Source organism: Cystobacter fuscus, from assembly GCF_002305875.1.
GTDB classification, from domain to species: Bacteria; Myxococcota; Myxococcia; order Myxococcales; family Myxococcaceae; genus Cystobacter; species Cystobacter fuscus_A.
The window spans coordinates 10,082,652-10,140,322 of sequence record NZ_CP022098.1 but is presented as its reverse complement, the minus strand read 5'-3'; the positions used below and the strand labels follow the sequence as shown (position 1 = coordinate 10,140,322).

Sequence of the window (57,671 nt, the reverse complement as noted above, 5' to 3'; positions counted from 1 at the left end):
GGCACGGTGCAGATCAACCAGCGCGACGAGGACACGCCGGTGGCGGAGCTCATCGTGGAGGACATCCAGAGCCTCAAGGCGGTGCGGGAGAAGCGCACCAAGCGCCTGGAGCTGCGGCTGCCGGCGGATCTCGCCACCGACGAGCGGCTCACGAAGCTCGCGCAGCTCGTCAAGAAGTACGAGGGCGCCACGCCCCTGGCGGTGAGCCTGCTGTTCTCCAACGAGGCCGAGGCGCTCATCGCCAACCTGCCACTCAAGGTGCAGGTGAGCGACGAGCTCATCCAGTCCGTGGAACGGCTCTTCGGTATGAAGGTCGTCGAGTTCGGCTGAGCGCTCGGGTCCGGGCGTCAACGCGGTCAAGAGAAGGGGAGTGACATGGCACAGGGTGTGTTCCGGGATGGATTGCTGGCGGGCAAGTCGGCGTTCATCACGGGGGGCAGCAGCGGCATCAACCTCGGCATCGCCGAGGCCCTCGTGAAGGCGGGCGCGAAGGTCGCCATCAACGGCCGCAACGTGGAGAAGTTGGAGGCAGCCGTGAAGGGGCTCCAGGCGCATGGCACCGCCCTGGGCGTGGCCGCCGACGTGCGCCAGTACGACGCCCTGGAGAAGGCCCTCCGGACGGCGCGCGACGCGCATGGGGAACTCGACATCCTCGTGTGCGGCGCGGCGGGCAACTTCCCCGCCCCCGCGGTCGGCATGTCCTCCAATGCGTTCAAGTCGGTGCTGGAGATCGACGTGCTCGGCACCTTCAACACCTGCCGCGCCGCCTTCGAGCACCTGCGCAAGCCGGGCGCGTCCGTGCTCAACATCTCCGCCCCCCAGGCCTACCTGCCCATGGCCATGCAGGCCCACGTGTGCGCCGCCAAGGCCGGCGTGGACATGCTCACCCGCACCCTCGCCATCGAGTGGGGGGGCCTGGGCATCCGCGTCAACTCCATCACTCCCGGGCCCATCGATGACACCGAGGGTATGCGCCGCCTCGCTCCGGGTGATGATTCGCGCGGCAAGCTCCTCGAGGCCCTGCCCCTGGGTCGCCTCGGAACGAAGCAGGACATCGCGCAAGTCGCGCTTTTCCTGGCCTCCGACGCCGCTTCGTACATCACCGGTTCACTGCTGGTGTGCGACGGAGGCCAGTCCCTGCTCGGCTCGGGGTTGATGCTCAAGGCCCTGGGTCTGTGAACGGCATGTGACGTTCTGGGAGGAAGCAGGCGTTCTTCCTGGGCTGTGTTTTTCCAGGCAGGGAGCATCTGATAAGAGGGTTGTGTGCCCGCGAAGCCTCCTGGCTGGCGGGCTGCGTTCCCTCTTCAGCCTGGAGTTGCTTCATGAAGCATGCCCCCCCCTCGCTCGCGCGGCTGGTCGCGTGGAGTGCGTTGTTGCTCGGTCTGTCCCTTGGTGGATCGGCATGTCGTGATCGGCCGAACCCGCCTCCTCCGCCAGTGCGGGAGGTGCCGGACGCGGAGCGCTCGTCGGTGGAGGTGAACCCGGCCCAGGGCGTGCGCGCCAACGGCCAGGACACCGTGGAGATCCGGGTGACGGTGCGCACGGCGGAGGGCACCCCGCTGGAGGGCCGCTCGGTGACGGTGGAGGCCTCGGATGAGGGCAACACGCTTCAGCAGGCGTCGGGCCCCACGGATGCGCAGGGCGTGGCGGTCGCGACGCTCGTGTCCACTGTCGCGGGCACGAAGACGGTGACGGCCACGGTGGAGGCGGAAGAGGGCCCGGTGACGCTGGCCACGCGGCCCACCGTCGAGTTCGTCTCCCTGGCTGCCCCCCATCTCGTCTTCACCGCGGCGCCCTCGTCCGGTACGGCGGGCGAGCCGCTGGGCACCTTCGAGGTCACCATCCAGGACGCGAGCGGCCAGACGGTGACGGACGCCAGCGACACGGTGACGGTGGCGCTCGGCGAGGGCTCTCCCTCGGCCGAGCTGAAGGGGACGGTGTCCGTGGCGGCGGTCAATGGCGTGGCGCGCTTCTCCACGTTGGTGCTCGAGAAGGCCGCTGCGGGCTACACCCTGGTGGCGAGCGCCGCCGGCCTGGCGTCGGCGACGAGCTCCCCCTTCGAGGTGCTGCCCGCGCCGGTCGCCGCCGCGAAGCTCGTCTTCACCCAGCCGCCCTCCAACCGTCGCGCTGGTGAGACCTTCGAGGTGCGGGTGGCCGTGACGGATGCTTCCGGCAACCCGCTCTCCGTCTCCGCCCCGCGGGTGACGCTCGCCCTCAACAAGGGCACGCTGGCGGGGACCACGTCCGCGGACCCCGTGGATGGCGTGGCGTCCTTCCCGGGCCTCTCCATCACCGAGGCGGGTACCGGCTACGTGCTGACGGCCTCCGCCGAGGGGCTGGACTCCGCTTCGAGCGATTCCTTCGACATCGACAGCACGGGGACGCCCGCGATGCTGGTGTTCCGCGCGCAGCCCTCCAGCGTCAAGGTTCGCGAGGTGATGCCCGCGGTGACCGTGGCCATCACCGACACGTTCGGCAACGTGCTCTCCGTGGACTCGCCCGACATCACGTTGGGCCTGGTGGGCGGCAACAACGCGGCCGAGCTCCTGGGCACCGTGACCGTGAAGCCCGTGGCGGGACTCGCCACCTTCTCCACGTTGAGCGTGGACCAGCAGGGCACGGATTTCTGGCTCGTCGCCATGGCGGGCACGCTGGACAGCGCCACCAGCGGCAAGTTCACCATCGTGGATGACGTCGCGCCGAGCGCCGTGTCGCTCACGGTGGCCGAGCTTACGGCCAACGCGGTGACCCTGGCCTGGACGGCCGTGGGCGATGACGGGACGCTGGGTATCGCCTCCAGCTACGAGCTGCGCTACTCCCTGAGCCCCATCACCGAGGCGTCGTTCGAGGGCGCCACGCCGGTGAGCGTGGGCGTGCCCAAGGCCCCGGGCAGCGCGGAGTCGGCGCGCGCCACCGGCCTGACTCGCGGCACCCACTACTACTTCGGGCTGAAGGTGAAGGATGACGTCGGCAACTCCAGTCTGTCCCTCGTGGACACGACCACGCCCGAGGACGTGTGCGCGGGCGTGACCTGCACTCCGGATGCTCCCGTCTGCGCGGCGGATGGGGTCTCGCGGACCACCTACACGGTGGCCTGTGTCGACGAGAATGGCACCGCCACCTGCAAGCAGACGGGGACGACCACCGCGTGCACGGGCACCAACGCCGTCTGCTTCAGCGGCCAGTGCGACACGGCCACGCGTCCCATTGCCAACCAGTTGCTCGTCTCCGAGGTGATGCACTCGCCCTCGAGCGGGACGACCGAGTACTTCGAGCTGACCAACGCCACGGACGGCCTGCTCAACCTCAACGGCCTCACGGTGACGTACAAGAACAGCTCGGACGCCGTGCGCTCGTTCCAGGTGGGCGAGGGGAGCGTTCCGCTGGTGGTGGGCCGCAAGGGCCACTTCGTCCTGGCCCAGAACAAGGATCGGGCCTCCAATGGTGGCGTCTCCGCCAGCTACCAGTACCCCAGCGCGATCGCCCTGGAGGGCTCGGGGTCGTTGAGCGTCGCCAATGGCGCCAGCACGGTGACGGAGTTCCGCTACACGCCGTCCTTCCCCCAGAGCACGGGCAAGTCGATGAATCTCTCCTCGCTCATCCAGGGGACGCGCGCCTCGGCCCTGCCCTGGTACTGGTGTGACTCGACGGATGCGCTCACGGGAGGGGACTTCGGCACGCCCGAGGCCGCCAACACCACGTGTGGCATGACGGCCAGCCCGGTCGTGAGCCTCTGCTACATCCAGAGCCCGAAGACGATTCCGCCCGCCCAGGCGGGTACGTCGGTGGCCGTCTCCAGCCGGTTCAAGGCCGCGAGCGTGACGGACCGGAACACGGCTGGAAACGATGGCTACCCCCACGTGGTCGCGGAGCTGGGCTACGGCCTGGACACGAGCCCCGCGACGGCGTGGACCTGGGCGCCCGTCTCCTTCAACGGGGAGTACGCGCCCACGGTCAGCGACGAGGACGAGACGTCTGGCATGCTGACCATTCCCACGCCCGGCTCGTACAAGTATGGCTTCCGCTATTCCTTCAAGGACCCGGTCACCGGCGCGCTGTCGGCCCCCGTCTACTGCGGCCAGAGCGACATCTCGGATCCGACCAACGGCGTCTTCGGCACGGTGACGATCACCGAGGCGCCGAGCGCCGACCACGTGGTCATCAGCGAGTTCGCCTCGAAGAACTTCGTCGCGGGGAGCACGACCGTCAATCACGACGACGAATTCATCGAACTCTACAATCCGACGAACGTCGCCGTTCCGATCACGGGGTGGAAGATCCAGTACAAGTCGGCGTCCGCGGGTTCCAGCTTCAACGACCTGCAGGGGCTGACGTTCACCACGGGGAGCATCCCGGCGAAGGGGTTCTATCTGGTTGCCCAGAAGACCTCGTTCATCGGTCCGACGCCCGATGCGACCTATACCGCCCTCACCGCGCATGGAGGCGCTTCGCTGCGGATCCTCGACGCGAGTGGCAACGTGGTGGACAAGCTGGCCTGGGGTACGGGAGCGGCCCTTGATCCCGAAGGCACCGCGGCTCCAGCCATTGCCAACACCGTGGCGGGTAGCAGTTACGAGCGCAAGGCGGTGTCCTCTTCGACCGCTGACACGATGTCCGGAGGCAGCGACGCGTTGCGTGGCAATGGGTATGACAGCGGCAACAACGTGGCGGACTTCGTGGTGCGCGCCACGCGTAATCCGCAGAACTCCTCGAGCGCTCCCGAGTCTCCGTAGGCGCTCGTCCCATCCGTGATCCAGGCCGCTCCGGTCACTCCGGAGCGGCCTTTTCCTGGTTTTTCACGAGCCCGGGATGACGCGCCGCCTCTCTTCTGCTAGAGTGCCGCGCCACGGAGCTTCCTGGGGGGGAGCGTCGATACCCGAACGCTGGGAGCCAGGCCTCGCCTGACCCCTTCCCCCCTCCTCGACTCCGAGATGTCCGCATCGGGGGGATGCATGTTCGCTGTCATTACTTTCGACGATTCGTCGTGGCCGTTGCTCTCGGTCCGCATGAGCGGGAACGTGTCGGACGCGCAGTACGCGCACTTCCTCGAGCGGATGGACAGCTATCTGGACCGGGGCGAGCGCTACGTCTGTGTGATGGACGTGAGCCTGTGCTCCATGCTCACGGTGACCCAGCGCTACATGCATGCGGAGTGGATCCACCGCAACGAGGCCCGGCTGGGCCAGCAGCTCCTCGGACTCGCCTCGATCATGACCTCGGCGCATATGCGCCTGTCGAGGAGCCTGCTCACCTACCTCAAGCCGATGCCCGTGCCGTGCGCCACCGTGCCCGACATGGACGCGGCCTTGCGCTACGTGGCGGGTCGGCTGGTGGGTGAGGGGCTCCTCGCCTCGGCCGAGCGCTTCCGCCCTCGCTTCGGCCCGCGCATCCGCCAGGCGAGCTGAGTTCCTCGGGCCCGTTCCGGGAGTCCGCGGTGCGCCTGGCCCCGCGGCCTCCCGTTACCCGTCAGCTCAGGGCTTCACGTCGATGCGCTTCACCTGCCAGATCTCCTCGGCGTACTGCTTGATGGTGCGGTCCGAGGAGAAGATGCCGCCGTGCGCCACGTTGTGGATGGCCATGCGCGTCCAGCGCTCGGTGTCCTTGTAGGCGCGCGCCACTTCCTGCTGCCTGGCCGCGTACGAGGCGAAGTCGGCCAGCACGAGGTAGCGGTCCTCCTCGAGCAGGCTATCCACCAGTGGCCGGAAGAGGTTCTTGTCCTCCGGCGAGAAGAAGCCCGAGCCGATGAGATCCAGCGCCTCGCGCAGCTCCACGTTGCGCTCGTACTCTTCCCGGGGCCGGTAGCCGGCGCGCTTGCGGGCGATCACCTCGTCGGCGGTGAGGCCGAAGAGGAAGAAGTTGTCGTCGCCCACCGCCTGGCGGATCTCCACGTTCGCGCCGTCCAGCGTGCCCAGGGTGAGCGCGCCGTTGAGCATGAACTTCATGTTGCCCGTGCCCGACGCCTCCCAGCCCGCGGTGGAGATCTGCTCGGACACGTCCGCCGCCGGGATGATGCGCTCGGCGAGGCTCACCCGGTAGTTGGGGATGAACAGCACCTGCAGGCCCGTGGTGCCCGCGTCGCTGTTGACCACCTCGGCGATGCCGTTGATGAGGCGGATGATGAGCTTGGCCTGCACGTAGCCCGGGGCCGCCTTGGCGCCGAAGAGGAACACGCGCGGGGCGATGATGGTGCTCGGGTCGCGCCGCGCCTTCATCCACAGCGACACGATGTGCACCGCGTCGAGCAGCTGCCGCTTGTACTCGTGCAGACGCTTGATCTGCACGTCGAAGATGGCGTCCGGGTTGAGGTCCACCCCGCACAGCCCCTGGAGGTGGCGCGACAGGTCCACCTTGTTCTGCCGCTTCACCTCGGCGAAGGCCTGGCGGAACGCCGCGTCGTCGGCGAGCGGCTCGAGCTTGCGCAGCTGATCCAGGTCCGTGACCCAGCCCTCCCCGATGCGGCTGGTGATGAGTCTGGCCAGCCGGGGGTTGCTCCACAGCATCCAGCGGCGCGGCGTCACGCCGTTGGTCTTGTTGTTGAAGCGCTCGGGGAACATCTCCGCGAACTCGGGCAGCACGTCACGCCGCAAGAGGTTGGTGTGCAGCTCCGCCACGCCGTTGATGCTGTGGCTGCCCACCACCGCCAGGTGCGCCATGCGGATCTTCTTCTCCGCGCCTTCCTCCACGAGGCTCATGCGGCGGATGCGCTCGGTGTCGAAGGGGTAGCGGATCTGCACCTGGCGCAGGAATCGCTGGTTGATTTCGTAGATGATTTCCAGGTGGCGTGGCAGCAGGCGCTCGAAGAGCGAGGCCGGCCACTTCTCCATGGCCTCGGCCAGGAGCGTGTGGTTGGTGTAGCCGAAGGTGGCCTGGGTGATGGCGGCGGCCTCTTCCCAGCCCAGGCGCTTCTCGTCCACGAGCACGCGCATCAGCTCGGCCACGCCGATGGCCGGGTGGGTGTCGTTGAGCTGGATGGCGACCTTCTTGGGGAAGTCGCGGAAGTCCGAGTGGTTCTTGAGGTAGCGCCGGACGATGTCCGCGATGGAGCAGGCGACGAAGAAGTACTGCTGCTTGAGGCGCAGCTCCTTGCCGGCCTGGAAGGCATCGTTGGGGTAGAGCACCTTGGAGATGACTTCCGAGTCGTTCTTCTCCACCACCGAGCGCTCGTAGTCACCGGCGTTGAAGAGCTTGAGGTCGAACTCCTCGCTGGCGCGCGCCTGCCACAGCCGCAGGGTGTTGACGGTGTTGTTGCCGTAGCCGGCGATGGGCGTGTCGTAGGGCACGCCGATGACCGTCTTGCCGCCCACCCAGCGCGCCACGGGCTTGCCGTCCGTGCCGTGGAAGTGCTCCACGTGCCCATAGAAGCGCACCGGCACCGCCTTCTCCGGCCGGACGATCTCCCACGGGTTGCCGAACTTCAGCCACTCGTCGGCGCGCTCCACCTGGTAGCCGTCGATGATGTCCTGGGTGAAGATGCCGAACTCGTAGCGGATGCCGTAGCCCATGCCGGGGTAGCCCAGCGTGGCGAGCGAGTCGAGGAAGCACGCGGCGAGCCGCCCGAGGCCGCCGTTGCCGAGCCCCGCGTCCGGCTCCATCTCCACGAGCGCGCCCAGGTCCACGCCCACCTCGCGCATGGCCTGCTCGGCGGCCTCGTACATGCCGATGTTGAGCAGGTTGTTGCCCAGGGCGCGGCCCAGCAGGTACTCCGCGGACAGGTAGTACGCGCGCTTGACGTCCTGCTCGTAGTAGGTGCGCGCCGTGCGCACCCACCGGTTGGCGAGCCGGTCTCGCACCGCCAGTGCCAGGGCCATGAAGTGATCGTGGGCGGTGGCGTTTTCCGGGTTCTTGCCGCGCGAGTAGCGCACGTGCTCGAGGAAGCCACGGTGCACGCTGTGGGGATCCAGCCCGGTGCGGCTGGACTCCTGCGCCGTATCCGGCGAGGCGGGGGTGGTCGGGGTGAGGATGGGTGAGGCGTTCGACATTCGAGGGGTTCCTCGTGAGACGCACGGCCCTCTGGGCCAGCCGTGTGTGGAGCATGATAGGGTAGACCGACCCACGTTGGACCGCACCGAAAGAAACCCGTGGCCGGCCCCCCGCCGAGGTCTCTTCCATGCTCCGGTTTGGTCGGGAGTTTCAAAGACTTTCCTGGATATCCAGGCTCACGGGCGGAAGTATGACCGCGCGTGCATCCTGTCCCGGAGGACGAGGAGCGCTCGCGAAGCGGGGGAGGACTCTGGTAGGAAGCGGGATCATCCAGGTTCTGCCTCCAACCTGGGACCTAGAAGGTTCCTTTCATGCCCACTGACAAGAACGACCTCGCTCAGCGGATCGCCATCTGCAAGCCCGAGGACACCGTGAGGGGCTTCATCTTCAAGTCGGTGTACGGCCTGGTGGAGCAGCGGATGGGGAACACGGGGGTGGATCGGCTGCTGCAGCAGCTGCGGGTGAACAAGCTGCCCGTGGACTTCTTCTCCTACCCGTCGGCGGATTTCCTGCGGTTGCTCTACACGGCCTCGGACATGCTGGAGCCGTACTATCCGTCGGTGGAGGAGGCGATCCGCGCGTGTGGGGCGGCCACCGTCACGGGCTTCTTCAAGTCCTACGTGGGCAACACCCTGGTGAAGCTCATCGGGATGAACGATCCCAAGCGGCTGTTCTCCTCGGTGGACACCGTCTATTCCACGCTGGTGAGCTACGGGAAGCGCTCGTACGAGGACCTGGGCCCGACGCGCTACCGGCTGGACTTCCAGGGGGACATGCAGCCGGTGTACTTCCACGAGGGCGCCCACCGCGAGGCCCTGCGGGTCATGCGTGGCAACGGCACGGTGACGGGGACGGTCCTCACGCTCAACCACGCGCAGTACCTGCACGAGTACACCTGAGCACACGCGCCCCGTCTTCTCTCCCCCCGGGAAGCGGCCTGGCTCAGACCTGCTTCTGGCCGGCCCAGAGGATGTTGGTGTGGGAGGACGCGTCGGTGATGTTCTCCAGCGTCTTCACGCCGCGCGCGGGAGTGCCCTCGCACAGGGCCTGGAACTTGTCCTGGGTGCGGTGGATGACGTACCAGTCACACACGTACTCCATGAAGGACTGCCAGGGGTTCTCCTGGTGCAGGTTCGTCAGCAGGAGCAGGCCGCCGGGCGCGAGCAGTGAGCTCATGGTGTCCAGGAAGCGGTGGATGACGTTGTCCTTGAGGTAGTCGAGGATGCCGGCGGCGATGACCACGTCCATGGGGCCCTCCGGGTGGCGCAGCTTCTCCGGGGCCTCGCGCTGGCGCAGCAGGTTGTAGGTGGACATCTGGATGAAGCGCACGTTGGGCGGGGGCACGCCATTGCGTGGCAGCCGGGCGAGCTTCTCGAACTGGCGGCGGTTGAAGTCGAGCGGGGCGGGATCGAAGTCGGACAGCGTGAAGTCGCCGGTGCTGCCCAGCGCCGTGTACTCACGCAGGGTGTGCTCGGGCCCGCAGGCGAAGGACAGCACGCGCATGGGGCGCCCCAGGGCCTGGGCCTGGCGGTGCAGGTGGCCGAGCAGCCAGGGCACGCGGGCGCGGTGTCCCCGGCCGGGTCCGCAGTTGATGGAGTAGTGCGTGAGGATGCGCGCGAGCGTGGACACGCCCCGGTCCTCGCTGTCGAAGATCATCTCCACCGTGACGTAGTCGCCGGGGTAGCCCAGGGGCTTGTCCACCGCGCGCCGCACGAAGGGGCTCTGCAGGAAGAAGGGCTGGACGGCCGAGCGGTGGTGCTCCAGCGCCCGCTCGCGCTCCTCGCTCGTGAGCTGGTGGTTGAGCTGTGTGAGGCGATGAAAATAGCCATCCAGCCAGACGGTGACTTCCGGCAGGCGCTTGCGCAGCAGTGCCGCCTGCTCCTCCTGCATCTCCTGGCGCTGCTGGGGATCTCTCGGAAAGCGCGCCAGACGCTCGGGAAGACCCTGTTGCAGCTCGGCGCTGAGGCTCACGAGTCCACGGTGGAGTTCCTCGGCGGTATGGATGAAGTCTGCGATCGCGGGCATGGGGGTGGGGGGATTGGGAAGGGGGGGCAAGGAGCTGCGACGACGGGAAAATCCCATCCTATCAGACAGGTTGCCCCTCGGGCATAGCCTCCGACCCCGGGACAGTATCCCCCTCCCCGAGGGGAATGTGCGAACGAACCCTACATGAGAGGTAGGGTGGACCCGCGCGGGAGAGGGCTCAGGGCTGGGCGCTGGCCTGGGCCACGGAGACGGCGTCGAGCCGCTCGGCCAGGGGAGCCACCTTCGCGCGGAAGTCCGCGAGCAGGCTCTTGGGGAGCGGCTCGGTGCGAGGGAAGTTCTGGTTGAGCGGGTTGACGTAGTGGCCGCTGCGCTTGAGGGCGTAGTGCAGGTGGGGGCCGGTGCTGCGGCCCGTGTTGCCCGACAGGGCGATGACCTGCTTCTGGCTCACCCGGGCGCCCGCGCGCACGCCCTGTCCGAAGCGCGACAGGTGCAGGTAGCACGTCTCGAAGCCATTGCTGTGCCGCAGGCACACGGTGTTGCCGCCGGCGCCCGTGTTGGCCGCCACCGTGACGGTGCCATCGGCCACGGCCCACACGGGCGTGCCCACGCTCGCCGCGTAGTCCACGCCGTTGTGGGCCTTCACGTACTGGAGCACCGGGTGGAAGCGGCTGCCGAAGGTGCTCGTCACGTGGGCGTACTTGAGCGGGCTCTTGAGGAAGGCCTTGCGCGCGCTCGCGCCGTCCTCCTGGAAGAAGCTCGGCTTGCCGTCCGGCAGCTCGTAGCGGAAGACGCGCTTCTTGCCCACCGACTCCCCCTGGTAGCTCGCCGCCAGCACCTCGCCGTAGCGCAGGAAGCGGCCCTTGGAGACGAACTTCTCCACCACCGCGCGCGCCCGGTCCCCCCGCCGCACGTCCCGGTAGAAGTCGATGTCCCAGGCGAACACGTCCGCCAGCACCATGCCGATGAGCGGATCCTCCCCCGCCGCCAGTGCCGCCTCGTAGAGCGAGGAGTTGACCTCCAGCGACACCACCGCCACCTGCTTCTCCACCTCGATGGCGCGCTTGCTGCCCACGAAGCGATCGCCATCGCGGCGCACCTGCCACTCGTCCACCGCGCTCTGCCGGTAGCCGAAGAAGTCCAGCTCGCCCTCGCGCAGCACCAGGCGGAACTGGTCGCCCACGCGCGACTTGCGGAAGTCGAACACGCCCTCCAGCGCGGAGATGACCGCGCTCACCTGCTCCGGCGGCAGTCCCGCCTCCTGCAGGGCCACCGCGAGCGGCTGGTTGGGCTCGATGCGGCGGTTGCGCACGCTGTACGAGGTGGTGGCGGCTTCGACGAGGGGCGCGGCGAACAGCACACCCAGGCACAGGACGACGGGGGCGAGTCTCATGGGGCTCGCGCAGTGTAAGGGAGCTACAGGGCTGTTCCCAAATTCCAGCCCCTCCTCTTCTCCTCCCCGGCGGGAACTCGGCCGCCTGGTCGGTTCTCAATCCAACCAGACGGTGTTTTTTCCGCGGGGCGGCAACGCGGCGGGCAGAGCGCCTCTCAGAGATCGATCTTCTTCTCGGTGTGGTTCTGCCCGTCGAAGCGCAGCAGCACGCCCTTGTTGTCGTAGCGGGTGATGATGCACGCGGGGCGGCGCCACAGCGACTGCACGTTGCGCAGCGTCTCGCGCGCGTAGTCGCCCTTGAGATCCTGCCCGTCGTGCTTGTGCGCCATGAGCAGCTCGCCACGGTTGTCGTGGTTGCCGTCCACCACCTCGATGATGGGCTGGCCGAAGTTGGTGAGCTGCTGCAGCAGCTTGTTCTTCACCTTGCGGAACTCCCGGTCGAGGATCTCCCAGGAGTTGCGCTTGTCGTTGAAGCCATAGACGAAGAGCTTCTGGTCGATGGCGAACTCGGCGGTGAGGAAGGTGTCGATGAAGGTGATGTCGTTGTAGTGCTTGCGCACCTCGAAGATCTTCTCGCGGCCCTGGTTGAGCTTCTTGTCCCAGGAGCGGCGCGCGCGCAGGTCATCGCACTCGTCCCACTCCTTGCCGAAGCGGCCCTTGTTCCAGCGCTCCTCGATGTCGCGCCACAGCTCGATGCCGAGCTTGTACGGGTTGAGCGCGCCGGGCCGGGTGCCCATGGTGCCCGAGTGCCGATCCGCGTAGTCGATGACCTCGTCGTCCTTGAGCGCGCGCCGGGTCATGATGGTGGAGTGCCAGTAGCTGGCCCAGCCCTCGTTCATGATCTTCGTCTGGCCCTGGGGCGCGAAGTAGTAGGCCTCGTCGCGGATGATGGAGAGGATGTCCGACTCCCACGGCTCGAGCGGGGCGTGCTCCAGCAGGAAGGCGAGCACGTCGCGCTGGGGGCGCTCGGGGAACTTCTTCGTCCGCGCCTTCTCCTCCTCCACCTTCTTGCGCTGGCTGTCGAGGAACTCGGAGGGGTTGATGAAGCCGCGCATGTACTCGCGGTTCACCTTGAAGCCCTCCACGCGCTCGTTGCTCTTCAGCTCGTCCTCGGCGCGCTGGGGGTCCGGATTGCGGCGGATGTGGGGCGCGTGCTGATCGATGAGGTTCTCCAGCGACAGCGCCCGGTCGATGAAGTCCTCCACCTTCTCCACGCCAATCTTGTCGATCCACCGGCGCACGCGCGTGGCGTGGTTGGCCATGTCGTCGATCATCCGGCGGTTGGTGTGGCGGAAGGAGAAGTTGTTCTTGAAGAAGTCGCAGTGCCCGTACACGTGCGCCATGACCAGCTTCTGGTCCACGTCCGAGTTGCTCTCCAGCAGGTAGGCGTAGCAGGGGTCGTTGTTGATGACGAGCTCGTAGATCTTGCTCAGTCCGTACTCGTACCCCTTGGACAGCTGCTCGTACTCCATGCCCCAGCGCCAGTGCGGGTAGCGCGTGGGGAAGCCGCCATAGGCGGCCACCATGTTGAGCTCGTCGTAGCTGACGACCTCGAAGATGGTCTCGAAGAAGTCGAGGCCGAACTCCCGGGCATGGCCCTCGATCTCCTGCTTCAGTTTGGCCAGCGGCGGGGTGAGGCTCTTGGGCATCGCGAACTCCGGAAGCGGGGGGCGGCGGGCGGGAGGAGGCGAGGGGCCTTAGCGGCCCTTGCCGAGGAAGTCCTTGATGGAGGCGTAGATGGCGTCCTTGTCGGCGATCTCGCTCAGGGCGACGTTGGTGGAGTCACCCACGGCCTCGCGCAAGTCCTTGATGAACTGGCCACTGCCGTAGGGGCTCTCCACCTGGCCGTAGGCGAACTGGTTCACGTTGGGCAGGACGTCCTCGCGGAGCATCTCGATGCACTGGCGCGTGTCATCCGCGCTCCAGTTGTCGCCGTCGGAGAAGTGGAAGGGGTAGATGTTCCACGCGCTCTTGGGGTAGTCGGACTTGATGATGTCCCGGCACAGCTTGTAGGCGCTGGAGATCATCGTGCCGCCGGACTCGCGGGTGTGGAAGAAGGTGTCTCGGTCCACCTCGCGCGCCACGGCGTCGTGGATGATGTAGCGCGCCTCCAGGCCCTTGTACTGGTGGCGCAGCCACGTATCGAGCCAGAAGCTCTCGATGCGGACGATCTCCTTCTGCTCGTCACCCATGGAGCCGGACACGTCCATCATGTAGATGATGACGGCGTTCGTCTCCGGCAGCTCCTGGAGCTTGTAGCTGCGGTAGCGCCGGTCCTCGCGCGTGGGGATGATGACGGGCCGGGCCGGGTCATACGTGCCCATGGCGATCTGCCGCCGCAGGGCCTGCTTGTAGGTGCGCTTGAAGTGGCGCAGCGACTCGGGGCCGGTGGTGTTGACCCCGGTGTACTTGATCTTCTGGGTGACGATCTTCTCGTTCTGTCGCCGCTCGATGTTGGGCAGGCGCAGCTCCTCGCCCAATATCTGCGCCAGCTCGTCGAGCGTGACGTCGACCTCGAGCGAGTGGTCGCCCTCGCCCTGGCCGGCCTGGTGCCCGTCCCCGGGCTGGACGGCGCCCGGGGAGAGCTGCTGGCCCACGTCCCCATCCCCCTGCCCGACACCCCCCTGCTCCTTGTGGCCGTACTTGAAGTGGGGGATGTCGATGAAGGGAATGGGGATGGAGATCGTGTCCTTGCCCTTCTTGCCGATCATCTCCCCCTTCTGCACGTATTTGCGCAGGTTGGATTTGATCTTCCCGCGGACGATCTGTTTGAAGCGTGAGTGGTCCTGGTGGATGCGCAAAGACACGAGTGCTCCCCTTCCCGGTTGCTATTCCTTGGCGTCACCGCGCGCGAAGATGCTCGCCACGAAGTTGAGCACGTCCGTGGAGCAGATCTCGCAGTAGCCGTAGTTCTTCATCAACCGGTCCTTCACCAGGTCGATCTTCTCCTGCGTCTCCTTGTCCACCACCGTGGACACCAGGTTCTTCAGCTTGATGCTGTCCTTCTGGTCCTCGAACAGCTTGAGCTCGAGCGCCTTGTGGAGCCGCTCGTTGGTCCGGTAGTTGAACGTCTTGCCGTCCACGGCGAGCGCGCCGATGTAGTTCATGATCTCCCGGCGGAAGTCGTCCTTGCGGCTGTCGGGGATGTCGATCTTCTCTTCGATCGACCGCATCAGGCGCTCGTCCGGCTCCTCGTAGAGGCCGGTGTACTTGTTCTTGACCTTCTCCTTCTGGGTGTAGGCCTTGATGTTGTCGATGTAGTTGCCGCACAGCTTGCCGATGGCGTCCTCGTCGGCGCTGATGGCGCGCTGGACCTCGTTCTTGACGATGTCCTCGTACTCCTGCTTCACGCTGGTGAGCATCTCGCGGAAGCGCTTGCGGGCGTCGTCGCTGTTGATGAGCGAGTGGCCCTTGAGGCCGGCCTCCAGCTCGTTGAGCACCATGAAGGGGTTGATGCAGCCCTCGCCCTTGTCGCTCACCAGGGCGTTGGAGATCTTGTCCTGGATGTAGCGGGCGCTGATGCCATCGAGGCCCTCGCGGCTGGCCTCCTTGCGCAACTCCTTGATGTTGTCCTCGGTGAAGTTGGGCAGGGTCTTGCCGTTGTAGAGCTTGAGCTTCTGCAGGAGCGACAGGTTGTGCTTCTTGGGCTCCTCCAGGCGCGTGAGCACCGCCCACATGGCCGCCATCTCCAGCGTGTGCGGCGCGATGTGCTTGCCCTTGATGGCGCGGGAGTTGAAGTCCTTCTCGTAGATCTTCACCTCCTCGGACAGCTTGGTGATGTACGGGATGTCGATCTTCACCGTACGGTCACGCAGGGCCTCCATGAACTCGTTGGTCTCGAGCTTCTTGAACTCGGGCTCGTTGGTGTGCCCGATGATGACCTCGTCGATGTCCGTCTGGGGGAACTTCTTGGGCTTGATCTTGTGCTCTTGCGAGGCACCCAGGAGATCATAGAGGAAGGCCACGTCGAGCTTGAGCACCTCGACGAACTCGATGAGGCCGCGGTTGGCGATGTTGAACTCGCCATCGAAGTTGAAGGCGCGCGGGTCCGAGTCCGAGCCGTACTCGGCGATCTTCCGGTAGTTGATGTCGCCGGTGAGCTCGGTGGAGTCCTGGTTCTTCTCGTCCTTGGGCTGGAAGGTGCCGATGCCCACGCGGTCCTTCTCGCTGAAGACGAGCCGGTTGACCGTGGTGTGCTCGATGACCTTGGCGAAGTCGCCCTTGTACTGGGTCATCAGGTCCTTGAAGACGTAGCGGCACGCGGGACACAGCTCGCTGCCATCCGGGATGCTGTAGCCGTTGTCCGAGGAACTCAGCTCGGAGAAGATCTTGGAGCGCCACTCGCGGGGGATGAGGTTGAGCGGCTCCTCGTTCATCGGGCACTTCATCTTCTCGCGCACGGTGCCCGCGCCGTCCGGGTTCTTCTTGTCCAGCGTCCAGCTGAAGGTGTAGGCGGCGCCCTCGGGCGTCTTGGAGTACTCCTCCAGGCCCTTCTTGAGCAGGCGGGCGATGGTGGACTTCGACGAGCCCACGGGGCCGTGCAGCAGGATGACGCGCTTTTCCGTGCCGTAGCCCTGGGCGGCGGACTTGAAGACGTTGACCAGCTTCATCAGCGGCACGTCCAGGCCGAAGATGGCGTCACGGCCGCCGAACTTCTCGTCGGAGAAGAAGTGGTAGCGGATGAGCTTCTTCTTGTTGTCGATGTACTCCGTCTTCCCGTGCGAGAGGATCATGTCGTAGATCCTCTGGAAGGCGGTGCGGGTGACCTTGGGGTTCTTGCGGACGATCTCCAGGTAGTCCTCGAAGGACCCTTCCCAGTGGAGCTCCGCGTAGGTCTTCGCGTCCTGGAGCGCGGCGATGCGTGCGATCCACGACGAGCCCTTGTTTTCCACGTCCTTCATGACGCTCCCTCGGGCCCTCCAGAGGCGCGGAATTCCCGCGCTCTCTCGGAAGGCCAAGAATTGAACCTGGGGGGGTAATGGGCCATTCCAATCCCACCCGTGACGGGTCCCAGAAAGACACGACCGTGCGACCAGCCCTTTCGGGACCCCGCCGCGGGGTGGGACCGCGAGGCAAGAACGTGAAGGGCGCGTCGTGACCACGGCGCTTCCCCTCCACGGGGTGAAAAGGCACAGATGATTATACGCGCGAGCCCCGGCGCGCGCAGGGGGGGGGGCTCCGGCAGGTCATCATTGAACGGCCAGGTCGACGGATGGGCGGAAATTGAACGCTCGGCTGTGGGGTCTCGTCCCCTCCCGCGCTACATGTCGGCACTGCACGGACAGGCAGGGGACCGAGAGGGTGTCTGGTGACGGACACCCGGGGTGTTCAGCCGCGGGGCGAGAGGGCCACGAGGTTGGAGAGCACGGAGAGCAGCTCGTCGGGCTCGACGGGCTTGGACACGTGCATGTCGAAGCCCGCGGTGAGGGCCCGGGCGCGGTCCTCGACGCGGGCGTAGGCGGTGAGGGCCACCGCGGCGATGGTTCCGCCCTGGGCGGGGGGCAGGGCGCGCACCCGGTTGATGAGCGCGTAGCCGTCCTCGCCGGGCATGCCGATGTCCGAGACGAGCAGCTCGGGCCGCTCGGCGACGAGCACGCGCAGGGCCTCCTGGGCGGAGGCGGCGGTGCTCACGCGCGCCCCGTGGTCCTCCATCACCAGCCGGAGCATCTCGCGGCTGTCATCCTGGTCATCCACGACGAGGACGTGCCGCCCGGCGAGGGCGGGCCAGGTGCTGGGGGCGGAGGTGCTCGAGGGCGTGGAGGCTCGCGGTGTGAGGGAGGACGGCGTGGGGGGCAGGCGGACGGTGAAGAGGGCGCCCCGGCCCGGGGCCCGGCTGGTGGCGTGCACCGTTCCCCCATGCAACTCCACGAGGTGGCGCACGATGGCGAGCCCCAGGCCCAGGCCTCCGTGCTGGCGTGTGCTGCCTCCTTCCAGCCGGCGGAAGCGCTCGAAGAGGTGGGGCAGGAATTCCTCGGGAATCCCCGGGCCCTCGTCCTCCACCGTCAGCTCCACCGCGCCGCCCTCGCGCCGCAGCCTCACCCACACGTTGTGGTCTCCGGGGGAGAACTTCACCGCGTTGGACAGCAGGTTCCACGCCACCTGCTGCAGGCGCGCCGCGTCTCCCATCACCACGTCGTCCTGGGTGTCGAGCTCGGCGTTCAAGCGCATGCCCTTGGCCTCCGCCGCGGGGCGCAGGGACTCCATGGCCGCCTGGATGATGCCCGCCAGGTGGACCGGCTGGGGTTCCAGCCTCAGCTTGCCGGAGACGATGCGGCTGACGTCCAGCAGGTCCTCGATGAGCTGGGCCTGGGCGTGGGCGTTGCGGTCCACGGTCTCCAGCGCGCGCGCATGCTTGGCGGGGGACAGACGGCCATCCCGTAGCAGCTTCAGCCAGCCGATCATCGCCGTGAGCGGTGTGCGCAGCTCATGGCTGACGGTGGCGAGGAACTCGTCCTTGAGCCGGTTGGCCTCCTCGGCCCGTTCGCGCTCCGTCCGGGCGAGGGAGAAGAGCCGCGCGTTGTCGATGGCGAGCGCCGCGCGGTGTGCCATCTCCTCGAGCCGCAGCACGTCGCCGCGCTCGTAGCGGCGTCCGGAGTGCGAGGTGGTGAGGAACGTCAGCACGCCGAGCGTGCGGCCTCGCGCCAGCAGCGGCACGGACACGACCGAGCGCAGCTTGAGCGCCAGCACGACGCGCAGGTGCTCGGCGTCGCGGGTGTACTCCTGCAGGTGCGTGCCCGTCACCTCGGCCAGGTAGATGGTCTGGTCCGTGCGCGCCGCCTGGGGGGCGGAGCCGGTGGAGGGCAGGCGGGGAGGAAAGCGCCGCAGGATGTCGGCGAGGTCCGCGAGCGCGGGGTCGGCGTGGGCCACCTCGACCCGCTCCAGGTGATCCTCCTCGCCCATCACGTCCACGATGCACCAGTCGGCCAGCGTGGGCACGGCGAGGCGGGCCACCTGCCGGAGCGTCTCCGCGTGCTCCAGCGAGGCCGCCAGCACGCCACTCATTTCGGAGAGGAAGCGCAGGGACTCGGTGCCGCGCTTCTGGTCGTCGATGTCCGTGCAGGCGCCAATCCAGTGGGTGCAGTTGCCCGCGGAGTCGCGCAGGGCCAGGCCCCGCGTGATGAACCAGCGGTAGGCCGCGTCCGCGCCCCGGCGCAGCCGGTACTCGATGACGTAGGGCTCTCCGCTGGCGACCGAGCGCCGCGTCGTCACGAGCGTGGGCGCGACGTCGTCCGGATGCAGGGCGCGCATCCAGCCATCTCCCCGGGCCTGCTCGGCGGTCTGCCCCGTGTACTCGTACCAGCGCGGGTTGAAGTACTCGGCCGCCCCATCCGCGCGCGACATCCAGATGAGCTGGGGAATGGTCTCCGCGAGGATGCGGAAGCGGTTCTCCGACTCGCGCTGCGACTGCTCGGCGAGCTTGCGCTGGGTGATGTCCAGGAGCACGCCCGCGAGCTTCACCGGCTGCCCGGCGTCGTCGAACAGGAGGCGGCCCCGGTTCTCGTGCCAGCGCATGCCGCCGTCCGCGCGCAGGATGCGGTACTCCAAGCGGAACTCACCCGGGTCGTTGCTCGAGGGCGCCAGGCGCTGGGCCAGCAGCTCGCGGTCCTCGGGGTGGACGAGCGCCAGGAAGGAGTCCACGGTGCCCGGAAACGTGTGGGGCGCCATGCCGGACATCGCCTCGGCCTGGGCGGACCACACCACGCGCCGGGTGCGCAGGTCCGCCTCCCAGGAGCCCACGTCCGAGGCCTTCAGGGTCCGCCGCAGGTGGGCCTCGTTCTCACGCAGCGCCGTTTCCGCCCGCTGGCGCTGGGACAGGGCCTCCTCCGCGGCGCGCCGCGCGCCCACCTGCTCCGTCACCTCCACCGCGAACAGCAACACGGCATCCACCTGTCCGCGCTCATCCTGCAGGGGCTGGTAGGTGAGGTTGACGAAGGACTCGGTGGTCCGGCCGTCCGCGGCGCGCTCGAGCACGAGGCGGTAGCCGTTGGTCGTATAGGGCTGGCCGGTGCTCAGCACCGTGTTGAACATCTCGACGAGGCGGCCGCCCGGGGGTTCGGCGTGGACGTCGCGCACGGTGCGGCCCACCAGCTCACGGCCGCCGTAGAGCTTCAAGAGCGCCGGGTTGGCCAGCTCGCAGCGCTGATCGGACGCCCGGAACAGGCCCACCGCGGCGGGCACCTGCAGGATGATGCGCTGGTAGTACAGGCGCTGCCGCTCGCCCTCCGCCGCCATCCGGGTTTCCTGCTCCCGCGTGCGCGCCCGCTCGCGCTCGAGCTGTTCCCGCTCCCGCAGGCGCATGTCCCGCCTGGAGCTGAACGCGGCGATGCCGAGGAAGGCGAGCAGGAAGCCGCTGCCTCCCAGGACGATGAGGTCGGCCCGCGCGGAGGCCCGGACCAGCTCCGCGTTCTGCTCCGCGAGGCGTCGCTCCTCCTCCTGGTCCATCGTCCGCTCGACCTGCCACAACTCGTCCATCCCGCGCTGGCTCGTCTCCGCGCGCAGCGCCTGGAGCGCGGCGTCCGCCTTGCCGGCGCGCATGAGCGCGAGGGGCCGCTCCATCGACGCGAGCTCGCGCTGGATGAGCGAGGCCATCCGGTCGAGCCGCTCTCGCTGGCGGAGGTCATCCGGCGCGAGGGAGCGCAGGCGATCGAGGGAGGGGCCGATGAGCCGCCGGGCCTCCTCGTGAGCGGCCAGGCTCCGCTCCTCGCGCAGCAGCAGGTAGCCGCGCTGGCTCGTCTCCGCTTCCTTCACCAGGGAGACCAGGTGGTCCGCTTCGTTGATGAAGTCCAGGGTGCGCGCCAGGCGGAAGGAGGCCTGGGTCAGCGCATGGCTCGAGCGCAGGAAGAGGCCGGCGATGAGGACCACGGAGAGCAGCGCCGCGGCGTACCCGGCGAGCGCCGGCATCGCGGGCCAACCCGGGCTCTGGGGGGATGGGCCCCGAGGAGAGGGAGAACCGGGGCGCTGTGGAGGGATTGCGTCCATGCCTGGGTCGGAGTGCTGGGCTCCATGCCGCTGCCGGGGCGGCGATGGGCCAGGGTCGCACGGGGCGCTGCGTAACACATCGCCACGTGAAAAGACGCGGTTGCTCCCGGGCATGCGTGCCATGGAACACAACGCCTGGGAAACCCCAGGGGGAACTTCCACACGCACATGGGCGCCGCCCGGCAACAGGGTAGGGGAGTGAGAAAAGGTCCACTCCGGGGAGGTGGTCCCTTGGTTTTGGGCCGCGCCTGCGTATTCTCCGCGGCCTCATGTCGTCCGCCTCGCCCGTTCCCTCCCCACCCTCGCGCCTTCCGGGCGCCTCGTCCCCCCTCTCCGCGGTGCCCGATGCCGCGCCGGAGCCCTCCACCCGGCTGCTGATCGGTCTGCTGATCGCCGCGGCGCTGTTGCCTCGTCTGCTGTTGATGCCCTTCAACGAGAACTATTACGGGGACGCGGTGGCGCGCACGGAGCTGTCCGAGCGCTGGGCACGTGAGCCGCACGTGATCACGTCCTACGGAGACGGCACCTACCAGTTCGGTCCGCTCCACATCTATCTCGTGGGGGCGGCGCTCAAGGCGGTGCCGGACAAGGCGCTCGCGGGCCGTCTGGTGAGCCTGCTGTTCGGAGTGCTGGCGGTGGTGCCCCTCTTCTCGCTCACCCGGAGGTTGTTCGGCTGGCGCGCGGGGATGGTGGCGGGGCTGTCGCTGAGCGTCTGGGGCATGCACCTGCAGATGTCCACGACGGCCGCCAGCGAGGCGCTCTCGCTCTTCCTCATGCTGTGGGTGTTCGCGCTGGTGGCCCGGGGACTGGACGAGAACCGCATGGGCCCGCTCTTCGGGGCGGCGGCGGTGCTCAACCTCGCGTGCGCCACGCGCTACGACGCCTGGCTGTTCATGCCGCTCTTGTGCCTGGCGCTGCTCTTCTGGGGGCCGGACCGGATCGCCGGCCTCACGCGCGCGGTGGGCTTCGGCATCGTGTGCCTGCCCTTTCCGCTGCTGTGGATGCAGGGCAACGAGATGGCGCATGGGGATCCGTTCTTCCCCATCCGCGCGGTGGAGCAGTTCCATGACGCCTGGGTGAAGGACGGCATCGCCCGGGTGGGTCCGTGGCGCTACCGCCTGGAGAGCCTGGCCTTCTGGCCCGCCATGGCGCTGCTCACCCTGTCGCCCGGAGTGGCCCTGCTGGGCATGGCGGGCATGTGGCGCACGTGGCGCACGCGGCCGGACGTGCGCTGGTTGACGCTCGCGGCGGTGGTGCCCACCGCGTACTTCACCTTCCGGGCCGCGGTGTTGCTCGACTTCCAGCCGCTCGGGCGCTTCACGGTGACGGAGCTCGCGTTGCTGTTGCCCTTCGTGGGGCCCGGCTTCGTGGCGTGCGTGGGCTCGCGCGGGGCTGGGGTGCGCGGCGCGCTGGCCGGTGTGTGCGCGGTGCTGGCGGTGGCGGTGCCCGTGGCCATGGGCCTCTACACGTTCCGCGCCGATGGTGGTCTGCGCGACAGCCTGCGGCCCGTGAGCCCCACCTCCACCAACCCGGTACCCCTGATGCAGGTGGCCCGCTTCCTCAAGGACGAGGTCGCCGCCAAGGGTGGCGCGGCCGTGCTCGACGAGGATCCGAGCTACATGGACCTCCAGCTCGCCTTCTTCTCCGGCCTGGACGATGAGCGGCTCGCCCGGGTGCGCTGGGCCACCTTCCGCGATCACCTGCGCCGCGCCCAGCCGGAGTACCTCGTGCGCTTCGAGCAGGGCCGCCTGGTGAAGGACGCGGGCGTGAAGTGGGACGGGGGACGCACGCTGGTGCTCGATGGCGTGGAGTACGGCGAACTCGACGGCTTCTCTCCGCCGCTGCACGTGTACCGGCGCCGCTGAGTGCTGGAGGGCTCGCTCGCCCGGGGCTCGGCCTCGCGGCGAGCGCTCCTCCTCCTCGAGGGGCGACGGCCAGGGGGACGAGGCGTCGAGGCTCCGGGCTGAATGAGGGCCGGGTGAGACGTTGCTCCGCGGATGGTCAAGCACGGCACTGTCGGCACGGAGCAGTTCCACCTCGGCTGCTTCATCCACACCCAGCGGGCTCGGATCCTGGCGGATTGGGAAGAGGCGGTTCGTCGGCTCCCCTACGCCCAGGGACTCTCCCGGCCCCGGTTGCTCGATCATCTGCCAGAGCTGCTGGACCGCATCGCCAACGTGGTGGAGACGGTCCACACCGGTGGCGAGTCGTCGCTCGACGAGATGCCCGAGGTGCACGCCCTCGAGCGGCTGGACTCGGGGTACGACCTGGACGAGGTGGCCGAGGAGTACGCGCTGCTGCGCGCCTGCATCCTCCAGCTCTATGGCGAGCACCTCGCCTCCGTGGGGGCCTCGTCCCTGGCGGTGGCCATGCGGGAGATGGTGTCCTTCAACCGCACGTTCGACGAGGCGGTGTCCGCCGCCGTTTCCCGCTACACCCGCGCCCGCGAGCGCACGCTGGTGGCGCTCGATCGCATCTCCGAGGCGGCGCTCGGGACGGAGGACCTGGACGTCTTCCTGCCGAGGTTGCTGCGCGTGATGTTGGAGACCACCGAGGCGGTGGACTCCGTCACCCTGCTGCTACGCGAGGAAGACGTGTTGCGCATGCGCGCGTCGGTGGGCCTGGAGGGTGACGGGGCGCGGGACTTCTGCGAGCGCCTGGGCGAGGGCTTCAGCGGGCTCATCGCGGCGGAGCAGCACCCGTTCGAGGTGCGCTCGGCGGCGACGGATTCCCGGGTGCGCTGCGAGGCGCTCCGAGCCCGGGGAACACGGGCCCTGTATGGCGTGCCCCTGATGTACGGCGGCGAGGTCATCGGCGTGGCCCAGATGGGCAGCCGCACCACCTTCGAGTTCTCCAACGAGGACATGCTGCTCTTTCGCGCGATGGTGAGCCGGGTCACCGCGCTCATCATCCAGGCGGGGCTCGCCGCGCGGGAGCACGCCGCTCGCATGGAGGCGGAGGAGGGTCGGCAACTGCTGCAACTGCTCATCGAGCAGAGCAGTGACTCCATCATCATGGCGGATGCGCGGGGCGTGCTGCGGGTCTTCAACTCCGCGGCCGCGCGCGTGCATGGCTCCGGTCTGAAGGATGTGCCTCCGTTCGAGTGGAGCGAGGCCTACGGACTGCTCACCCTGGACGAGCGGCCCCTGCGCTCGGAGGACACACCACTCTTCCGCGCCCTGCACAACGAGGTGGTGACGGAGGCGAGGTGGAAGGTGCGGCACGCGGATGGTTCGGTTCGCACCTTGAGCGGCACCGCGTCGCCGCTGCGCCGGCCGGATGGCTCGCTGGTGGGGGCCGTGCTCAACGCCCGGGACGAGACCGAGCGGTTGCGCCGCGAGCAGGAGCGGCTCGAGATGCTCGCGTTGCTGGACGCGCTGCTGGCCACGGCCCCCGTGGGCCTGGCCTTCCTGGACGGTGAGCTGCGCTACGTGCGCGTCAACGAGATGGTCGCCGCCGCCCACGGTCAGCCCATGGAGGCCTTTCCGGGCAGGACCCTGGCCGAGGTGCTCGGCGACGAGGCCGCGTGCATCGAGCCGCTGCTGCGGCGGGTGCTGGAGACCGGGGAGATGCTCAAGGGGCACGAGTTCGAGGTTCCCTCCTCCGGGGCCTCCGGCGTCCGTGCGCATTGGGTGGGGGATTACTTTCCGGTGCGGGCGGGGGACGGACGGGTGCTCGGGGTGGGCTGCGTGGTGTCGGACATCACCGATCGCAAGCAGCAGGAGGAGCGGATGCGCCAGACGGCGGAGTTCCGCGAGCGCTTCCTGGGCATCGTCTCGCACGATCTGCGCAACCCCCTCAACGCCATCCTGCTGTCCGCCAGCGCGCTGTTGAAGCTGGACAGCATGCCCCCGGGTCATGTGCAGCGGGTGCGCCGCATCGTCACCAGCGCCGGGCGCATGGGGCGGATGATTGGCGAGCTGCTCGACTTCACCCGCGGACGGCTGGGCGGGGGAATTCCCATCCAGCCGCGAGCCGCCAACCTGCGCCACCTCTGCCAGCAGGTGTTGGAGGAACTGGAGAGCAGCCACCCGGGCCGGGAGCTGCGCCTGAGGGCGGAGGGCGACTTCCAGGGAGTCTGGGACGCGGATCGGCTCGTCCAACTGCTGGGCAACCTGGGCAAGAACGCACTCGACTACAGCCCGCCCGGCACCCCGGTGGACTTCGTGCTGCACGACGAGGAAGACGCCGTGCGGGTGGAGGTGCACAACGAGGGGCCGCCCATCCCGGCGAGCCTGCTGCCGGAGATCTTCGAGCCCTTCCGGCGGGCCGTGTCGGGAGAGACGTCCCCGCGCTCCGGCCTGGGGCTGGGGCTCTTCATCGTGCAGCGGATCGCCCAGGCCCACGAAGGCCGCGTCGAGGTGCGCTCCACGGAGGACGCGGGGACGACCTTCACCCTGTTCCTGCCCCGGCGGGCGCGGCGGGTCCCCGAGTCCGGTGGCGAGCGGCACTGACTCGCCGCTCGCCGCGGGACCTCGGGGCGCGCGCTACGGGTAGACCTCCCGGCGGGTGGGCGGCAGCGTGCCCTCGGGCGGAATGCGCGAGCCCTCCACGAACTCCTTCTGGTGCCGGCTCATGCCCACGATGCCGCCGAGGATGGCGGAGACGAGGCCGAGGAACAGCGCGCCGAAGACGCCCCAGAACACCTTGCCCGTGGTGTCCGCGGCCTTGAGCGCGCCCGTCTGGATGTTCTGCGCCGCCTGGCTGGCCTTCTCCTGGAAGGCATTGAACTGGTTCTCCACGCGGATGGTGACCTCCTGGGCGTCCGCGTGGGAGAGGTTGGTGTTGGCGGTGATGGCCTGGAGCAGGTTCTGGCGGTCGATCCGCCGCTCGCGCACCGCGGTGCCCACCACGTCCCGGGTCGCGGCCTCGAGCTGCTCGGCGGTCACGGTGGGCTTGCCCTCGGCGGCCAGGCGCTCGTTGATGGGGCGCAGGGCATCATTGGCGTCGAGGCCGAAGCTGCGCGCCAGTTCCCCGATGTCGCCGGCCTGCGAAGCGCCCGCCGCCACGGTGGCCCCCGTGGCCTGGATCGCCGTCTTGCCCACGGAGAACAACCCCCCGGCGACGGAGGACAGCACGTTGCCCAGCAGCCAGATGCCCACGAGCGCGGTGAGTCCCCACATCACGAGTCCGTGCATGCCTCCGCTCGCCCGGCTCTGAACTCCCGCTCCGCGCCCGGCTACGATGCCGCCCACGAAGAGGGCGATGAGGGGAGAGAGCAGTCCCCAGATGCCCGTGAAGATGCCGGAGGACCTCACGCTTCCCGCGTCCGCCGGGTTGATGGAGGACAAGCCCAACGCCAACCCGAGCGTGTACAGCAGCGCCCACAAGCCGAGCGCGGTCACCGTTCCCGCGAAGATCGCCCCCCAGCGCACGGTCATGGGAGCGCCCGTCATGATGTTGACCCGAACGCCTTCTTGAGTTGTCACCGCCATGGCCCACCTCGTCGAAAGACAGGGGAATCCCCTGTCCACTGGAAGATGGACATGCGCACGCCCGGAACAGGGCGGCCTTCCCCGCTGCTTCCTCGTCCCCTCGCGGATGACCTCGGGCGAGCGGTCAACGAGACGCTCGCGAGGTGGGCTCACTCCTCCGGGTCGTCACCCTCCTCGGCGTGGAAGGTCGTGGCCCGAGCGACGCTCCGGGCATCCAACCAGCCCTGGAGGATGAACTGGGCGGCCATCTGATCGATGACCTCGCGGCGTTTGGCGCGCGACAGGTCCGCCTCGAGCAGGGTGCGCTGGGCGGCCACGGTGGACAGGCGCTCGTCACACAGCTCCACGGGCAGGCCGAACGTCTGGGTGAGCACGTCCACGAACTTGCGAGTCGCCTCGGCACGCGGTCCCTCGCTCCCATCCATGTTGAGGGGCAGCCCGACGACGAAGGCCTGGGCTTCGTACTCCTCCACCAGTGCCTTGAGCGCGGCGAGGTCTGCCTTGAGACCACTTCGCCGGATGGTGGTGACCGTCTGGGCGGTGAGGCCCAGGGGATCTGAAACGGCGACGCCAATCGTCTTGGTGCCCACGTCGAGGCCCAGGGTGCGCATGTGCTTCGCAATCTAGCCCCAATCCTTGCTCGTGGACCGCCCCGTCCGGTGCCCAGGACGCCACCCGGCTCAGGGGCCGAGCCAACCCGCTGAATTCGTTGGCGTGGCGAGGCGCCGGGGACGCGGCATCGCCGCTGCAATGCGTCGGGCGCGCAACACGACGCGGTGCTCGGGGGCACGGAGCCCTCGTCCCGCGCGGGAGGCACCATGGAAGGCATCGGGAAGTTCTTTGGAGGGGTGGCGAACGTGCTGTCGGGAGGCTTTCTCGTCGATACGTTGGGCAACGCGCTGGGCCTGCCCCCCGTCGTCACCAACACCATCAAGACGGTGGTGGGAGCGGCGACGGGCAATGTGATGCTGGCGATGGACGGCGCGGCGGGAGTGGCCCAGGAGTTGGGCAAGAACCCGCCCGCGTCCACCGAGTACTGCCCGCCGAAGGACAGCGCGCGGGCATGTGAGGGCTATTCGCGGCCGACGCATGGGAGTTCGCCGGTGGGCGGGAGCGAGGGGCGGCTGGACCCCAAGATGAAGGACTACCTCCAGTCGTTGCAGACGCTGGAGCGCAACTTCCAGTACCTCGACGCGACGGATGGAAAGATGGAGGGGATCCTGCGGCTGTCGGACCTGCAGCGCATCGCGGGTGATCGCCGGGTGTCGCCCGAGCTGCGCGAGGCGGCGCGCTTCCTCGTGGCCAACCCGGGCTACTTCGAGCGGCTCGACGTCTCGACGGACGCGCGAGGCCTCATGGAGGGGCCTTTCCGGGCCTTCAAGAACGACAACGCGTTCAACGTGCAGGACCTGCGCGGGGAGATCGGCAAGGTGAAGGCGGAGCTGGCCGCGGGTGGCACGGCGAGGCCTCCTCCCGGACAGTCGTGTCCGACGACGGGCGGCTCGGCGCCGGGTTCGACGTCCGGCTCCACGGCCAGCTCGAGCGTCAAGGGCATCATCAACGACCCGAACATGAGCCTGGAGGAGAAGATCAACGCCATCCTCATGAACCTCACGGAGAAGATGGACGACGAGATCCTCCAGACGATGGACAGCCTCGCCGCGGCTCAGGACAAGAAGGCGGGCATCTCCAACGAGAAGGGCAACGAGAAGTCGCTCACCGAGGCCCAGCGCGACATCGACCGGCTGTCCATGCGGCTGCAGCAGCTCGTGGAGAAGCGCAAGACGATGTTCGAGATGATGAGCACGATGTCGATGAAGTTCAACGAGATGGCGAAGACGGCCCTCTCCAACATGCGCAGCGCGTGAGCCAGGCGATGGGACGGGTCATCAAGTACGAGGGAGCGGCCATGGACACGGCGACGGTGCGGAAGCTCGAGGCGTTCGTGCGGGGGGAGGCGACGTGGGCGGAGGTGGAGGGGATGACCTTCGAGGAGGCGAAGGCCATCGCCCGGGTGGGGTGTGACCTGGCGGGGGCGGGGCGCCACGAGGAGGCGCGCATCCTCTTCGAGGGGTTGGTGGCGGGCAATCCCCAGGACGCGGCGAGCCGGGCGGCGCTGGGCACGGTGTACCAGAAGCTGGGCCGGCTGCAGGAGGCGCTCACCGAGTACAGCGCGGCGCTGGAGCGCGATCCGGGCAATCCGGTGGCGCTCGTCAACCGGGGCGAGCTGTACCTGCGGCAGGGCAACCGGCAGGGCTTCACCGACATCGCCAACGCGGTGGAGGCGGACCCCGAGGGCTCGACGCTGGCGGGACGGCGCGCCCGGGCGCTGGTGAAGGCCATCGCGCTGGCGGCCGTGGAGAAGATGAAGGGAGAAGCGGCGCGGGCGTGAGTTGTCCGCGTTGGGGGGGCTGGGTGGAGCGGGGGGCTCCGTTCGGACTCAAGGGGCGGGGGGGACGGCCGCCAGCCGCTCGCTCAAGGGCGGGTGGCTGTGCCCCTTGAGGACGGCCCAGCGCGGGGGATCGGGGTCCATCTTGTTCACCCGGGCGGCCTTCACGAGCATGCGCCGGAAGGCGGAGGGATCCTGGGTGAGCTGGAGGGCGTAGCGGTCGGCCTCGCGTTCGCGCTCGCGGGAGAAGGCGGCGGACACGGGGGTGCTCAGGAAGAAGACGAGGAAGGAGAGCAGCCACAACAGGGGCAGGGTGCGGATGTCGGCGAAGCGCGTGGTGCCAAACCACCCGCGCTTCGCCGCGAGCCGGAGCACCCGGTCGATGGCGAAGAGGAGCGCGATCAACGCCACCGAGGAGGCGATCCTCCCTGGCCATTTCGGTTCGTGCACGTGGCCCGCCTCGTGGGCGACGGCGGCGAGGATCTCCTCGGGCGAGAGTTCCTTCACGATGACGTCGTTGAGCACGATGGTGCGCGTGGGGCCCTGGCCGGCGAAATAGGCTTGCAGGCGTTTGCTGGCCACGGAGGTCTTCTCCACCCGGACGTCCTCGAAGGGCACGTGCGCGCGGGCCATGAGGGCGGCGATGCGCTCGCGCAGGGGGCCGGGCTCCAGGGGTGTCTGCTCGAAGTAGAGCTGCCCGCGGTAGGGATCCAGGGCCGAGGCGACCAGCAGCAGCAGCGCCGAGGGGATGCCCAGCACGAGCCACCAGCGCTTCACCCGGCGGGCCAGACCATACAACCCGAGCACCAGCATGGAGGTGGCGATGGCCGAGAGCGCCAGGCCCTTGAGCTCGTCCAGTGCGTAGCGCAGTGGGGTGTACGTGGACATGCCGTAGCGGTGCTCCAGCACGTAGTCGAAGTAGATGTTCGAGGGGGTGTGGACGAGCTGGATGAAGAGGTCCACGAACAGCGCGAAGAGGAGCGCGGCGCCCCAGCCCGGCTCACCCCAGATGCGGTCCAGGGCCTGGAGGATGACGCGGCTGACGGGGGCCGTCCTGAGGAAGGCGAGCTGGCGGGAGAGCCAGGCCGCGCAGGCCTCGGCGCCCCGGTGGAAGGGCCGCACCAACGCGCCGAGGATGAGGGCGAGAACGCCGAGGTAGACCAGCGGACTCACCGCGCTCCCGATGTAGAGCGGCTGGTGGTAGGCCTTGATCTCGGCGAGCTGCGCGGGCGTGAAGAGAGGCTCCATGGGTGGAGCCTACCCGGTGGAGCCTCCGTGCTCCCAGCTCAGGAGCGGGGCGGGGTGCCGGTGGGAGCGGCGTTCTCCGAGTCCTGGAGCAGCAGGGCCTTCATCTTCTCCAGGCTCTGGCGCGTCTTGTCGACGAACGTGTTGTGGGAGCCGATGCGCTCGGCCGCCTCCAGGGTCTGCTCGTAGACGTCGATGGCCTTGGTGAGCAGCACGCGCACGCGCTGGTGCAGCTCCTCGCGGTAGATCTCCGCCTGCTCCGCGTCCAGCTCCTTGGGGGCCGGCGAGTTCACGAGCTTTTCGTACAGGTCCTCGTAGAGCGAGCCGATCTGCGTGCCGGCGGCCGTGGCCCAGTGCCCATTGCCCACGCGGATGGCGCGCAGGTAGTGGCCCTGCGCGGACAGGAGCAGCTCGGCCTTGTCGTTGAGGTCATTGGCGAGCGCATCGGCGCCCTTGCCCGGGTCGAGCGCCACGTCCGCGTAGCGCAGCCGGTAGATCTCCCCGATGAAGAAGTGGGCCTGGGCGGGGTAGTAGTCCGGCACCTCGTCCTTGTCCGAGAGCTCCTCGTAGGTGGAGACGGCGCGGCGCAGCGTGGCCTCCGCCTTCTCGGGCTGTCCGGCCTCCAGCTCGCACACGCCCTGCTGCACCTGGGCCTCCAGGCGCTTGCCCACGGGCAGGTCCTCGCGTCCGGCGACCGTGGCCAGCAGCTGCACGGCCTCCGGATAGTGCTCCAGGTGGTAGTGCGTCTCGGCGAGGCGGAAGACGGACTCCAGCGCGTCGCCGGTGCCCTGCTTCGCGTCGGCCAGCTCGGAGAAGCGCCGGGCCGCCGCCTCCCACTGCTCCAGCCGCTCGTGGGCGAGTCCCGCCTGGTAGATGGCCTCGCGCCGGTGGGGGCTCTGGGGATGGAAGTCCGCCAGCCGCTCGAAGTAGAGCGTCGCCTGGACGAAGTCCTTGGCCGCGAAGGCCGACGTCCCGGCCGCGAAGAGCTCCTCGTCATTGAGCGCCGCGAGCTCCGCGCTTCCCGTCACCCGCTCCGCGTCGAAGCGTACTTCCTGCCGGGGCGACTCGCCCGAGGCATCCCTGCCCGCGGACCCCGTCGTCCGGCACCCCACCAGACCCAGCACTCCCACCCACACCCATTTGCGCCAGGTGGCCGACATCCATGTCCTCCGCTTCTGGGGGCCGGCGGGGCCCCTCCAGGTCCATTGTCCCAGGACAACGCCGCGTAGCATGGGTTCCCGGGCAACTCTCAGCTTAATGTCGTTAGCGCTTGGCTGCCCGCGCCGTGCGCCGCCTGGGATGGGGGCGCGCCCCGGGCAAAAGTGCACGCGTGGACGGTTCCGGGCTGCCCGGCCCGGCGGCGAGTGGCGACGGCGGGAGGACAATCACCTCCCCTGGCCGCCGGGGAGCCAGACGCCTGGCGGTTCTCGACACCCTGCCGCTCAGTTGATCTTGATGAGCGCGCCCGTGATTTCGTGGATGCCGATTGCCGAGGAGGTGATCTGCGGGCCGGAGACGTTGACCCCGGGCGGCTCGAGCTTGACGGTGCTCTGCTGGACGCCCAGCTCCACCGCCTGGGCGCCCGAGATGGTGATGGTGCCGCTCTTGTCGAGCACGATGCTCGCGGCGCCGCAAACCAGCTCGAGCGTGGTGTTGGCGACGAGCCGGACGACGCCGCCACTCTCCGCCAGTTCCAGGATGCCCGAGGGGTTGTGGGTCCGCAGACTCTTCTCCGCCTTGAGATCGGCATGGCCCTCGGACAGGGCCAGGGTGGTGCCGCCCTGGGTGACCACGAAGTTGGGTCCTACGGCGATGTTGTAGCTGCCTGTCACCTGGGTGCTCTTGTCGGCGCTGACGGAGAGCTGGTCGTTCTGGGTGATGCTCGTCACGCGCTCGTTCTGGATCGTGATCGTCTCCTTGCCGGTGACGGTCTCCTTGCGCTCTCCGGAGATGGTGACGGTCTCGTTGCCGTCGATGGTGGTGGTCCGGGAGCCGTGGATGGTGCGGGTCTCGTCCTGGTCCACGGTCTTGGTGCGGTTCTGGTGCACCGTGATCGTTTCGTTCTTGTCGATGGTGCGGGTCCGGTTTCCCTTGACGGTCAGCGTCTGGTCCTTGTCGATGCTCTCGACCTGGTTGCCCGTGACCGAGTTCGTCTGGTTCGCGCCCACCGAGGTGTTGTGCATGTTGAGCACCACCTCGTTGAAGTCCTTCTGGGCGTGCAGGAAGATCTCCTCCTGACTGGCAAGGTCTTCGAAGCGCAGCTCGTTGAAGCCGGCCTCCTTGGGGGAATCCTTCGGGTGGGGCGAGCTGCGGGTCTTGATGGTGCTGCGGGTCTTGTTCTTGGGCAGCTCGTAGGGCGTCAGGTTGGTTCCGTTATAGACGCAACCCACCACCAGCGGGCGGTCCGGATCGCCCTCGATGAAGTCGACCAGCACCTCCATGCCGATGCGAGGCAGGAAGAAGGTACCCCACATGCCGCCGGACCACCCCTGGACCACGCGGAGGAAGCAGGAGCTCTGGGCGTCGCGCTTGCCGACACGGTCCCAGTGGAACTGCACCTTGATGCGCCCGTGCATGTCTGTGTAGATCTCCTGGTCGGCCGGTCCCACCACGGTGGCCGTCTGAACACCGAAGATGCGGGGGCGGGGCCTGCGGCGCTCCGGGCGGAAGGCGATGTTGGCGGGGATGCACTCGAAGCGGTTGTGATAGCGCTCGGCGTGGGACTGCGCCTCGGACTCCTCTAGTACATGACTGGTGAGTTCCTCGGGGGCCCGGCCGAAGTGCTCGACACGGGTGAGCACATACCGCTGGTCCAGCTCCGCCTTTCCATGTCCGGACAGGGAGAAGGTCAGACCCGGGCACATGCCGATGACGTTGCCGCTGCCCCGGCCCTGTCGCTCGCGCGCCGCATGCGCTTGCAGGCGCAGCTTGCTCTGGCGTTTGCCATCTCCCTCCGTGTAGGCGCCAGCTCCTTCATCGTAGCCGCTCAGGGTCATGGGGGACTGGTGCTCGTAACGCTCCATGAGCACGAGCTCGGAACTCGCTCCGGTGTCCTCCTCGTGAAGCGGCTGCTTCTCGGCGTCTCCTGGAATCCGGCTCCAATCAAAATCGCGAACCACCACGCGATTGGTCCGAAGCTCGTGGGAGAAGTCGAAGGCGCGGATGGACTCCGTGTCCGCGGTGTCCGCCTCCGGTCCACGGATGCCAAGAGGCAGTCCGTCCATTGTATTCAACGGGACGCAGCACTCGTTGGCATCGATGAGCACCAGCTCCTCGGCCTCGCCCGAGTGGTCGAAGTAGAAGGAAATGCCTTCCTCCTCCATGAGACGCAGCACGAAATCCAGGTCGCTCTCGCGGTACTGCACGCAGTACTCGCGCTTGGGGTACTGCTGGGTCAGCGCGAGCCGGACATTGCGCTTGAACGGCGTCAGGCTCTCCTTCAGCACCTCGGAGAGGATCTCCGGAACCGCCATCTCCTGGAAGATGTAGGAGTCGACACGCTGGGAAAGAGCCCAGAGCGCCGGGACGATGTGGACGCGCGCCAGGGCGTTGCCATCCTTGCTGCCCAGGTGCTCCACGCGGTGGGCGATGCCATGGAGCTGGCGCGTGCGGGAGTCCCGGGAGACGGCGAGGGAGCACGAGGTCCCGAGCATCGCGTCCGGATCGGCGAACAGGCTCTCGCTGGCCAGGTCCACCACGCACGCGTAGAGTTCGGAAAGGCCCTCGCTTGTGCGGAAGGTGAGCACGCGCCAGGAATTGGCCGGGTCCCCTCCGGAGGAGAAGGCGAAGCGGACACTCTCCAGTCTGAGCGCTCCGGAGAGCAGGCTCGTGGCCTGGCTCAACAAGTCCAGGTCCTCCGAGCCCGTGACGGCGCTCGCGGCCCCCACCAGGGTCCGCACCGTCTGGATGGCCTGTCCGGTGTGTGGGCCCGTGACGGCGCGCGCGGCTCCCGTCACGGTCTGAGCCGCCTGGACGGCCTGCCCGGCATCACTCAGCAGCTTCTTCCAGTCCGACATGGGTTTGTTCCTCCCCCGTGGAGTCTCAAAGATAGACTCATGTCGCGAGCACGTCAGCAATCAAGCGAATCCGGAACGGCTCGAACCAAAAGTAGCACACCCAGGCCAGCAGGCGCGTACTTGACGTGGCGGGGACATTGTGGATTCCACTGTCACCATGGGAGCAACTGGCAGAATCGCGGTCGGGCACCCGGTAGACGTTTCCTCGGGCGTGCTGTTCAACACTTTTCTGGACTTCGCCCTGCCAGGAGCGCTGCCCCTGTCCTTCGACCGGTTCTACAGCACCGGATTGCTCGGCGGACAGCGCGGGGAGCCACTCGGGCCAGGCTGGCGCCACTGCTTCCAGCACGAATTCCGGCAGACGGTGGACGGCTTCGCCTACGTCGACTCGACCGGGGCGGAGCTGGCCCTCGAGGACGTTGGCGGGCAGTTTGCTCGCACCGGCCTGCTCCGCTCTCCCCAGAACCAGCTGGAACTGCGTGGAGATCCCAACCACGTTGAATTGCAGCTCTACGGCTCGGATCAGCCCACCTGGAAGCTGGGATTCGCCCGCAAGCCATCTTCCCTGGATTATCTGCTTACCTCCATTCAACTCAATCCCAAGGTAAAGCTGACATTCGAATACGACATCCGCGAGCGCCTCGTGCGCGTGACGCAGACGCGGATGAATCGTTCATTGCGTCTGGAATACACGGCGAACGATCAGTTGGCCAGCATCTGGTTCGAGGTGGCGGGGGGGCGGGAGCTGGTCGCCCGCTTCACCTTCGATGAGCACCGCCACCTGATACGGGTGACCGACCGGGTGGGCGAGGTGTCCGCCTTCGCGTACGACGCCAGTGGGCGAATGGTGTCGGAAGCGCGGTGCAGCGGCGCTGTGTATTCCTTTCGCTATGACGTGGAGGGGCGCTGTGTCTACGCCGCAGGGGCCAATCGCCACGAGGAGCGGACCCTGCAGTACGACGCAGCCCGGCGTACCACCTGTGTCACCGACAGCCACGGCCACGTGACAACCTACTCGTACAACGAGGCCGGACAGGTGACGCGCGTCCTCTTCCCTCTGGGAGGCGAGGCCCATTACTCCTACGATGCCCAGGCTCGCCTGGTCTCCATCCGCGGCGTGAACAAGCAGCAGCGCACGCTGGAGTACGATGACCTTGGGCGGTTGTGCGCCATCCTCCCTCCGGGGAGCGCACTGCGCTACACCATCCAATACAACGAGCGGCATCAACCCACCCGGGTGACGTCTGGCGCCGACGCCTGGTCGTATGGGTTCGACGAGGAGGGCTGCTGCACCCATTTCATCGATCCGGCGGGCCAGGAATGGAGCTACCGCTACAACGAGTACGGTGAACTGGTCACGGTCCGAGATCCACTCGGCCACGAGGATCAACGGCAATGGGGGCCGCGCGGTGAATTGTCGGCCTTCGTCACCCGGGATGGCCGCGTCTGGCGCGCCGGGCATGATTCATACGGACGGCGCGTCAGCGTGACGGATCCCCAGGGCAGCACCTCACGCTACACCTATGACCGTGCTGGCAACTTGGCGAGCGTCGAGTCGCCCGACGGACGCACCTGGAGTTACACCTACGACGGGGGCGGGCGGTGTACCGCCGTGAAGGAGCCGGGCGGAACCATGAGCCGGGCCCGCTACAATGCCTGTGGGCAGGTGGTGGAACTCATCGCCCGGGACGGGACCCACCGCCGCTTGGAATGGGACACCGAGCCTGGCCGCCTCCTCGCGCTCGAGAACGCGCGGGGTCAGCGAACCGAGTGGACCTATGACGCGCAGGGCCGGGCCGTCTCCCGGCGCCACTGGGATGGCTCGGTGACGCACCACGAGTTCGATCTCGCCGCCAACCTCACCGCCCTCATCTCCCCGACCGGCGAGCGCTACGAGTTCGACTACGATGCCGAGAACCGTCTCGTCGAGCGCCGGACTTCGGACGGCGCTCGGACGCGCTACGAGTACAATGGGCACTCCCGGCTGGTGAAGGTCTCGGCACTTGGCTCGGAGATCGTCTACGAGCACGATGCACTCGGGCGGACGGTCGCGGAGTTCCACAATGGCGTGGCCGTGCGGAGCGCCTATGACGCGATGGGGCGGCGGCTGGAGCTGAATTCGGACCTGGGCGCGCACGCCCGCTTCGACTGGAGCCCGGAGGGCCTGTGCTCGGCCATCCACCACTCCGAGGGACCCTTGCGCTTCCGACATGGGCTGCTGGGTGAGGAGTTGCAGCGCATCCTTCCCGGAGGAGCTGTGTTCGAGCAGGCCTATGACCGTCTGGGCCGCCTGGTGGAGCAGCGTCTCGTGCAACCCTCCGGCGCTGTTGCCGAGGCGGGATGGACGTCACCGGGGCAGTTGGAGCTGCCCATCCCCTTGCGCCGCAGCTTCAGCTACGACGTCATGGGCCATGTGGCCTTCATCGACGACTCGTCGCGCGGCTGGAGGCGCTTCACCCATGACCTCGCGGGCCGGCTGCAGTCGGTGCAACACTCGACGGGGGAACTCGAACTCTTCGACTACGACGCTGCGGGAAACCGGCAGACCGCCGCGACCCTGGCGGATGGCATGGCCAGCTCCATCCTGGAGGGCTCACTCCGGCGGAGCGCGCAAGGCCTGCCCATGCTCGACATCATCGAGCTGTCCAATGCTGGTGCCGACCTGTCCGTGGCGATCTCCCCCAAAGGCAACCAGACGGTGGAGTTGCAATGCACCGGCCGGAGCCTGCGTTACGAGTACGACGGGCAGGGACGGTTGGTACGCAAGCACGTCCATCGCAACGACAAGGTCGAGACGTGGAGCTATGCGTGGAACGCTCTCGGCCAGCTCGTGACTCTCACCCGTCCCGATGACGAGCTGTGGACCTATGAGTACGACGCCATCGGCCGCCGCACCGCCAAACACGGGCCGCGGGGAACCCGGCGCTACGTGTGGGATGGCCTCAGGCTGTTGCACGAGATGGAGCCCTCGGGCGAGCTCACCACCCGCCTCCACCACCCGAACCAGCCCATTCCGGTGTTGGAGCAGCGGGCGGGGGTGACTCACTACGTGCTGCCAGACCAGATTGGCAGTGCGAGCGAGCGTGTCACCCCGGACGGACATGTGGTGTGGGCGGCCCGGCGTGGCACCTGGGGCCAGCCAGTTGCCCAGGTCAGCGAGGGCGAACCGGGCTTCCCCGGGCAGAGCTACGACACCGAGTCAGGCCTTTATTACAATCATGCGCGCTACTACGATCCGGAACTCGGCAGGTACATCAGCCCGGATCCCATCGGGCTGCGCGGCGGGTTGAACGAATACGCCTACGTTCCCAGCCCGGTGGAATGGATGGATGTGCTGGGGCTGACCCCCGTCACGGGAGGCCCCTATCCCTGGGCTTTCCAGGGTTTAGATCCCTTCCTGAGTGATGGCACTCCCGATCTCTCCAACCCCCAGAATCGCTATGTCAATACAGACATGGGAAAGGGTTACAAGGATTACAAGGCTCGATCCTTCGATGAGGACGGAAAAGGGGGCAAGTGCATGGCCGTCGTCATTTTCAATGACCCCGATGACCCCAGCGAGCCGGTGGCCTTCATCAGCGGTCACGGTAATCCCACGGAGAACACGGTCCGGGCCAATGCCGCCATCAAACATACCAAGGGCGATAGTGGGAATTGGACCCACTCGGAAAATCAGGCGCTCAATTACTTGGACAAGAATAATGTGACCTCCGCGACCATCTATGTCGACCGTCCGCCTTGCAGTCACTGCCAGAATACCTTGCCAGATACATTGAAGAAGATGGCCGACAGTGGTAGGAATTATAAAGTGTTGTTCTATGACCATGAGAGAAAAATGTATAGGGACTTCGACCTGGGTTCGAACATCGATAGAACGCACGGTACATGCGATGGTTCATGCCCTTAGAAAGGACTTTCTAGGATGACTGATGAAATCTCGGCGGGTCTGCGGCGATTCGCCACGCTGCTCGACCGGCTCTGCCCCCGGCATCGCCGGATGCGTCAACACTGCCAGCTTGAGAAGGACGCACCACGGTACGTGAGGGAGTTCTGGGAGGCCGTTGGCTGGAGTGATGCGGTGGGGGGAGGGGGAGACTCGCCCCGGACGTTGCGGCCTGAGCGAGCGGCCTCCCGGTCCTATATGCAGGAGTGTTTCGAGGCTTGGTTCGAGAACGCGGAGATCCGTGATGCCTGGGGCGCGGAGCCGGGAGACTTCTCCGCCGCCTGGAAACGCTTGCCCGAGAAGTTCCGCGTCATCGCGCCGAGCGAGTACGGCTCCGCGTTGATCGATGAAACAACGGGCGAGAATGATCCACTCGTGCATGAACTCAAGCCGACACGGGCCCAGCTCGTGAAACAACCGGAGCATTTCCTCGACCACGTCATCCGCTCCACGTTGGAGCGGGTGATGGGCAAGCGCAAGGCCGCCGCGTACGTGCAGAAGCCCTGGGGGGAGCCCATTCTTGGTGCGGCCTTTCCGGGACTGCGGGAGCTGGCCGAGGGGATTTGGGGGGTTGATAGAAGTCCGCGTGCCCCCGCCCATCTGCTCAACGGCATGCAGATGATCTACTACGAGTCCTTCGAGGGCTACATCGACTTCATCCTGAAGCAACCCTCTGAGCTGCTACCGGGTTTCGGCCCCCCTTCGGGCCAGACCTTCCTCCTGGAGCCGAGCAGCAAGTTCGATCCGGGCAGCCTCGCGGAGCCCGGCTTCCTGCGTTTCGAGACCACCACGCCCCCTCCGCTGAGGCGTCAGGTGAAGCACGCCGTGGGCCGCATCGAGGGCCGAGGCGTCTGGCTCTCCACCAACAACAAGTCATCGACGCTCTGGCTCACCGTGGCTCCCGAGAACCTCAAGGTCACCCTAGATTGGATCAAGCATAACAAGCTGGAACTGCAAGAGCCCCCAACGCCCCTGCCTCCCGACCTCTGGGCTAGTGACGCGTCATGAGCCCGGCTCCCACTCCCGAACTCATCCGCTCCGAGGCGCTCGCGCTGCGAGCGCAAGTGGTGCGCAAGTCGAGGCGCGTCGCCGACTCAATGCGCCCCGTGCGATTGGACGAGACGGAGCCTGCTCTCGTCCGCGCCTTCTGGGAGTCCCTCGGCTGGACGCCCCTGCTGGCGGAGCTGCTGGGTGAACCCGAGCGCGAGAGCGGGCGGAAGAGGGCCGAGCGCTACATGGCGGAGTGGCGCTCCTGGGGCGAGGGCTTCGCGCTGGAACTGAAGGACCTGCCCCGGCACTTCCGGCTGGCCGAGCCCGATCCCAACCAGGGAGTGGGCTTCTCCATCACCAACGAGGACGGTGGCGAGGCGGATCCTCCGGTGCTCTTCATCTCCGCGGACGAGGGCACCGTGCGGCCCTCTCTCCCGGGCTATCTCCGGCTCGCGGGCCACCGGGTGCTCACGTTCGCGCTGGATGGCTGGTACCGGACGCGGGTCGAGACCCAGCCCCCGCTCACCGCCCTGGCGGGAGTCAGCCGTCCGTATCCCCACCTCGTGCCCGCGGCGTTGCGGCTGTCCGAGGAGGTCTGGGCGCTTCCCCTCAATGCCCTGGATGAAGCGCCCGAACCCACCCTGAGCCATGCCCGGTTCGAGGCGCTGCTCGACTGGCTCGCGTCGGCCCGGGACCTGGAGGCCCTCCACGTCCCGCACCTGCCCGGCAGGGTCTGGCCGTTGTCCGTGTCCCTCGAGCACGTGGATGCGGCCCTGCCCGATCTGCGGAAGCTGCGAGGCCTGGAGCAAGGCATGGACTACCGGGTGGGAATGTTGGAGGGGGTGGGGATCCTCCTCGCCGCATCACCCTCCGGTTCCGTGCGGCTCTCCGCCAACGCCCGCCATGCCGGGCACCTGGAGCAGGTGCTGGGTGCGCGTGGGTGGCTCTCCTCCCGCTGAGAGGCGAGTCCGGGGCCGGTATGTTCCGGTTCATGGACGCAGCTCCCCGAGCGCGGACCTCCAGGCCTCCACCGCCTGGAGGATGTCCTCGTCCGTGGTGGTGAGCCCCAGGCTCCAGCGCAGGGCCGTGTCTGCCCTCCAGGGTTCCTCGGGAAAGGCCTCGGCCACCACCGGTGAGGCCACCACGCGCGCCTGCAGGCACGCGGAGGTGCGCGCGATGCAGATGCCCCGCAGGTCCAGTGCGGACTCCATCGTTCGGGCATCGATGTCTGGAATGGAGACATCCAGGATGGGGCCCAACCAGCTCTTCCCCCCGTTGTGAACGAGTTCGGGACACGCCCGTCCCATGACCTCCAGCAGCCGCAGGGCGCGTGCGCGCACCTGGGGGAGCCCTTCGGGCAGCAGGGCTTTGCGCTCGCGGCAGGCGGCCCCCATGCCGATGGCCGCCAACCAGGGAGGAGAACCCGGCGTGGGCTCGAAGGCCGCGGCCACCCCAGCCGCGGGCGAGAAGGCCAACTCCGGAGGTACACGCACCACGGCCGCTCCGGGGGGTCCCCCCAGTTTCTGGGAGGCACAGGCGAGGAAGACGCGGGGCTCCAGCAATGGGCGCACGTCCCGCCACGCCGCCGCCTGCACCGCGTCCACCACCCACCAGGCCCGTGGCGCGAGCGCCAGCAGCGGCGCGAGGTCTGGTGCGGTGCCGAGTTCGTGGTTCATCGCGGAGAGCGCCACCACCTCCGCTCCCTCCAAGTACTTCGTGGCCTGTGCCTCCTCCCACTCTCCCGCAGGGAGTGGCAACCACCGCACCTCCCGGCCCTGCTTGGCCACCTCCTCGAGAGGTCCGCGGACGGCTGGGTGCTCCAAGTGGCTGGAGACGATCGGCCCTCGCGTGTGGAGGAGCGCGAAGCGCAGCGCGTGTCCCAGCGCCGCCGTCCCGCTCGGCTCCCAGCGCAGCTCCGCGTGCGAGCAGCCCAGGTAATCGGCCACGGCGATGCGCGCCTGATCCAGTGCGGCGCGGGCTCGTCGGCCCGCCCCATGTACCGAGGCCGGGTTGCCCCAGCTTTCACGCGCGGCGTGCATCATGGCCTCGAGCGCGGGCTCCATGACGGGGGTGGCGGAAGCATGGTCCAGGTAGATCATCCGCTTTTGACTCCCTCTTGTGCCCACACTACATTCAGCGATTCCTTCGACCATGCAACGAAAACTCCAGGAGTTGCAGGCGACCCTCCGGAACTTCGTCGATCAACGCGACTCGCTCATCCTGGTGGTGAGCGCTCGCGATGACGAGATGGCGTGGGTGTTCAAGACGCTCCAGGGGCTGGACGAGGAGATGGATGCGGATCTGTTCCTGGTATGCGATCCGGAAGCCGGTCCGGTGGCGCAGTACGTGACGGCGGTGAACGCGGGCGTCGCGGCCCAGCTCGAAATGGCCAACACCGCGCGAGCGGCGAAGGGCGGGCCCCGCTGGGCGCCGCTGCCCACGCGATGCCAGGACATGCGCCTTCCTCCGCACACGCGGCTCCAGGCGGCGATGATCCATGTCCGCTCGCTGATTCCCATCGAGGCGGACCATCGGCTCGTCTGGTGCCTGCTGCCGCCGACGTTGAAGGATCGCTCCGGCTACGCGGAGCTCGTCAGCCAGTTGCTCCCCGTGGACGGCTACGAGCCGTGGATGCGCTCGCTGCGCATCATCGTCCGGGATGATCGCTCCGAGCCCTTCCTGGGGCCGCTGCTGCATAGGCTTCGGGCGCCGGGAGTGCTGGTCTACGAGGTGGACCTGAGCACGGCGGCGCTCACCGATGGGCTCGCGCGGGACGCGGTGGATGAGAGCAGGCCCGTGGCGCAGCGGATGCAAGCACTACTCCAGGTCGCGGCGCTCGACTACTCCCACCGGCGCTACCCGCAGGCCCTGGAGAAGTATGGCCTGCTGCACGACTACTACGCGGAGCACGACGCGAAGGCGATGCAGGCGCTCTGCCTGCAGGGCGCGGGTGATGTGTTGCGGCAACTCGGCCAGGCTGAGAAGGCCCGGGAGCGCTACCAGCAGGGGCTCGCGCTGGCCATCCAGACCCAAGCGCTGCCCGTGCTGCTCAACCTCTCCATGGCCGCGGGCGAGGTCTGCCTGGAGTTGAAGAAGTACCCGGACGCCGAGGGCTATTTCGACATCACGGACCGGGTCGCCGCCAAGGCGCTCAACGCGCACGCCAAGGCGGATGCACTGGAGAAACTGGGTCTGGCCCGGGAGTACCAGTCGGACACGGCGGGAGCGCTGCGTGCCTGGAACGACACGGCGATGCTCTGCCGGAGCGTCGGGTATCTGGACAGACTCCGCTCGGCGCTGGAGCGCATGGCGCGGCTCTACGAGAACGCGGGCATGCGGCAGCAGCGGCAGCAGTGTCTGGCGGAACTGAGGGCCCTGTCCGGGCGCGAGGAGGCACGATGATTCCAGGCTCGACAGCGGCCCACCAAGCGGTGCGCCAAGCCCAGCATCCCCCCAGCCCTCCCAAGCCGCTGGTGCAGCCCACGGGAGAGAACGTCGCGCTCGACTCCTTCGCGACGGTGGTCAACCGCACGGCCGCGCCCTTCCAGAACGCGCCTCCCGCCCACCAGGGCTCGGTCGGTGAACTCAATCAGCTCCTGTCGGGTGTGCTGGGCGCCATTGGCGCGCCGGTGGAGTTGCTCAACACGGGCTTCGCGCTGGCCACCAACGCCGTGTCGGCCATGCTGCCCGCACTGCCAGCGGCCACGCTCACGGCCCTGCACGTGGGGCTGCCGCATCCGCACTCCCATCCGCCCAGCCTCATCCCGCCAGCCCCACCCATTCCACTGCCGAGTATTGGCACGGTCCTGCTCAGTGGCTGTGTCTCCGTGCTCATCAATGGCCTTCCGGCGGCGCGCGCCGGTGATGTGGGCGTCTCCGTCACCTGCGGGACCTTCACTCCACCGCTGGAGATCTTCACCGGCTCGAGCAAGGTGTTCATCGGCGGGGCGCGGGCCGCCCGGATGGGGGACATCACCAAGCACTGCACCCCATCGGCGGGTCCGATGTCCAAGCTGTCGAAGGTGATGATGGGCGCGGGAATGGCGGCGGGCGCGTTGAGCGTGGTCACCAACCTGCAGGACGCGGCGGCTTCAAGCGCCGCGCCCGCCGAGTCCGCCGCCGCGGCGGCAGCCAACGCCGCCGCGGCCTCCGGCCAGGCACTGGCGGCGGGAATGGCCGCGGCCCAGCTCGCCGCCGATGCCGCCGCCATGGCCATGTCCCTGTTGGTTGGAAAGGACCCGGGGCTCATCCCTGGCTTGGGGGCCCTCGTCACCGGGCAGCCGAACGTCCTGATTGGGGGCTTTCCCATGCCCCCTTGGGGCGACGTCGCGCGCGGGCTGATGAAGCTGGTGAAAGGCCTGCGAGGTGGGAATCGCGGCGGACACACCCAGGGGCATCAGCATTGCGCGACCTGCTCATGATGGGGGCACGACCCGTGCCCCTGCCATGTGGCTCGCCGTGAACGGCGCTTGTCGGGTCAGCCCTGGCCGGCCGTGAGCTGGGGCGGCGGCAGGGCAATCACCTCTTCGCCCATGAGGAAGCGCCCGGTGCGCCACAGGGCGCCGATGTCGTGCACGTCCATCTCGAAGCGTGGCACCTGGACCAGGGGTGTGCCCTCGCAGGCGGCTTGCAGCTCGAGGATGCCGCGGGCGTCCTGCTCGGCCAGCAGCGTCATCTCCCGCAGCGTCTGCTCCACCTTCGCGCGCCGGGCGGGAATGAGGCTCCGGGCCTCCTCCCAGAGGGAAGCAGGGGGCATCGGGTGGACGCGGTTGACCACCACGGCCACGATTTCCATCCCGTTCTGCCTGAGCAGCTTGTGGAAGTGCACCACCTCGTCCAGGCGCTCCCGGCCGGGGCTGGTCACCAGGACGAAGCCCGTCTGCTCCGCCTCCAGCAGCTCGCGCACGCCGCGCGCCCGCACCCGGAAGCTCTCGTTCATGGGGGCGATGGAGAGCATGAAGGCGGCCAGCTCCTGCAGGGTCTCCGTGCCGGTGAAGCGGGAGATGGTCTTCGCCATGTAGCTGCTGCCCAGGTTGAAGAGCGACAGGCCCACCTTGCCCGCGGCGAGCGCCGGGGTGAGCAGCCACCGGGCGGCCTCGTTGTCCAGGAAGTCCAGCACCCGGTTGGGGGCTTCCAGGAAGTCGAGCGCGTGCGCGGTGGGTGGCGTGTCGAGCACGATGAGCTCGTAGTCGCGCTGGGTGCGCAGCTCCCAGAGCTTCTCCATCGCCACGTACTCCTGGCTGCCGGCGAGCGCGCTGGACAGCGACTGGTAGAAGCGGTTGGCGAGGATCTTCTCGCGCTTGTCGGCGGGGGCGTTCTTGACGATGAGATCGTCCCACGTCTGCTTCATGTCCAGCATCATCGCGTGCAGGCGGGCGCGGGCGGTGACGCCCAGCGGCGCCAGGGCGCTGGCGGGCACCTCGGCCTCCACGTTGCCCAGGGCATTGAGCCCGAGCGAGTTGGCCAGCCGCTTGGCCGGGTCGATGGTGCACACGAGGCTGCTGCGGCCATCCACCGCGGCGCGCAGGGCGAGCGTGGCGGAGACGGTCGTCTTGCCCACGCCCCCCGAACCCACGGACACCAGGACGCGCTTGGACGCGAGGGCTTCCGACAGCGCGTTCATGGGGCCGCCTTCCCCGTCACCAGCGGCTCCAGGTGGGTGATGATCTGCTCGATGGCCGAGCGGTCGAAGCACGGGGTGAAGATGCGGGGCACGGAGTGGACGGGGACGTGCAGGTTGCGCTCCAGCTTGAGCTGCGCGAGTACCGTCTGCGCCGCGCGGGCGTGGTGGGCGCGGGCGAGCTGGAACAGCTCGGGTTGGTCCACCAGGGCCTCCAGATCATCCTCGGTGAAGCGCTCGGGGAAGGTGGCGTTGAGCACCGCCGCGTGGGTGCGCACCCGCACCTGGTCGCGCAGCGCGGCGTGCAGCTCGAGCGTCTCGTTCACCGGCATCTCCTCGGGCAGCGACACCAGCACCGCGGCCGTCACCGCCGGATCCTCCAGGAGATCCTTCATCTTCAGGGCCTCGCGGGACATGGGCCCGGGGGGCACCGTCTGCATGAGCACCTGGGGCACGCGGAGGAAGGTGATGGCGTGGCCCGTGGCCGGAGCGTCCATGACGATCGTGTCCCACAGCGGCTGGCCATCCGGGCGCTTCTCCTGGGCGTGGAAGAGGATCTTCCCGAGCAGCACCAGCTCCTGCAGCGAGGGGATGAAGCGCAGGAAGTAGCGCACCACCTTGTTCTCGAAGACCGTCTTGTAGAGGGTCTCGAAGCGCAGGACCATGAGCGCGTACTCGCGCATGGCCTCCTGGGGGCGCACGTCCACCGCCCACAGGTTGTCTTCCAGGGGAGTGACCTGGGGGCCCACGGGGCGATGTCCGAGCAGGCCGCTGATGCGCTCCTGGGTATTGACCTCGCACACCAGGGTGCGGCGGCCCGCACGTGCCGAGCGCAGGGCCAGGGCGGCGGCGACGGTGCTCTTGCCCACGCCACCCTTGCCGGAAACGATCCACAACCGCTTGTCGAACAGCGCGCCCATCGGGAGGGGGGACCCTAGGGATGGCCCCCCCACCTGTCAACGCACTCCGTCGCGAGTCCGACACACACTTGACACGTCGCGTCGTATGCTTCCAGAGTCCGCGCGATTGAACCCGGGGCTTACCGCGTCCCCCGACAATTCGCGGATTCAAGGAGACCCCATGATCATGAACAACCCGATGGTGAAGAGGATCGTCGAGACGGGCGAGGAGCGCGTGGGCAAGCTGACCCAGCAGCTCATGTCGAACGAGAAGTTCGTCGCGGCGGTGCAGTCGCTGGTGACGCGCTCGCTGGCGGCCAAGGGCACGCTGGACAGCGCGCTGCGCACGGCCCTGTCTGCCATGAACCTGCCGTCCACCGCGGACCTGGAGCAGCTGCGCGCCAAGGTGGATGACCTGGAGCGCCTGCTCACGTCGGTGGAGTCCAAGGTGGACGCGCTGTCGGCCGCCAAGAAGAAGTAGCGGAAGAAGCGGTTCGAGCAGCTCCGCTCGGCGGGCCAGACCCCACTGGACACCTCGCCGAGCGGTCCCCAGCCACCGCATGGTTCGAGCACTCCACGGAGTTGTTCACGGCGGTTGGCTGAACGGGGGTTTCAGCAAGGAAATGAACTCGCGGTGTGGCGTGAGCCCTGACACCAGGTGAGGACGCCCCGTGTCATGGCCTCCGGGCGCTGTTTCTCTTCACGCAATCACACGCGAATCTTCGTTTTTCTGACCCGAATCATTAAGTGGGCTTCTCTTGTCTTCACTATTTGAAGGAGAAGGCATGTCCCACACGGTATTCCGGAATGATCGAGCTGTTCGGACGGGAAGCAGGAGCGCGCTGCTCGCGGGTGGCGCGGGGTTGATGCTGGCGACGGCCCTGGGCTGTGGCCAGATGCCGGAGACCAACAGCCACGAGGACCTGGTGCGCAAGGCGCAGGAGGTCATCGTGGGCAGCCGCATCCAGGCGGAAGGTTGGAACTCCTCGCTGACGACGGCCGGCGCCGTGTTCAACGAGGGCGGCGGTGACGGGCAGTCGGTGGCCGGCCTCCAGGTCAACGAGGTCATCGGCTACAGCGGGGTGAACTTCGGCAGTGGCGTGAACCAGATCCAGGTTCGCGTGGGCGCGCCCTACGCGGGAGGCAAGGCGGAGATCTGGGCCGACGCGGTGGGCAGTGGCACGAAGCTCGGCACGGTGGCGATCTCCGCCGCCACGGGCAGTGATTGGAATACCTTCACCACCCTGACCATCGCCACGCCGGCCATCAGCGGCACGCACAACCTGTTCTTCAAGGGCGTGGCGACGGGCGGTGACTGGTTGTTCAAGCTCGACTACTTCGAGCTGCACAACACGACGGGGGGCGGGGGCACGAATCCTCCTCCGACGGGCACGGTGCCGGTGGTGGTGACGAACAAGTGCCCGTTCGCCCTCAACGTCGTCCTGTCGGGCGTGGGCGACATCCCGCTGGAGAAGGACTCGGCGGGCAACAAGATCTACCGCAACCTCGGCACCGGCGGCAGCTACACCTACTACCCGCCGGGCAACTACCCCAGCGGCCGCGTGAGCGCCTACCGCACGCTGCCCTCGCCCTCCTCGCCGCGCGAGCTGGAGAAGGCCGAGTTCACGCTCGGACCCGACGGCAACGGCGTGCAGAACATCTACTACAACCTCACGTACGTGGACCACGTGGGCCTGCCCATGCAGATCTCCACCGTGGGCAACAACGGCTGCAACATGGCCCAGTGCAACAAGAGCTACAGCGCGCTGAGCACGGCCATCGCCAACGCGTGTCCGGACGGGCTGCGCTACACCATGGGGGGCGGCACCATCTGCCTCGCGCCGCGCTCCTTCTGCATCGACGGGGAGTACGCGAGCGACCCGCGCCGCGCCTCGGTGTGCAACCGCCTGGACAGCGAGATCGCCCGGTGCGCGAGCAAGTACCCCGGCCAGTGCAACCCGGGCTCGGAGAAGACGCCCCAGGTGTACGCCTGCTCGGGCAACTTCTTCTCCCAGAGCGCCAAGTGGTGCTCGGCCATCACGCGCGGCATGGTGGACAACCCCGACAGCACGAACGTGGCCCAGTACTACAACACCGGCAAGCCCTACAACCAGTACGCCAGGTGGGTGCATGACCAGTGCGGCGCGGTGTACTCGTTCGCCTACGACGACTACCCCATGGCGGCCAACCAGGCCGGCTTCTACACCTGCAACGGTGGCCGGCAGCTCAACGTGACGTTCTGCCCCGCGGGCTGAAACCCATCCGTCCTCTTCCTCGACGCCCGGCCCTCCCAGGGGACCGGGCGTCGTCGTTCCTTCCCCCCTGGGGTTCATCACACGAGATCGATCGACCCATGACTCCCTTCAAGAAGAACACGCGGACGGGTATCACGATGGCGCTGTGGGGCTTGTGCGGGCTGGTGCCCTCGCTCGCCGCGGCGGCGGGTGAGTCCGTCCAGGTCTGGCTGACCACCACCTCGGGCAGCTCCCTCTCCAAGCGCTTCAACGCCGAGGCGAACAAGACCTTCGGAACGCAGAGCGGCACGTCGACGACGATCGACATCACCGAGTCGACGACCTACCAGACCATCGATGGCTTCGGGGGGGCCCTGACGGACTCGTCCGCGTGGCTCATCTACAATTCACCCCAGCGCAACGCCATCATGAACGATCTGTTCAGCGTGTCGGCGGGCGGGGGCTACGGCATGGTCCGCCTGCCCATGGGGGCGTCGGACTTCGCGCGCAACAACTACAGCTACGACGACACGTGCTGTGACTTGAATGGCTTCTCCATCAACCACGACACGGCCTACATCATCCCGCTGCTCAAGCAGGCGCTCCAGCTCAACTCCGAGCTGAAGATCACCGCCGTGCCGTGGAGCGCCCCCGGGTGGATGAAGTTCAACAACTCGTTCACCGGCGGCGGCTACCTGCGCAATGACCTGTACGGCATGTATGCCGATTACTTCGTCAAGTTCCTCCAGGGCTACAAGGCGCAGGGCTTGTCCATCCACTCGGTGAGCATGCAGAACGAGCCGCACAACGCCAACAGCACGTACGCGACGATGCAGATGGAGCCGGCGGATCAATCCAACTTCGCGGCCAACAACCTGCGGCCCGCGCTCGACAACGCGGGCTTCGGCTCGGTGAAGATCTTCGCCTGGGATCACAACTGGTACGACGGGGGCGTCCCGGCGCGCTTCCCCTACGACACCATGGCCTACAACAACGGCCAGGCCCAGTCGGCCATCGCGGGCGTGGCCTGGCACTGCTACGAGGGCCCCGAGGGCAGCTTCAGCGTCCAGAACGACTTCCACAACGCCTACCCCAACGAGGAGATCCACTTCACCGAGTGCTCCGGTGGCGAGTGGGCGAAGGACGCGGCGGCCAACCTGACGTGGAACGTGCGCAACCTCGTCATCGGCCCGCTGCGCAACTGGGCGCGCAGCTCCATGTACTGGAACATCGCGTTGGACCCCAACCACGGCCCCTACACGGGCGGCTGCTACGACTGCCGCGGCATGCTGACGGTGAACAACTCCACGGGCACCTACACGAAGAACGAGGACTACTACTCCTGGGCGCACTTCGGGAAGGTGGCGCGCGCGGGCGCGGTGCGCATCGGCTCGACGAGCCTGGGCAATGGCAACATCGAGACCGTGGCCTTCAAGAACCCGGACGGCTCGCTGGCGCTGGTGGCGCTCAACTCCAACGCCAGCCAGACGCTCACCTTCAAGGTGCGCTGGAACGGCCAGTCCTTCGACTACTCGCTGCCGCCGCGCTCGATCGCCTCGTTCAAGTGGAAGGCGGGCTCCTCGGGGGGCAGCACCACCGCCTACCGCATCGTGAACAAGTCCACCGGCAAGTGCGTGGACATCGAGGGGCCGAGCACCGCGGATGGTGCGAAGATCCACCAGTGGGCCTGCCACACCGGCTCGAGCCAGCAGTGGACGCTCCAGCCGACGGACGGCGGCTACTACCAGATCGTCTCGCGCTACAGCGGCAAGGCGCTCGACGTGGCGGACGTGAGCACCGCGGACGGCGCGCCCGTGCAGCAGTGGGTCTGGTCCAACGGCTCCAATCAGCAGTTCAAGACCGTCTCACTGGGCAACGGCTACGTCCGGATCGAGGCGCGCCACAGCGGCAAGGTGCTCGACGTGACGAGCTGCACGAGCAGTGGGGATGGGACGAAGCTCCAGCAGTGGACGTGGTCGAACAACGACTGCCAGCAATTCCTGCTCGAGCCGATCTGACGACCCCCGGGACTGGGTGAGGAGGCCCCCGTGCCTTTTGGGCGCGGGGGCATCGCCCCCTCCACGGCTCAGGACTGCTTCTTCTTGTCCATCTCATCCAGCTTCTTCTCGAGCTCCTCGAGCCGCTGGGTGAGCACCTGCATGTCGCGGCCCATCGCGGGCAGGTTGCCGGCCAGGTTCTCCACGGCCTGCTTGACCCGCTCGTCGATCCGGCGCTGCCAGTCCTCGAGCGCGCGCTGGCTGGCCTTGAGCAGCTCCGCCGCTCCGCTGGGGGCCGGTGCCGTGGCGCCGCTGGCGTCCTCCTGGGGAGCCGCGGGCTCGCCGCCCGGCGTGGTCTCCTCGCGGCGCAGCAGCTTGTCGAGCCGGGACTCGGCCTCCTCGCGGATGGAGGCCACACGGGGCGTGACGGCCTTCTGGATGAAGTCCGTGAGGGACTCGCCCGGGTGGCGGATGATCTCCCGGAGCACCGTCAGGGGCATCCGGTTCCGCTTCTTCTCCTCCTCGAAGATGATCTGCGCGAGCGTGACCGAGGTGAGGTCTTCCTTTGTCTTGTTGTCGACAATCTGGACCTCCACGCCTTCCTTGATCATCGCGGCGATCTCGTCGAGGGTCACGTACCGGCTCTCGACGGTGTCGTAGAGCTTGCGGTTCGTGTAGCGCTTGATGACCTTGGGCTCCTTCGCCGGCACGCCTGCCTGCTCTGGCTCGCTCATAGTTTGGTTTCTCCGCGACGCATCGTGACGTTTGCGTACTCGGGTGGGACGCCAGCCTGTAGCAGAGGGGGGGGGGGCGGGCAAGCCACGCGACGGGTTGCTCGCGATGGTCTGCTCCTGCCTCTATACTTCGGCTCAGGCCGAGCCCTAATGATCGTCAAGTGTGAGCAGTGCGAGACGCGGTTCAAGATCCCCGATGAGAAGGTGACGGAGAAGGGGGTCAAGGTCCGCTGCACCAAGTGTCAGCATACGTTCCGGGTGGTGCGCGAGGAGGCTTCTCCCGCCGTGCCCGCACCGGCCGTGGTCGCCCCCGCGCCGGTGGCGAAGCCCGCGATGGCTGCCCGTGTGGGCACGCCCCTCGAGGTCCCACGGGCCGCGACTCCCGCGACGAGGCCCGTCCCGCCTGGCGTGAAGCCGGCCCAGGCCGCCGCCCCGCCGGGTCTCGCCGCCGCCCCGCCGGGTCTCGCCGCTGCTCGCGGCGGTGCTCCCGCGCTGCCTCGTGTCACGTCCATGGATCCGCCGCGGACCCCCGCGACGCTCGATCTGGATCCGCTGATGGAGTTCGCGGGGGAGACGTCGTCGGCGTCCGCTCGGCCACTGACTCCCGCGCTGTCGCTGTCGTTCGACGAGAAGAATCCGTTCGCGACGGTGGATGCGCCCGCGCCGAAGCAGGCCGTGGCCAGGCCGCCGGCGCCCGTGCGCGCCGCTCCGGCGCCGAAGCCCGCCCCGGGGCTCGCGCCTCCGGTGCCGGCCCAGGTTCCCACCCGGAGTCCCACGCCGGTGGCCATGCGCGCCGCTCCGGCGCCGAAGCCCGCCCCGAGCCCCGCGCCGGTCCAGGTTCCCGCCAGGAGCCCGGCGCCAGCGCCCGTGCGCGCCGCTCCGGTTCCCCTTTCCGTCGAGGAACCGGATCCGTTCTCGCTGCCTCCGGACGACGAACCCGACGTGACGACTTTCGATCCGGATCCCGCCCCGGCGGAGGCCCCCGCGTCGTTCGCGGCGGCGGATCCGTTCGCGTTGCCGTCGGACAATGCGCCCGCGGCCCCCGTGTACGAGGAGATGGAGGGGCTCGAGGGCAACAACCCGTTCGTGTCGTTCGTCCCCCCTCCGGTGGCTGCGCCACCCCCACCCGCGCCGCCTCCTCCCGCTCCGGTGCCCGTGCCGGTCCGGAGCGCGGCGCCCGTCGCGGCCCCGGCTCCCGCCAGCATGGGCGGGTTCGAGAGCGACAACCCGTTCGCCGCGTTCGATCCCGTGTCCGCGCTGCCTCCGGCGGCCGCGGCGGCTCCCGCTCCGTCCATGCCCTCGGGCATTCCGGATTGGGGGGCTCCCGCGCAGCAGGGCATGCCTTCGGGCATTCCGGACTGGGGGGCTCCCGCGCAGCAGGGCGCGCCTTCGGGCATTCCGGACTGGGGGGCTCCCGCCGGGCAGGGGAATGCCCCGGGCGGGCCTTCTCCGTTCCAGGACTTCCGCGGGCCGGACGCCACGCCCTCGGGCCGGGGTGCTCTCGCCGAGCCGCCGGCGCCCAAGCCCGCGCCGCCGGTGGTGGCCCCGCCCGAGGCCCCGGCGGCAGCGGCGGAGCGCCCCGGTCCCGGGGGGCTCGTTCAGTGGCTGGCGGCGGCGGCCGTCCAGTTCGTGGTGGTCGTGGTGCTCCTGGTCGGGTTGCTCGCCGTGACCCTTGCCTCGCTCAACGAGGGCCGGGTGGAGTTGTCCGATCTGTCCGTCGCGCGCATTCGCGAGTGGTTGTCGCCCACGACGCCGCTGGTGGCCAGTGACGTCTCCAATGGGCTCTATGAGGTCACGGGTGGCAAGCCCCTCTTCTTCGTCCGGGGCGAGGTGGTCAATCGTGGCGCCACGCCCATCCGGGTGAAGGCCCGGGTCTCGCTGTTCGATGGGGAACAGCGGGTGTTGTCGTCGGAAGGGCTCGCGGGCCCGCCGCCGACGCCCGAGGATCTGCACTCGGTGCGCACCGCCGCGGACGCCGCCGCGCTGCGGACCCGTCTGGACTCGGCCGCGGAGGCGGTGGCTCCCGGCTCGCACACGCCCTTCGTCGTCTTCTTCTTCGAGTACCCCGAGAACCTGGCGGACCTCCGGTTGGAGGTGACGCTTGAACCCCAGGACGTGGCGGCCACCACGGGAGGCGTTCGGGAGGGAAGCGCGGGCAATGGCCAGCCGTGAGGAAGCCAAGGCCGTCGTCCGCAGGCTCCATGCCCTGGGCGGGGGAGGTGGGGAGATCGTCCGCAAGGCGGCCGCCCGGGAGATCGCCCGGCTGGATCCGCTCGATGCCAACGAGCTGATCCACCACGTCATCCAGCTCGCCCGGGGTGGCTGGGAGCCCGCCACCTGCGTGCTCTCCTCCTTCGTGGCGGCGCTCGGCAGGGAGTCCGCGAGCATCCCCTACGCGGACTCCCTGCGCCGCATGGCCGAGGTGCAGTCCCTGGAGTCCGTGGCGGACTTGTTCCAGACGGCGCCCGCGCACAAGGAGTTCGACGAGGGCGCGGCGGCCCGGGCGGACGCCAAGGCCTTCACCCAGTCCCTGGGCCACATCAAGCAGCAGGCCCGTCTCACGAGGGATCCGGACGTGCTCGCGCGGCTGTCCGCGGTGAGCAATCCGTCGGTGATCCGCAACGCGCTGCTCAACCCCCGGCTCACCGAGGAGATCGTGGTGCGCATGGCGGCCCGCCGCCCCGCCCGGCCCGAGCCCCTGGTGGAAATCTGGAAGTCGACGCGCTGGTCCTCGCGCCACGCGGTGCGCCGCGCGCTCGTCTTCAACCCCTACCTGCCGCCAGAGGTGGGGGTGAAGATCGTCCCCCTGCTCAACGGGAGTGACCTGGCGGAACTCGCCGCGGACTCCTCCGTGCATGCCTCCCTGCGCGAGCAGGCGGCGCGTCTGCTCAAGGGCGGCTAACCGCGCTTGGGGCCGGAGTCGTGGTGGTAGTCGGCGTCCGTGACGTCCTGGCCCCGCTTGTTGCGGGGCAGGGGCTTGGCGTCCACCAGGTCTCCACCCTTGGAGGCCTTCTTGAAGGAGTAGACGAAGCGGCCCACGGCATTGCCGAGCTGACCCATCCGCGCGGCGGAGAACACCACCACCAGGATGAAGCCGATGAAAAACAGTTCTCCGAGCCGCAGTCCCAACATGAGCCGCACAGTGCAGCAATGCCCCGGGGGAGGCAAGCCACGTGTCGGCGCCTGGATGGCCCACCAGAGGGCTCGCGCCTGGGGCCGGGCTGTCGCACACTCCACGGCATGCTCCTGCTCGCCCACCGTGGTGCCAGCGCCGATGCCCCGGAAAATACCCTCGCCGCCTTCCAGGAGGCCGTGACCCAGGGGGCCGATGGCGTGGAGCTGGACGCCATGGTGTGTGGCTCGGGCGAGGTGGTGGTGTGCCACGACGAGCACCTGGAGCGGCTGGCCGGCCTGCCCTGGGAGGTGCGCACCACCTCCTGGTGGAAGCTGAAGGGCGCGGACGTGGGCAGCCGGCTCGGCTTCGCTCCCGCGCGCATCCCCCTGCTGGAGGAGGTGCTGGACGCGCTGCCCGCGCACTTCCTCGTCAACATCGAGCTCAAGTGCGACCACTTCGACGATGGAGGGCTCGCCGTGAAGGTGGCTCGGCTCGTCACGGAGCGGCGGCTGGCCGAGCGGGTCATCATCTCCAGCTTCAACCCGGTGTGCCTGTTCCGGACCGCCGCCGCCGCGCCCTCGCTGCGCCGTGGCTTCCTCATCGATCCGGACAAACGCTGGGGTCCGCAGGCCCACGGCCTGGTGCCGCTCGTCTCCTCGCACTCGGTGCACCCCTTCCACGAGCAGTGCACTCAGGAGCGCGTGGAGGAGTGGCGCGAGCGGGGGCTGCGCGTGGCGGTGTGGACGGTGGATGACGCCCGGCGCGCGCGCGAGCTGAAGGCGATGGGCGTCTCCTACCTCATCACGAACAGGCCGCACGCCGTGCGCGAGGCCCTGCGCTAGAAGTCCAGGCCGAGCGTGGTGCTGAAGGCGAACACGGGGGCCAGGGCGCGGTTCTCCGTTCCTGCCGCGTTGGTGGGAATGCTGCCCTGGCTGCTCAGCGACACCTCGGCGCCGATCTGCAGCGCGCCGCCGATGAAGCGTCCGCCGGCGTAGAAGCGGGTGTTGATGTTGTCCCAGCCGTTCACTGGCGTGTAGGCGGCGATGTCAGCCGGCTTGCCCGTGGCATCTAGCGGCCCGAAGCCGAGCAGCTCCGACTTGGCGGCCACGCCCACGAAGTCGATGCCGCCGTAGGGAGTGAGGCTGATCATACCGCCGAGCGGGAACTGCTTGCCCACGTTCACGTCCAGGCCGCCCGCGGTCAGGTGGAAGTCGCGCGTGTTGAGCAGGTGCGTCACGTGCGCGCGCAGGCCGATGTCCGGCAGCCACGGGATGAAACCCTCGTTGACGGCCCACTTCACCTCGCCGGTGGCGGCGAACAGGTTGCTGCGGTCCAGCCAGCCCACGCGCGCGCCCAGGTCGATGGAGAAGGGGAGTCCCTTGCGCACGTGGATGGAGGGCACCAGGGCCGGACCCTCCAGCGCGTTCACCATCGGCAGCTTCACCTCCTCGGGCATGCTGACGACACCCAACTCCAAGCCCACGGCGAAGCCCGCGTGCCCGAGTGTCTCCGGAGGCGTCAGGTTGGTCGCGGTCATCATCGCGCCCAACGTGCGCGCGAAGGCGCGGAAGTTCGTGTTGGGTGCCGAGTACTCATCCGTACCCGGATTGCCGAGCTTCGACAGCTCGATGTCGTTGCGATCCGCGTACGCGGCGGGACCGCCCACCAGCACCGCGAGAGCCATCCACCGGCTGAACGTCCGCATCCTCAGAACCGCCTCCCAGGCGCACGTGCTGGCCGACGGCGCCAAACGGGGGCGACGCTAGCGTGCGCGAGAGTGGAGCGTCAATAAAACGGGCGGCTTCCCGCGGAGTCCGTGGACTCCGCCGAAAGCCGCCCGGAGACAGCCAACGGAGGGCCTACTGCTTGGCGGCCGTGCCCGGAGTCGCGAGCTTCTGGGCCACCTCGGCCGGACGGCGGCGGATGAGCACCGCGCGGCGGCTGGCGAAGTCGGAGCTTTCGCGCGCCACCACCAGGACGCTGTTGTTGCCCTCCTTGAGCGCGAACTCGGTGGAGAACTTGATCTTGTGCGGCGTGCCCGCCTTGGCGTTGGTGTCGGCTCCCTGGAAGTAGACCTTCTGGTCGTTCACCAGGACGTACATGTCCAGCAGCCCCTGCGCGTCACTCACCTCACCGCTCAAGGTGTACTTGTCGCCCGTGGCCACCAGTCCGCCCTGGCTCGGATCCACGTCGAGCTTGATCTCCGGCGGCGAGCGGCGCGACAGGTGCGCGAACTCGGGCGTGGGGCCGGCCTTGGCCGTCGTCTCGCGGGCATCCTGGGTGCGCACGAAGACGAAGCGCTCCTTGTCGAGCGCCACCCGGTAGAAGCCCTTGGCCGCCGCCTCCACGGCCAGCGTGGCCGCCTTGGGCAGCCGGCCCACCACGGCGGCGTCCGCGCGCGGCTCGGCCAGCAGCTCCGCCTTGTCCGCCACCTTCACCGAGCCCTTCTTCGCCTCGAACTTGAGGGCCGGGGCGTCCGTCACCGGCAGCTCCAGCTTCTCCATGGCCAGCTCCTCGAGCGGCTCGTCGAGGACGGCCAGCTTGAGCTGGAAGTGGTCGTCCTTGAGGGCCTTCTTCACCGCGAGCTGGAAGCGCGCCGTCTTCGTCTCGCCCGGGGCCAGCTCGCCCAGCTTGAAGCGGCCCTTCTCGATGAAGATGTTCGGCTCGCCCGCGTTCTTGATCTGCGCGAACGAGTCGAGCGCCTTGCCCTTGCCGGTGTTCGTCACGTCGAGGATGACGCTGATGTCCTCGCCGCGCTGGGCGACGCCATCGCGGTTGCACGTGTCGCAGTCATCCACCACCTGCCAGTTGAAGGCGAAGGCGGGGCGCGGCAGCTCCACGAAGCTCAGCTCGCTCACCAGGTTGGTGGGCAGCGTGCCGTTGTCGTCGAGCACCTTCACCGTCACGTCATCGCGGCGCGAGGTGAGATCCTTGGGCAGGCGCACCTTCACCTTCCAGGTCTTCTTCTCCCCGGGGGCGAGGCTGCCGATGAGGAACTCGCGGCGGTCGAGGTAGTAGTTGTCGCTCTCGGTCCAGGCGCGCACGCGCTTGAGGGGCTCGCTGCCCTTGTTCTCCGCGGTGAAGGCCATGTCGAACGTCTCGCCCGCGGTGATCTTCTGGTCCACGGTGGGGCTGAAGGAGGTGGCGAGCTTCACGTCCTTGGGCGTCGGGCCGGCGCTCCAGTCCACGCCCAGGGCGGCGATGGCCGAGTTGATGCGCTGCGCCTCCTCGGCGATCTTCTTCTCCACGTAGTCCTTGCCCTTCTGCAGCATCTGCTTGCGGTCGGTGTAGGGCACCTGGAGCACGTAGTCGCGGGCGAACTGCACCTCGAAGTCCTCCTTCACCTCGTCCTGGCTCTCCGCGTCGAGCTGGTCATCCAGCTCCTCGCTGCTGCCCACCGAGTCCACGTCCAGCAGGTGGCTGCCCGCGTGCGCCTTGGGGTCCTCCTTGGCGCCCTCGGGGTTCTTCGCCGCGTCCTCCTGCTTCTTGGCGATGGCCTGCAACTGCTTCTGGTCCACCTTGAGGTACTTCACCGACTCGAGCGGCTTCTCGCGGCCGAGCACGTCCTCGCGCTTCTTGGCCACCGACTCGGAGTTGGGGTTGCCGAAGTGCTGATCCAGGTCCGCCTCGCCAATCGTCTTGCGGGGGGCGAACACCACCACGCGCTCGTCGGTGACGGCGGAGGGGACGAGCTCGATGTCCGGAACGATGCCCACCTCCTGGATGGAGACGTCGCCCGGGGTGAGGTACTTGGCGATGGTGAGCTTGAGCGCGCTGTCGTCCGGGAAGTCATAGAGCACCTGCACGCTGCCCTTGCCGAACGTCTGGCGGCCGATGATGACCGCGCGGTTGAGGTTCTTGAGCGCGCCGGCGACGATCTCCGAGGCCGAGGCGCTGCCCGCGTTGACCAGCACCGCCACCGGATAGGCCTCCTCGCCCTCGTCCGCGTGGGCCTTCTTCTCCTCGCGCAGCTTGTCCGACAGGCCCACCGTGGAGACGATGGTGCCGTTGGACACGAAGGTGTCGGACACCTGGATGGCCTGCTCGAGCAGACCGCCCGGGTTGCCGCGCATGTCGAGCACCACGCCCTTGAGCCCGCCCTTGGCCTCGCTCTGCTTGCGCATCTCCGAGAGCGCCGCCTGCAGGTCGCGCGTGGTGTTGCCCTGGAAGTTCTTCAGCCGCACGTAGCCCACGTTGCCGGCCAGCAGCTTGTGCTGCACGCTGTCAATGGAGATCATCCCGCGCGCGAGCGTCATGGCGCGCGGCTTGTCCCAGCCCTTGCGCTCCACGGTGATGGTGATGCGGCTGTCCACGGGGCCGCGCAGCTTGGACACGGCCTCGTTGAGGTCCATGTTGACCGTGGACTCCTCGCCGATCTTCTTGATCTGATCGTCCTTGAGGATGCCCGCGCGTTGCGCCGGCGTCTTGGGCAGCACCTTGACCACGGTGAGGTTGCCCTCGCGCATCTGGATGACGAAGCCCAGGCCACCGAACTCACCCTTGGTGGACAGCTTCATCTCCCGGTACACCTCGGGGCGCAGCAGCACCGAGTGCGGATCCAACGTGGAGAGCATCCCGTTGACGGCCGCGTACTCGATGTCGCGCGTGTCCTCCATGGGACGCATGTTCTTGTTGATGAAGTCGAAGACGTCCTTGAGCGTGAAGGACATCTTCCAGAGCGAGTCCACGTGGCTCAGGTCGAACTCGCGCAGCTTGCCG

At 68.1% G+C, this 57,671-nt stretch carries 39 protein-coding genes (2 of these 39 cut by a window edge); 20 read left to right on the top strand and 19 right to left on the bottom strand.

The features are described from left to right. The 4 genes from dnaE to CYFUS_RS40985 all read left to right on the top strand — a co-directional run. On the top strand, nucleotides 1-330 hold the end of the coding sequence (gene dnaE, locus CYFUS_RS41000) for a DNA polymerase III subunit alpha (RefSeq protein WP_095990154.1). 3,240 nt of this gene lie to the left of the window's left edge; 330 of the gene's 3,570 nt are visible here — the last part of the coding sequence; the start codon falls outside the window, past its left edge; its stop codon occupies nucleotides 328-330. 45 nt (nucleotides 331-375) lie between these two features. Next, nucleotides 376-1,179: an SDR family oxidoreductase gene (locus CYFUS_RS40995; protein WP_095990153.1), complete on the top strand. Its 804-nt coding sequence runs from the start codon at nucleotides 376-378 to the stop codon at nucleotides 1,177-1,179. 143 nt (nucleotides 1,180-1,322) lie between these two features. After that, entirely contained in the window at nucleotides 1,323-4,733 is a 3,411-nt protein-coding gene (locus CYFUS_RS40990; protein WP_095990152.1) for a lamin tail domain-containing protein, read from the top strand. A 285-nt stretch (nucleotides 4,734-5,018) separates the two neighbouring features. Next, nucleotides 5,019-5,405: a hypothetical protein gene (locus tag CYFUS_RS40985; protein ID WP_157758950.1), complete on the top strand. Its 387-nt coding sequence runs from the start codon at nucleotides 5,019-5,021 to the stop codon at nucleotides 5,403-5,405. 66 nt (nucleotides 5,406-5,471) lie between these two features. Here the strand turns inward: CYFUS_RS40985 and CYFUS_RS40980 are convergent, their stop codons facing one another. Next, nucleotides 5,472-7,979: a glycogen/starch/alpha-glucan phosphorylase gene (locus CYFUS_RS40980; RefSeq protein ID WP_095990150.1), complete on the bottom strand. Its 2,508-nt coding sequence runs from the start codon at nucleotides 7,977-7,979 to the stop codon at nucleotides 5,472-5,474. Nucleotides 7,980-8,291: 312 nt separating this feature from the next. On the opposite strand from CYFUS_RS40980, the gene CYFUS_RS40975 reads away from it, so the two are divergent. Then, the gene (locus CYFUS_RS40975) at nucleotides 8,292-8,879 is read left to right on the top strand and encodes a TIGR02265 family protein (protein ID WP_095990149.1); all 588 of its coding nucleotides are present in this window, start codon (nucleotides 8,292-8,294) and stop codon (nucleotides 8,877-8,879) included. A gap of 43 nt (nucleotides 8,880-8,922) precedes the next feature. On the opposite strand, the gene CYFUS_RS40970 is transcribed toward CYFUS_RS40975, so the two are convergent. The 6 genes from CYFUS_RS40970 to CYFUS_RS40945 all read right to left on the bottom strand — a co-directional run bounded on the left by CYFUS_RS40970 (nucleotide 8,923) and on the right by CYFUS_RS40945 (nucleotide 20,257). Continuing rightward, entirely contained in the window at nucleotides 8,923-10,005 is a 1,083-nt protein-coding gene (locus tag CYFUS_RS40970; RefSeq protein ID WP_157758949.1) for a class I SAM-dependent methyltransferase, read from the bottom strand. Nucleotides 10,006-10,183: 178 nt separating this feature from the next. Then, the gene (locus CYFUS_RS40965; protein WP_095990147.1) at nucleotides 10,184-11,356 is read right to left on the bottom strand and encodes a peptidoglycan DD-metalloendopeptidase family protein; all 1,173 of its coding nucleotides are present in this window, start codon (nucleotides 11,354-11,356) and stop codon (nucleotides 10,184-10,186) included. A 155-nt stretch (nucleotides 11,357-11,511) separates the two neighbouring features. Then, nucleotides 11,512-13,005, bottom strand: coding sequence for a SpoVR family protein (locus CYFUS_RS40960; RefSeq protein ID WP_095990146.1), 1,494 nt, complete (start codon nucleotides 13,003-13,005; stop codon nucleotides 11,512-11,514). A 48-nt stretch (nucleotides 13,006-13,053) separates the two neighbouring features. After that, complete coding sequence (locus CYFUS_RS40955) at nucleotides 13,054-14,163, bottom strand: DUF444 family protein (RefSeq protein WP_095990145.1); 1,110 nt, start codon at nucleotides 14,161-14,163, stop codon at nucleotides 13,054-13,056. 21 nt (nucleotides 14,164-14,184) lie between these two features. Beyond that, the gene (locus CYFUS_RS40950; RefSeq protein ID WP_095990144.1) at nucleotides 14,185-16,257 is read right to left on the bottom strand and encodes a PrkA family serine protein kinase; all 2,073 of its coding nucleotides are present in this window, start codon (nucleotides 16,255-16,257) and stop codon (nucleotides 14,185-14,187) included. Between the two features lie 427 nt (nucleotides 16,258-16,684). Next, nucleotides 16,685-20,257 (bottom strand): PAS domain-containing protein, encoded by a 3,573-nt coding sequence (locus CYFUS_RS40945; RefSeq protein ID WP_198316315.1) that lies wholly within the window; start codon nucleotides 20,255-20,257, stop codon nucleotides 16,685-16,687. A 347-nt stretch (nucleotides 20,258-20,604) separates the two neighbouring features. On the opposite strand from CYFUS_RS40945, the gene CYFUS_RS40940 reads away from it, so the two are divergent. Together CYFUS_RS40940 and CYFUS_RS40935 are read left to right on the top strand one after the other, a co-directional pair. Then, complete coding sequence (locus CYFUS_RS40940; RefSeq protein ID WP_095990142.1) at nucleotides 20,605-22,200, top strand: ArnT family glycosyltransferase; 1,596 nt, start codon at nucleotides 20,605-20,607, stop codon at nucleotides 22,198-22,200. Nucleotides 22,201-22,332: 132 nt separating this feature from the next. After that, a complete protein-coding gene (locus CYFUS_RS40935; protein WP_095990141.1) occupies nucleotides 22,333-24,789 on the top strand; it encodes an ATP-binding protein in 2,457 nt (818 codons plus the stop codon). 33 nt (nucleotides 24,790-24,822) lie between these two features. Here the strand turns inward: CYFUS_RS40935 and CYFUS_RS40930 are convergent, their stop codons facing one another. Together CYFUS_RS40930 and ruvX are read right to left on the bottom strand one after the other, a co-directional pair. Continuing rightward, nucleotides 24,823-25,716 carry a hypothetical protein gene (locus tag CYFUS_RS40930; protein WP_232537097.1) on the bottom strand — a complete coding sequence of 298 codons (894 nt, stop codon included), beginning with the start codon at nucleotides 25,714-25,716 and terminating at the stop codon, nucleotides 24,823-24,825. 203 nt (nucleotides 25,717-25,919) lie between these two features. Beyond that, complete coding sequence (gene ruvX, locus CYFUS_RS40925) at nucleotides 25,920-26,381, bottom strand: Holliday junction resolvase RuvX (RefSeq protein WP_095990140.1); 462 nt, start codon at nucleotides 26,379-26,381, stop codon at nucleotides 25,920-25,922. Nucleotides 26,382-26,588: 207 nt separating this feature from the next. Between ruvX and CYFUS_RS40920 the strand changes: the two genes are divergently transcribed. After that, complete coding sequence (locus CYFUS_RS40920) at nucleotides 26,589-27,638, top strand: hypothetical protein (RefSeq protein WP_095990139.1); 1,050 nt, start codon at nucleotides 26,589-26,591, stop codon at nucleotides 27,636-27,638. Nucleotides 27,639-27,646: 8 nt separating this feature from the next. After that, complete coding sequence (locus CYFUS_RS40915; RefSeq protein WP_095992526.1) at nucleotides 27,647-28,162, top strand: tetratricopeptide repeat protein; 516 nt, start codon at nucleotides 27,647-27,649, stop codon at nucleotides 28,160-28,162. Between the two features lie 48 nt (nucleotides 28,163-28,210). On the opposite strand, the gene CYFUS_RS40910 is transcribed toward CYFUS_RS40915, so the two are convergent. From CYFUS_RS40910 to CYFUS_RS40900, 3 genes are all read right to left on the bottom strand, one after another. Then, nucleotides 28,211-29,407 (bottom strand): M48 family metalloprotease, encoded by a 1,197-nt coding sequence (locus tag CYFUS_RS40910; RefSeq protein WP_095990138.1) that lies wholly within the window; start codon nucleotides 29,405-29,407, stop codon nucleotides 28,211-28,213. Nucleotides 29,408-29,445: 38 nt separating this feature from the next. After that, complete coding sequence (locus CYFUS_RS40905) at nucleotides 29,446-30,564, bottom strand: tetratricopeptide repeat protein (protein ID WP_095990137.1); 1,119 nt, start codon at nucleotides 30,562-30,564, stop codon at nucleotides 29,446-29,448. Nucleotides 30,565-30,846: 282 nt separating this feature from the next. After that, nucleotides 30,847-33,420 carry a type VI secretion system Vgr family protein gene (locus tag CYFUS_RS40900; protein WP_095990136.1) on the bottom strand — a complete coding sequence of 858 codons (2,574 nt, stop codon included), beginning with the start codon at nucleotides 33,418-33,420 and terminating at the stop codon, nucleotides 30,847-30,849. Nucleotides 33,421-33,577: 157 nt separating this feature from the next. Between CYFUS_RS40900 and CYFUS_RS40895 the strand changes: the two genes are divergently transcribed. The 3 genes from CYFUS_RS40895 to CYFUS_RS40885 are packed head-to-tail and all read left to right on the top strand — an operon-like array spanning nucleotide 33,578 to nucleotide 39,312. Next, nucleotides 33,578-37,327 (top strand): RHS repeat-associated core domain-containing protein, encoded by a 3,750-nt coding sequence (locus CYFUS_RS40895; protein WP_095990135.1) that lies wholly within the window; start codon nucleotides 33,578-33,580, stop codon nucleotides 37,325-37,327. A gap of 15 nt (nucleotides 37,328-37,342) precedes the next feature. Beyond that, nucleotides 37,343-38,371, top strand: coding sequence for a hypothetical protein (locus tag CYFUS_RS40890; RefSeq protein WP_157758948.1), 1,029 nt, complete (start codon nucleotides 37,343-37,345; stop codon nucleotides 38,369-38,371). Beyond that, nucleotides 38,368-39,312 (top strand): hypothetical protein, encoded by a 945-nt coding sequence (locus CYFUS_RS40885; protein WP_095990133.1) that lies wholly within the window; start codon nucleotides 38,368-38,370, stop codon nucleotides 39,310-39,312. Before CYFUS_RS40890 ends, CYFUS_RS40885 begins: the two co-directional genes overlap by 4 nt. Before the next feature lie 30 nt (nucleotides 39,313-39,342). Here CYFUS_RS40885 and CYFUS_RS40880 read toward each other — a convergent pair whose 3' ends face one another. Further along, nucleotides 39,343-40,452 carry a cysteine desulfurase family protein gene (locus tag CYFUS_RS40880; RefSeq protein WP_157758947.1) on the bottom strand — a complete coding sequence of 370 codons (1,110 nt, stop codon included), beginning with the start codon at nucleotides 40,450-40,452 and terminating at the stop codon, nucleotides 39,343-39,345. A gap of 52 nt (nucleotides 40,453-40,504) precedes the next feature. Between CYFUS_RS40880 and CYFUS_RS40875 the strand changes: the two genes are divergently transcribed. Together CYFUS_RS40875 and CYFUS_RS52035 are read left to right on the top strand one after the other, a co-directional pair. Then, nucleotides 40,505-41,755: a hypothetical protein gene (locus CYFUS_RS40875; protein WP_157758946.1), complete on the top strand. Its 1,251-nt coding sequence runs from the start codon at nucleotides 40,505-40,507 to the stop codon at nucleotides 41,753-41,755. After that, a complete protein-coding gene (locus CYFUS_RS52035; protein WP_198316313.1) occupies nucleotides 41,752-42,774 on the top strand; it encodes a PAAR domain-containing protein in 1,023 nt (340 codons plus the stop codon). The genes CYFUS_RS40875 and CYFUS_RS52035 overlap by 4 nt, the downstream gene beginning before the upstream one ends. Before the next feature lie 56 nt (nucleotides 42,775-42,830). Here CYFUS_RS52035 and CYFUS_RS40865 read toward each other — a convergent pair whose 3' ends face one another. Together CYFUS_RS40865 and CYFUS_RS40860 are read right to left on the bottom strand one after the other, a co-directional pair. Then, nucleotides 42,831-43,976, bottom strand: a complete 1,146-nt coding sequence (locus tag CYFUS_RS40865; RefSeq protein WP_095990130.1) for an ArsA family ATPase — start codon at nucleotides 43,974-43,976, stop codon at nucleotides 42,831-42,833. After that, nucleotides 43,973-44,893: an ArsA family ATPase gene (locus tag CYFUS_RS40860; RefSeq protein ID WP_095990129.1), complete on the bottom strand. Its 921-nt coding sequence runs from the start codon at nucleotides 44,891-44,893 to the stop codon at nucleotides 43,973-43,975. The genes CYFUS_RS40865 and CYFUS_RS40860 overlap by 4 nt, the downstream gene beginning before the upstream one ends. 160 nt (nucleotides 44,894-45,053) lie before the next feature. Between CYFUS_RS40860 and CYFUS_RS40855 the strand changes: the two genes are divergently transcribed. The 3 genes from CYFUS_RS40855 to CYFUS_RS40845 all read left to right on the top strand — a co-directional run bounded on the left by CYFUS_RS40855 (nucleotide 45,054) and on the right by CYFUS_RS40845 (nucleotide 49,124). Beyond that, nucleotides 45,054-45,353, top strand: a complete 300-nt coding sequence (locus CYFUS_RS40855; protein WP_002632664.1) for a hypothetical protein — start codon at nucleotides 45,054-45,056, stop codon at nucleotides 45,351-45,353. A 304-nt stretch (nucleotides 45,354-45,657) separates the two neighbouring features. After that, the gene (locus CYFUS_RS40850; RefSeq protein ID WP_095990128.1) at nucleotides 45,658-47,127 is read left to right on the top strand and encodes a beta-1,3-glucanase family protein; all 1,470 of its coding nucleotides are present in this window, start codon (nucleotides 45,658-45,660) and stop codon (nucleotides 47,125-47,127) included. 98 nt (nucleotides 47,128-47,225) lie between these two features. Continuing rightward, nucleotides 47,226-49,124: an RICIN domain-containing protein gene (locus CYFUS_RS40845; RefSeq protein WP_095990127.1), complete on the top strand. Its 1,899-nt coding sequence runs from the start codon at nucleotides 47,226-47,228 to the stop codon at nucleotides 49,122-49,124. 68 nt (nucleotides 49,125-49,192) lie between these two features. On the opposite strand, the gene CYFUS_RS40840 is transcribed toward CYFUS_RS40845, so the two are convergent. Further along, nucleotides 49,193-49,837 (bottom strand): polyhydroxyalkanoate synthesis regulator DNA-binding domain-containing protein, encoded by a 645-nt coding sequence (locus CYFUS_RS40840; RefSeq protein WP_095990126.1) that lies wholly within the window; start codon nucleotides 49,835-49,837, stop codon nucleotides 49,193-49,195. A gap of 150 nt (nucleotides 49,838-49,987) precedes the next feature. Here CYFUS_RS40840 and CYFUS_RS40835 point away from each other — a divergent pair, with 150 nt between their 5' ends. Further along, nucleotides 49,988-52,009 carry a zinc-ribbon domain-containing protein gene (locus tag CYFUS_RS40835; protein WP_095990125.1) on the top strand — a complete coding sequence of 674 codons (2,022 nt, stop codon included), beginning with the start codon at nucleotides 49,988-49,990 and terminating at the stop codon, nucleotides 52,007-52,009. Further along, on the top strand, nucleotides 51,996-52,739 hold the full coding sequence (locus tag CYFUS_RS40830) for a hypothetical protein (protein ID WP_095990124.1): 744 nt from the start codon (nucleotides 51,996-51,998) through the stop codon (nucleotides 52,737-52,739). The genes CYFUS_RS40835 and CYFUS_RS40830 overlap by 14 nt, the downstream gene beginning before the upstream one ends. Here CYFUS_RS40830 and CYFUS_RS40825 read toward each other — a convergent pair. After that, nucleotides 52,736-53,074 (bottom strand): twin-arginine translocase TatA/TatE family subunit, encoded by a 339-nt coding sequence (locus CYFUS_RS40825; protein WP_232537096.1) that lies wholly within the window; start codon nucleotides 53,072-53,074, stop codon nucleotides 52,736-52,738. The genes CYFUS_RS40830 and CYFUS_RS40825 overlap by 4 nt on opposite strands. 3 nt (nucleotides 53,075-53,077) lie before the next feature. On the opposite strand from CYFUS_RS40825, the gene CYFUS_RS40820 reads away from it, so the two are divergent. Continuing rightward, on the top strand, nucleotides 53,078-53,794 hold the full coding sequence (locus tag CYFUS_RS40820) for a glycerophosphodiester phosphodiesterase (protein WP_095990123.1): 717 nt from the start codon (nucleotides 53,078-53,080) through the stop codon (nucleotides 53,792-53,794). Here CYFUS_RS40820 and CYFUS_RS40815 read toward each other — a convergent pair. Next, on the bottom strand, nucleotides 53,791-54,657 hold the full coding sequence (locus CYFUS_RS40815; RefSeq protein WP_095990122.1) for a hypothetical protein: 867 nt from the start codon (nucleotides 54,655-54,657) through the stop codon (nucleotides 53,791-53,793). The two genes, CYFUS_RS40820 and CYFUS_RS40815, sit on opposite strands and share 4 nt — an antisense overlap. 154 nt (nucleotides 54,658-54,811) lie before the next feature. Next, nucleotides 54,812-57,671, bottom strand: partial view of an MXAN_5808 family serine peptidase gene (locus CYFUS_RS40810; protein ID WP_095990121.1) — the 3' portion only. It continues 353 nt past the right edge of the window; 2,860 of the gene's 3,213 nt are visible here — the last part of the coding sequence; its start codon lies off the right edge, out of view — the gene reads right to left on this strand; it ends in the stop codon at nucleotides 54,812-54,814.

Excerpts from the sequence above, each read along its gene's own strand:
- CYFUS_RS40895 (WP_095990135.1), top strand. The coding sequence starts at position 33,578 with ATGGGAGCAACTGGCAGAATCGCGGTCGGGCACCCGGTAGACGTTTCC.
- ruvX (WP_095990140.1), bottom strand. The coding sequence starts at position 26,381 with ATGCGCACCCTGGGCCTCGACGTGGGCACCAAGACGATTGGCGTCGCC.
- CYFUS_RS40855 (WP_002632664.1), top strand. The coding sequence starts at position 45,054 with ATGATCATGAACAACCCGATGGTGAAGAGGATCGTCGAGACGGGCGAG.
- CYFUS_RS40900 (WP_095990136.1), bottom strand. The coding sequence starts at position 33,420 with ATGTCGGACTGGAAGAAGCTGCTGAGTGATGCCGGGCAGGCCGTCCAG.
- CYFUS_RS40965 (WP_095990147.1), bottom strand. The coding sequence starts at position 11,356 with ATGAGACTCGCCCCCGTCGTCCTGTGCCTGGGTGTGCTGTTCGCCGCG.
- CYFUS_RS40990 (WP_095990152.1), top strand. The coding sequence starts at position 1,323 with ATGAAGCATGCCCCCCCCTCGCTCGCGCGGCTGGTCGCGTGGAGTGCG.
- CYFUS_RS40945 (WP_198316315.1), bottom strand. The coding sequence starts at position 20,257 with ATGCCGGCGCTCGCCGGGTACGCCGCGGCGCTGCTCTCCGTGGTCCTC.
- CYFUS_RS40905 (WP_095990137.1), bottom strand. The coding sequence starts at position 30,564 with ATGTCGGCCACCTGGCGCAAATGGGTGTGGGTGGGAGTGCTGGGTCTG.
- CYFUS_RS40970 (WP_157758949.1), bottom strand. The coding sequence starts at position 10,005 with ATGCCCGCGATCGCAGACTTCATCCATACCGCCGAGGAACTCCACCGT.
- CYFUS_RS40950 (WP_095990144.1), bottom strand. The coding sequence starts at position 16,257 with ATGAAGGACGTGGAAAACAAGGGCTCGTCGTGGATCGCACGCATCGCC.
- CYFUS_RS40845 (WP_095990127.1), top strand. The coding sequence starts at position 47,226 with ATGACTCCCTTCAAGAAGAACACGCGGACGGGTATCACGATGGCGCTG.
- CYFUS_RS40975 (WP_095990149.1), top strand. The coding sequence starts at position 8,292 with ATGCCCACTGACAAGAACGACCTCGCTCAGCGGATCGCCATCTGCAAG.
- CYFUS_RS40815 (WP_095990122.1), bottom strand. The coding sequence starts at position 54,657 with ATGCGGACGTTCAGCCGGTGGATGGCTCTCGCGGTGCTGGTGGGCGGT.
- CYFUS_RS40940 (WP_095990142.1), top strand. The coding sequence starts at position 20,605 with ATGTCGTCCGCCTCGCCCGTTCCCTCCCCACCCTCGCGCCTTCCGGGC.
- CYFUS_RS40930 (WP_232537097.1), bottom strand. The coding sequence starts at position 25,716 with ATGACCGTGCGCTGGGGGGCGATCTTCGCGGGAACGGTGACCGCGCTC.
- CYFUS_RS40860 (WP_095990129.1), bottom strand. The coding sequence starts at position 44,893 with ATGGGCGCGCTGTTCGACAAGCGGTTGTGGATCGTTTCCGGCAAGGGT.
- CYFUS_RS52035 (WP_198316313.1), top strand. The coding sequence starts at position 41,752 with ATGATTCCAGGCTCGACAGCGGCCCACCAAGCGGTGCGCCAAGCCCAG.
- CYFUS_RS40830 (WP_095990124.1), top strand. The coding sequence starts at position 51,996 with ATGGCCAGCCGTGAGGAAGCCAAGGCCGTCGTCCGCAGGCTCCATGCC.
- CYFUS_RS40960 (WP_095990146.1), bottom strand. The coding sequence starts at position 13,005 with ATGCCCAAGAGCCTCACCCCGCCGCTGGCCAAACTGAAGCAGGAGATC.
- CYFUS_RS40920 (WP_095990139.1), top strand. The coding sequence starts at position 26,589 with ATGGAAGGCATCGGGAAGTTCTTTGGAGGGGTGGCGAACGTGCTGTCG.
- CYFUS_RS40875 (WP_157758946.1), top strand. The coding sequence starts at position 40,505 with ATGCAACGAAAACTCCAGGAGTTGCAGGCGACCCTCCGGAACTTCGTC.
- CYFUS_RS40890 (WP_157758948.1), top strand. The coding sequence starts at position 37,343 with ATGACTGATGAAATCTCGGCGGGTCTGCGGCGATTCGCCACGCTGCTC.
- CYFUS_RS40835 (WP_095990125.1), top strand. The coding sequence starts at position 49,988 with ATGATCGTCAAGTGTGAGCAGTGCGAGACGCGGTTCAAGATCCCCGAT.
- CYFUS_RS40915 (WP_095992526.1), top strand. The coding sequence starts at position 27,647 with ATGGGACGGGTCATCAAGTACGAGGGAGCGGCCATGGACACGGCGACG.
- CYFUS_RS40880 (WP_157758947.1), bottom strand. The coding sequence starts at position 40,452 with ATGATCTACCTGGACCATGCTTCCGCCACCCCCGTCATGGAGCCCGCG.
- CYFUS_RS40980 (WP_095990150.1), bottom strand. The coding sequence starts at position 7,979 with ATGTCGAACGCCTCACCCATCCTCACCCCGACCACCCCCGCCTCGCCG.
- CYFUS_RS40865 (WP_095990130.1), bottom strand. The coding sequence starts at position 43,976 with ATGAACGCGCTGTCGGAAGCCCTCGCGTCCAAGCGCGTCCTGGTGTCC.
- CYFUS_RS40840 (WP_095990126.1), bottom strand. The coding sequence starts at position 49,837 with ATGAGCGAGCCAGAGCAGGCAGGCGTGCCGGCGAAGGAGCCCAAGGTC.
- CYFUS_RS40820 (WP_095990123.1), top strand. The coding sequence starts at position 53,078 with ATGCTCCTGCTCGCCCACCGTGGTGCCAGCGCCGATGCCCCGGAAAAT.
- CYFUS_RS40885 (WP_095990133.1), top strand. The coding sequence starts at position 38,368 with ATGAGCCCGGCTCCCACTCCCGAACTCATCCGCTCCGAGGCGCTCGCG.
- CYFUS_RS40910 (WP_095990138.1), bottom strand. The coding sequence starts at position 29,407 with ATGGAGCCTCTCTTCACGCCCGCGCAGCTCGCCGAGATCAAGGCCTAC.
- CYFUS_RS40995 (WP_095990153.1), top strand. The coding sequence starts at position 376 with ATGGCACAGGGTGTGTTCCGGGATGGATTGCTGGCGGGCAAGTCGGCG.
- CYFUS_RS40935 (WP_095990141.1), top strand. The coding sequence starts at position 22,333 with ATGGTCAAGCACGGCACTGTCGGCACGGAGCAGTTCCACCTCGGCTGC.
- CYFUS_RS40850 (WP_095990128.1), top strand. The coding sequence starts at position 45,658 with ATGTCCCACACGGTATTCCGGAATGATCGAGCTGTTCGGACGGGAAGC.